Source organism: Lysinibacillus sp. RC46 (assembly GCF_041262385.1).
Classification (GTDB): domain Bacteria; phylum Bacillota; class Bacilli; order Bacillales_A; family Planococcaceae; genus Lysinibacillus.
Map to the genome: position 1 here is coordinate 1 of NZ_JBGCCF010000010.1, position 57,671 is coordinate 57,671.

The following is a 57,671-nucleotide window of genomic DNA, read 5'->3' on the forward strand; positions in this document are numbered from 1 at the left end:
GATCACCCTCTCAGGTCGGCTACGCATCGTCGCCTTGGTGAGCCGTTACCTCACCAACTAGCTAATGCGCCGCGGGCCCATCTTATAGCGACAGCCGAAACCGTCTTTCAGTATTTCACCATGAAGTGAAATAGATTATTCGGTATTAGCCCCGGTTTCCCGGAGTTATCCCAAACTATAAGGTAGGTTGCCCACGTGTTACTCACCCGTCCGCCGCTAACGTCAAAGGAGCAAGCTCCTTTTCTGTTCGCTCGACTTGCATGTATTAGGCACGCCGCCAGCGTTCGTCCTGAGCCAGGATCAAACTCTCCATAAAAAGAAATTTGATTAGCTCAAATTGTTTTGCTGGCATCATGTTTGATGTCCAAAATTTTGTTTCGTTCACCAACTCAAGGTTAGCTACTAAAAACTTTATTGATTACGTTTTGCTTGTTCAGTTTTCAAGGTTCATTTCGTTGCCGTTTCTCAACAGCAACTCTTATATAATATCATGTCGTTTGCTAGATGTCAATAACTAATTGCCTTTAAGTTATTCGTTTTTCAACAGCTGTCTTAACGACTTGTATAATATTACACTCTTAATTCAAAAAGGTCAACACTTTTTCTAAAAAAATCGATAGTTTTTCATTTCATTGAGAAACTACCTATTAAATATGATTAAGAAAACAATTTAATATTAGACTCACAATCTAAGTGAATTTAATGTTTTATTGTTATCTAAAATTCAGTTTAGTTCAATAAGGGGAATATAATAAAAAGATTTCTACTTAATTAAAGTGATTAAATGGGAAGTACATTGTTTATTAGAAACCAATTGAATTGTGGAAAAGAAAAGATGTATCTTAAAGAAGCATATGAATTTTGCGATAAAGAATAAGGATTAAGCTCTAATGACATTTGAATTCAAATTCCGACTCAATCGAATGCTGCAAACACGATATTACCACCCCTATAAGAGTCATAAGAAAATCATTTTTACATTTCCTTATTAAGCTAATGAGGGCTTTAGTGAACAAGGGTTTTAAAATTAAATACGAGCATGCTTTGATCCATTTTTTCAAAACATGCTCTTTAGATATGTTCCTATATCAAGGCTAATATCAATTATATAGCTACAACGGGCTACTCACTTTCTGTGAAAAGCTTCACTCTGCGACAGAAGCACAATAGCCCTCCGCTACAGTCAGCTATATACGGGAATACAAAATCAAAATATCAACAAAAAAATCCTTTTTTATTCTCCTTCAATATTGTGCAATAAAAAGCTTGTCGCCATTTGGAACTGTAAATCATTTTGACGGTCCTCTTTATATTTTTTCAACGTTTCGTTTAAGCTATTAAAGAAGGTAGTGTCTATATTATAATTATCTTCTGCTTTTTTCAATTTCTTATCCTCCCGATAAAGCTTAACAGCCTCCTCCGTCGATTCATCCAAGTAACCGTCTAAACGAGCAATTTTAAAACCTAGCTTTTTCAAAGCATTTTGCGTATAAGCAATTTCTTCACTCATATCGCCCTCTTTAAATTTCCCTGATAGCGGGTGCATTTGGAAAGCAAATAATTCATTTGGTTCAACCACTAAATTAGCCTCAATACCTTGCCCATGAATCCATTCGCGCTTTGGTGTCAGCCATTTATTTGTGGACAATTTAAGCTCTCCACCATTTTTCAGCGACCAAGACTCCTGTACTGTTCCCTTTCCGAAACTCTTGACACCAACAAGGGAGGCACGTCCCCAGCTTTTTAATGCGCCACTAAGTACTTCACTAGCAGATGCACTGCCCGCATTCTGTAAAACAACTATCGGCATCTTGTACATGGTCTGTAAATACTTTTCATCAAAGCTTTTTGATTCCGTTTTTAATGGTTCCATAGCACCTTCAGCATTTTGCATATAAGCAAACACTTTGCCTTTCTCCAATACTGTGCTCAGTAGCGCTGCGACGCTATGTAAATAACCACCCGGATTATCCCGCACATCAATTACTAACCCTTTTATATCTTGTCGAAGCAATTTACTCGTTTCGGCAACCCACTCATTTGCCGTTTTCTCACCAAAAAGTGAGATTTCCACATAACCTATCGGAGCATTTTCTACGTTCACTACTTCGCTCGTTACTGTTTTATTAGAAATTGCAGCTCGTTCCATCGTCATTTTAATATGTTTATCTTCACTTGGACGATAGACGACAATAGTTACTTTCGTCCCCTTCTCCCCTTGAATTAAATGCATTAATTCACTCATCGTTTTTCCATCTACCCGAACGCCATCAACTTGTACAATTTCATCGAGAGAGCGCATTCCTGCCTTATCTGCCGGGGATGAACGAACTGGAGATACAACAATAAATTTTCCGTTATTTTCAGATAGCTCAATCCCAATGCCTACTCTTTCTTCGGCTAACATTTGTCGGTGCTGTTCCGCCTCTTCCTTCGAATAATAGGTGCTGTAAGGGTCCTTTATAGCATCTGCCATACCACGAAGTGCTCCCTCCACCAATGCATCTTTTTTCGTACTGTATACAGATTTTTCCTCAATTAAATTCAACGCTTCATTAATCGAATCAACCTCTGCAACGACCGGCTCCTTTTTATCCCCTAAATTAAACCAGTCAAAATAAACTCCACTACCTAGCAATAGACTACTAGCAAGTACGCCGACACCAGCCATTATTTTGCGCAAACCTTCCCTCCTCCGTCTCTTCTACTGTATGAAGTTTATTTTTCAAACATACAAGATTAAACTTCAAAATAATTTGTTGAATACTATGATTTTTGTTTCAAGAGTATTCTATTGCGTATCGGGAGTATTTGATTTCTAGCGCAGGTATTCTATCGACAATCGTTAGTATTTATCCCTACCGCGGGTTTCCATCACGAATCGTGGACGCTTTATAAACAAATAAAAAATCTGCTTCGTTTCTTCAAGAAAACGAGCAGATTCTTTGATTTGATTAATCTAATGCATCTACATATTTTTTTAACATTTCTGCATTCATTGGCCCTTTAATAGCACGTTGAATATATCCATTTGAATCAATAAAATAGGTTGTAGGAATCGTTATTATTTGATAGGCAATGCCGATTGAGTTTTTCGGGTCTTGATCAAGTAAAATAGGGAATGTTAAATCAAAGCTATCTCTAAATGTCATCACAGAGTCTACTTTTGCGTCAGCTGTAACATCCCGTTCTTGAGTTGTTAAATTGACAGCTATTATTTCTACATTATCTTTTTTAGCATATTGTTCATAATAATTTTGCATATGTGGCATTTCTGCCTTACACGGTGGACACCATGTTGCCCAAAAGTTTAACACAACTTTTTTTCCACGAAGCTCACTCAAAGTCACGTTTTTACCATCTAAACTTGTTAAAGTAAAATCCGGTGGCGTATCTCCATTGCTTAAACCAATTTTTCGTTCATCCATTTCTTTTCCAAGAGAAGTTGTTTCAATTTCACGATCCTTATCAATCTGCTGTTTAACATATGTACCAATCATCACAGCTACTAATAACACGACGATAAGTAGCCCAATATTTTTTTTCATTCCTTACCTCCCAATAATTCAGTACTTCATTTTTGAACCATATCATTTAGATGTGCCAGCAAAACGCTGAATCACTATACCTAATATTAGTAATATGACGCTCACACCTACAGCCGGTTGCCATAAACCATACGGCTGAAAGAGAGCAACAATCATAAAACCAATCGTATATAAAAATAAAGCACGATTGATAGCTGTTATTTTCCATAATATGAGGACTGTTAGTATACTTAGTACAAGTAAAGTTATCACTTCGCTAGTGAGTTGATTATCATTTAGTAACACTACAAGCCATTGATATATCGATTGCGTTAAAATGATTGCCCAACTACAGGCAGCCACTCCAGTTGCGTCAAACTGAAATTGTTGCCGCTTCCACCAAAGCTGTAATGATGCTGCCATTACTCCTAAAAAGACACCAATTGTCCCACCATTAAAATAAAGGAGCGCAAATGGTTGAGCGATAACAGCTTTAAGATCAGTGACAATTATGCTAAATTTCCAAACGATAATAAAGGTAAAGATCGCGTCACCATATACCCCCGCCCATTTCTTCGGAAATTGCACCCGTAAAACTAGCCATACAATGAAAAAGGCCGCAAGAAGAGCGACATTTGTTGCTGGTAATGTTAGTGCCCGAATAGAAAACCATTCTGTATTATTCATCTAATAAATCCTCCAGATAGCTACAGCATAGCATATTATCTTTATATGAACTGTCATTTCACACTGTGTTCAAAAAATCTCCCTGAAACATGCAAAGAATAGACTCTTTATGAAAAATTCTATTGAAGTACCCATTTAGGTATTCATACTACAAATATATTACATAAAATGATGACACACTAGGAAAGAGGCTTCCAAATAATGCATCTGCTAAAAAAGCTCAGGTTCTACAGATGAATATATTTTTAACGTCAAAAATTGAGATGAGCATATTATATCGCTTTCCAAAAACGTTATTTACGTTTTATCCATCACTTCGCCTATTCTATCCGCAGTTTCGATAGTTCTATCCATCTTTTTGATGGTTCTATCCACAGTTATGATGGTTCTATCCATCATTCCGCAGGTTCTATCCACAGTTTTGATGGTTTTATCCATCACTTTGCCGTTTCTATCCTTCTTTATTATTTCTAAGCACACACGCGAAGATCCCCCAACGTTTCGTGCTAACTACCTGCCAATTCTTCTCAGTTTATGACACTATGCAATCTTAACTAGTCTTTTCAAACATTCGCTTTCATCTTGATTTAATAGAAACTTAATGGAAATTAAAAAAAGCTATACATTAGAAGAATCCTAATGTATAGCTTTTTAAGTTTTTAAATTGGAATATATTTTAGTGGATTGTCACTTCCGACTGCTTGTCCTCGCCAAGGGCCGATGTGCACTTCAAAGTGCAAGTGCGGTCCTGTTACACGTCCTGTATTACCCATGGCAGCAATTTGTTGACCTTGGGATACTTCTGTGCCAACACTAACGTTAAAGGAATTTAAGTGTGCATACACTGTCGTGTAAATTTGACCGTTGATAGAATGTGTAACGATGACACAATTACCATATGTGCTAAGTGGCGCAGCATAGGAAACAACACCGTCAGCAGCAGCCCATACTGGAGTACCTATACTATTTGCAAGATCGATTCCATAATGGAACTCTGAACCGCCAAATTCACGCCAGCCATAAGTTGATGTTAAACGACCATTTGTTGGTTTAACCCAAGTACCATTCGATTGTGGGGCATTGACTGTTGATGATCCAGATCCACCACCACTATTGCTCGAATTAGATGCATTGGCCTTGGCTGCGGCTGCGGCTGCTGCCTTACGTTTCGCTTCTTGTTGACGAGCAACTTCAGCTAATCGATTTTGCTCATCAATGATTTTTTGTTGTAATTCCGCGCTAATCTCAAGAGCCTCAGAATATTCTTTTTCAAGCAATACCTTTTCTGACTTCAGCTTTTCTTGTTCTTTTTCTAATTGATCAATTACTTTATTTTTCTCAGCTTTCTGTCCATCCAATGATGCTTTCAAACGATCAAGCTCAGCTTTTTTATCTTCGAGTTTTTGGCGTTTTCCTTCTAAGACTTGCTTTTGTTCCTCTAATTTTTGCTTATCCTCTTTTTGATCCTGGATAATTTGTCGATCCGCTTCAAGTAATGCATTGACCGCAGAGAATCGGTCGATAAAATCTACGAAGCTATTAGAACTAAGTAGTACGTCTAAATAGCTAACGGAACCACCCGCCTGAATGGCACGAGCACGATCCTCTAACAATAAATCACGCTCTTCAATTTTGTGCAGAAGCTCCGCAATAGAATCTTCTAAAGTTTTTATCTCTTCATTTGTAGATTGAATATCTGCCCATACATTTTTGATAGTACCGTTAGTTTTGTCGATTTCAGCATTTAATGTTTTAATTTGATCTAATAATTTTTCTTGCTTGTTATCATTTTCAGAAATAGCATTTGTTTTATTATTGATGGATGAATTTAAGCCATCTTTTTTTGATTCAATTTGTTTTTTTTCATCTTTTAAATCCGATAAACTAGTTGCATACGCTGATGGAGTTTGGATAAAAAGAAATAGTGCAGATGCTGCAGCAAGTGTTTTCAATGAGTTTTTCGCCATACTTTTCACCGGTTGAACTCCTTTTCGACTATTAATTTTGGTTGATTGTCATTCCTGCTAACACAACTTAGTGCGAAGCCTAACGAAAGCTAGATTTTTAAAAACTTACGTACTGACATGAAACTTCCCCAAATACCAATTAGTACACCGATGAGTAATAGTAGACCGCTTACTTGGTACACAAGAGGTGAGAAATCCAGTACTTGAACAAGTTCGCCTTTTAATCGAGGCGCAATAATTTTATATACATTGTGGTAAAGGGTTGCGATGACCGCAATCGGAATAATAGAACCTAAAATTCCGAGCCACATTCCTTCTAATAAAAATGGGATACGCACGAAAGAATTCGTTGCTCCGACAAGTTTCATAATTTCTATTTCATCACGACGTGCAATAATAGTAATTCGAATCGTATTAGAAATTAAGAAAATTGCTGTAAATAATAATCCACAAATAAGCACTATCCCTACGTTGCGGCTAATATTTAAGAAATTAAATAGTTTTTCTACTTTGCCTTCACCATACATAACGTCATATGTATACTCAAATTTATCAATTTTTTTAGCAACAGTAGCTGTTTTTTGAGGATCTGAAGCCTTCACATAAATAACATTACGTAATGGATTACTTTGCTCGAATAGTTTAAAATCGTCCCCAAAATCTTTTACTAATTTCGTTAATTCATTTTCCTTTGTCGAATAGTTCATCTCTGCGACATCTGGTAATTTCTTTATTTTTTCCATGAGCGCTTTTTCAGCAGCTTTATCTGCTGTTTCATCGATTAACACTTTAATTTCAACATCGTTCTCTAAATCAGATGCTACTTTATTTAAATTCATCATAATAAGCGCGAATACGCCTACTAATATTAATGTAACTGTTACTGCACTCACTGAGGCAATAGTCATCCAGCTATTACGGCCAAGAGACTTAAAACTTTCTCGGAAGTGACGTTTTACTGTATTAAATTTCATAGCCGTAGTCACCTCCGTGCTCATCACGGACAATCATTCCGCCTTCAATTGCAATTACTCGACGACGAATCGTATTTACGATTTCACGGTTATGGGTTGCCATTACTATAGTTGTACCTCTTGCATTAATTTCTTCGAATAAATTCATAATGTCCCAAGATGTCTCAGGGTCTAGATTCCCAGTAGGTTCATCCGCAATAACGACCTTCGGCACATTCACAATAGAACGTGCAATCGAAACACGCTGCTGTTCTCCACCTGAAAGCTCATTAGGGAACATTCTTACCTTTTGCTTCAGCCCCACGAGCTCTAAAACTTCCATTACCCGACGGCGAATTTCTATTGGGTCTTCCTCGATTACTTCTAGTGCAAACGCTACATTTTCATAAACATTCAAACGAGGTAGCAGTTTGAAGTCTTGGAAAACGACACCGATTTGACGGCGTAAAAAAGGTACCTTTTTATTTTTCAATTCTGCTAAATTTATGCCATTAACAGTGATATCTCCAGAAGTAGCTTTTTCCTCACGGTACATTAATTTAATAAATGTAGATTTACCTGCACCACTTGGACCTACAACATAGACAAATTCACCTTGCTTTATGTTAACGGAAATCCCATTTGTCGCAACAACGCCATTTGAGTACTTCTTTGTCACATTCTTCATTTCTATCATATTTAAACCACCTAAATCTCTTACCATGTAAGAGGTATTTCGTTCTCTATTATAGCACTCTATTTCTCCCTTTATTATTACAGTTTCATTTCATTACGTGGTAGTTCCTGTTATTTCGTTATTTGATTGCCATAAAAATATCATAAACTTGACATACAAGAAAACAAAAATCGAGCCCAATTGAGGAAAGTCGATTTCTGCTTTCTAGAATCTTCAAGCATAAAAAAAAGCATTCAAGCTATGTTGTTTTGCATAGCCTGAATGCTTTATATTTGTTAAATTTGCTGCTCGTCAGTTGTTGTATAGCGTACTAATACTGCACCTGTTTTAGACTCACCTTCGATAAATAAACGATTAGCATTTTCTATTTCTTTATCAAAACGTACTACTTTTGATAAAAATTGATCCTGTGATTCAATTTTTGAAGCGTCTTGAATACCGACATCTACTTTACCAAAATTCGTAACAATTTTACCGCTTAACGATATTGTACGTGGTACATACAATTCAACAGCTCCCGCGACTGTTTGTGCTTTGATTTTCGATGAATTAGTAGAGCAAGTTGTGACAACAACATGTCCATTAACCGATTTTGCTTCAACTTCATCCAATGCGCCATCTAAATAGACACGGCCATTCAATGTTTCAGCCTCTAAATCTTTACCACGAACATTTGTTAATTCAATGGAACCATTAGACGAATCTACTTCTGCCTTTCCAAAGTTAAACTTAGAGCCTTTAATCGCACCGTTTAATGTTTTTACTTTTAATCGCTCGATATCCGTATCTTGTAAAGTAACACTACCGTTCATTAAACGTACTGATAATTTTTCTAATTTATCCTTTGGAACAAGTACTTTAACATTTACTTGAACAAGCTTAAGTTGACTTAAAATTCGTAGTGAATCTCCATCTTCCTTGACAACGAATTGCTCTAGGAAGTTAGCGCGCGTTTCTTCTTCACCATTAACAAGAGGTGCCTTTACCTTGCAAATAACTTGGAAGCTATCTCCTTCAGCAGTTTCCAATGAAAAATTGCCATTCGGTAATTCAGCAATTATTTTGTCTACACGTTCTGCTGAAACTTCTTCCGTATGTGTAAACTCGAATTTATCACCAAATGGAGAAGTGACATCAAATTCTTTGACCTTTTTTACTGCCGTATTCATCATATCCATAAAGAGTGAACCAATTTGTGTTAAATCTTTACGGAAATCTCGCATTTCTTCTTGGAAATTTTTAGAGAAATCTTCATCTTTTTGCGATTGTTGATCGTTTTGACTGTCATCTTTAAATACTGGCTCTTTTTCTGTTGAGGAATACTGGTCCTCATTCACCACATCATTCATAACATTTTGAGTGGACTTGCTAGGTTGCTCTAATGCTTCTAATAATGTAATCGCCTCTTGCGCTGAAATTGTTCCTTTTTCCACAAGTTCTAAAATTCGTTGACGTTCATTTTGCATAATAAAAATAGCCTCCCTCAGTTCGTTATATTATTTATACGATTCATTTTGTGAAAAGTTTCACCATAAATGAAAATAATGGGTATATATCTTTTTTAGGCTCATTACCATAAGCGTGGGGTTGATTTCCGTTCCGGCTGGGCGCTTTGTTGCTGACGCTTCGCTTTCGCACAGATAAAACATTTGCCGCTGACGCTTCGCTTTCGCGCAGAGCAGAGCTTCCTGGGGGCGTCCGATGAGCCGCTTGGGCCAACAGATGTTTTTTGCGCGAAAGCGTAGTGCTAACGTAGCGGCAGCAGCACCGATGTTGGTCACGAAGGCGTTATCACAGGACGTGATGATTTTAGCCTTCGTTCCTCTATTGCTAATCTCCAAGGAGTCGCCCACCCTCCACTCCAATCAACTATCCACATGACATACGTTTTAACGTAAAGTCATCCAACTTTTGAATTATATCGGAACACTTTTAAGTATTATCGCCCAACTTTTGAAATTTATCGATAAACCTTCAACTTTTATCACCTCCAAATTCCGATTTTTATCGACATCCGCCTGCCGGACGCACGTAAAAAAAGTTCGCAAATCCCTATTAAGGAGTTTGCGAACTTTTTATAGTTATTGAGAAGCCTTTGTTAAAACAGCTTCCATACGCATACGATCTCTTGTTAATATCGGTTTTAAATATTTCCCGGTATAAGAGCCACTTACTTCAGCGACTTCTTCCGGTGTACCTGTCGCCACAATAGTACCACCTTTGTCTCCGCCTTCAGGCCCTAAATCGATAATGTAGTCTGCTGTTTTGATGACATCTAAATTATGTTCGATGACTAGCACAGAATCGCCATTTTCTACAAGACGCTGTAAAACAACGAGTAAACGTGCAATATCATGCGCATGTAAGCCAGTTGTCGGCTCATCTAAAATATAGAATGATTTACCTGTTGAACGACGGTGTAATTCAGAGGCTAATTTTACACGCTGTGCCTCACCACCGGATAGAGTTGTAGCAGGTTGTCCTAATTTCATATAGCCTAATCCTACATCCACGATCGTTTGTAGCTTACGTTGGATTTTCGGAATATTTTCGAAGAATACTACTGCATTTTCAATCGTCATATCTAAAATATCTGCAATGCTCTTATCTTTATATTTCACTTCAAGCGTTTCACGGTTATAACGCTTTCCATGGCAGACTTCACACGGCACGTAAACATCTGGTAGGAAATGCATTTCAATTTTTATTATACCGTCACCACGACAAGCCTCACAGCGGCCTCCCTTAACGTTGAAGCTAAAGCGACCTTTTTTATAGCCACGTACCTTTGCTTCATTTGTTGTTGCAAAAACATCTCGAATATCATCGAAAACGCCTGTATACGTAGCAGGGTTAGAGCGAGGTGTACGACCGATTGGTGATTGGTCAATATCAATAACCTTTTCGAGCTCTTCCATCCCCGTTACTTCTTTATGTTCTCCTGGCTTCACTTTCGAACGATTAAGCTTTTGAGCCAATGATTTATATAAAATTTCATTAATAAGCGTCGATTTACCTGAACCAGAAACCCCTGTTACGGCAACGAATAAGCCAAGTGGTATATCAACTTTCACGTTTCGAAGGTTATTTTCCTTGGCACCTTTAATCGATAATTTGCGTCCATTCGGTTTGCGTCGCTCAATTGGCAATGGAATAAACTTCTTGCCACTTAAATATTGCCCCGTCAATGACTTTTCATTTTCCATTACTTCCTGCGGTGTTCCTGCCGCTACAATTTGACCGCCATGCACACCTGCACCAGGACCAACATCAATGAGGTAATCAGCCGCCAGCATTGTATCTTCATCGTGTTCGACAACAATTAGCGTATTGCCTATATCACGCATATTTTGCAGTGTACTAATAAGACGGTCATTATCACGTTGATGCAAGCCGATTGATGGCTCGTCTAAAATATAGAGAACGCCAGTTAAACGCGAGCCGATTTGTGTCGCAAGGCGAATTCGTTGAGCTTCTCCCCCTGAAAGCGTCCCTGCTGCTCGACTTAACGTTAAATAATCTAACCCTACATTGACAAGGAAGCCCAGTCGTTCTTCAATTTCACGTAAAACAAGTCGAGCAATTTTCATATCCTTTTCTGATAAATCCAGTTCTTTGAAAAATGTATCAGCTTCCTGAATTGAATACTGTGTAACTTCACCAATATGTTTATCTGCTAGTTTTACAGCTAATGTTTCAGGCTTTAAACGATAGCCTTTACAAGATGGACATGCTTGCTGCGCCATATATTTTTCCATTTGTTCACGCACATAATCAGACGTTGTCTCCTTAAAACGTCGTTCAACATTACGGACAACACCTTCGAATTCAATCATTTGATCTCGCACATTGCCAAACTCATTTTCATAATGGAAATGGATTTTATCTTTACCAGAACCATATAATATTTTATCCATCTTTTCTTTCGGAAAATCCTTTACTGGAACGTCCATTGGGATATCATAATGATCGCACACAGCCTTTAATAATTGTGGGTAATATTGAGAACTTGTTGGTTCCCACGGTGCTATAGCATGCTCTAATAGACTACGATCCCAATCAGGCACTACTAAATCAAGATCTACCTCTTGTGTCGAGCCTAAACCATCACAGCTCGGACAAGCTCCAAACGGACTATTAAATGAAAACATGCGAGGCTCTAGCTCACCTATTGAAAATCCACATAATGGACAAGCATGATGCTCACTAAATAATAATTCCTCATGCTCTATCACATCAACAAGTACGCGCCCGTCTGCCAAACGTAATGCTGTCTCTAAGGAATCACTAAGACGTGCTGCGACACCTTCCTTCATCACAACACGATCGATGACTACTTCGATTGAATGCTTTTTGTTTTTATCAAGTTCAATCGCATCATCTAAATCTCGTAGATCACCGTCAATACGTACCCGAACAAAGCCTTGCTTTTTTAAATCTTCCAGTAGCTTTACGTGCGTTCCTTTACGCCCTGATACCATCGGAGCAAGCAACTGCATTTTCGTTCTTTCTGGAAAAGTTAATAAACGATCGACCATTTGCTCAATCGTTTGGGACGTAATTTCAATACCATGATTCGGACAAATAGGCTTCCCGATGCGCGCAAATAGCAAACGTAAATAATCATAGATTTCCGTTACTGTCCCAACTGTAGAACGTGGGTTACGGCTCGTCGTTTTTTGATCGATTGAAATAGCAGGAGATAATCCCTCTATTGCATCAACATCTGGTTTATCCATTTGACCAAGGAATTGACGGGCATAGGCTGAAAGGGATTCTACATAACGACGTTGCCCCTCGGCATAAATCGTATCGAAAGCTAATGATGATTTCCCTGAGCCTGATAAACCTGTTAGCACGACTAGTTGATCACGTGGAATTGTGACATTAATATTTTTTAAATTATGTGCTCGTGCGCCCTGCACGACTATTTCAGTATTTTTCACAAGCCATTCACCCTTCTAACTTCAATTCAAATATTGTATCGCGCAGCTCAGCAGCACGTTCGAAATCGAGTGCTTTTGCCGCTTCCTTCATTTCTACTTCTAAAGTAGCAAGTAACTGATCTCTTTCCGCCTTCGTCAGCTTCTTACCTTTTGTTGCCTTCGTTACATAGGATTCTTCTTCCTCTGCCACCTGTGTCGCACGAATAACATCAGGAATTTTCTTAACGATCGTTTTCGGTGTTATGCCATGCTCTTCGTTATACGCCATTTGCAGTGTTCGACGACGCTTCGTTTCCTCAATCGCCTTTTTCATCGAATCCGTCATATTATCTGCGTACATAATGACATGACCATTGGCATTACGCGCGGCACGTCCAATCGTTTGAATTAATGAACGCTCTGAACGTAAAAATCCTTCCTTATCAGCATCTAAAATCGCCACAAGGGAAACCTCAGGAATATCTAGCCCTTCTCGCAATAAGTTAATGCCGATTAAAACATCGTAAGTACCTTTTCGCAGCTCGCGAATAATTTCAATTCGCTCTAGCGTCTTAATCTCTGAATGCAAGTACTCCACCTTTAAGCCCATTTCTTTCAAATAAGCTGATAAATCCTCTGACATTTTTTTCGTCAATGTCGTCACGAGCACTCGTTCATTACGAGCAATACGACCTTGAATCTCATCGATTAAATCATCAATTTGCCCTTCAATAGGACGTACCTCAATTTGTGGATCAAGCAGCCCAGTTGGACGAATAATTTGCTGCACCATTTCCGGAGTATGCTCAAGCTCATACGGGCCAGGTGTTGCCGATACATAAATAGCTTGATGTATATGTTTCTCATATTCTTCAAAACGTAAAGGGCGGTTATCTAGTGCTGATGGCAAACGGAAACCATGCTCAACTAGCACACCTTTACGTGCTTGGTCACCGTTATACATCCCTCGAACTTGTGGCAAAGTAACGTGACTTTCATCGACAACAAGTAAAAAATCATCAGGGAAATAATCAAGTAGCGTATATGGAGTTGCCCCCGCTTCACGCAATGTTAAATGACGCGAATAGTTTTCGATACCTGAGCAAAAGCCCATTTCACCCATCATTTCTAAATCATAACGAGTACGTTGCTCTAAACGCTGTGCCTCCAATAATCTATCCTCTGCACGTAAAAGAGCTAGACGCTCCTCCAACTCTTTTTCAATATTTTCAATGGCTTTTCGCATTTTTTCTTCTCGCGTAACGAAGTGGGATGCTGGGAAAATAGCTACATGATCACGATCCGCTAATATTTCACCAGTTAACGCATCCACTTCGCGAATTCGATCGATCTCGTCCCCAAAAAATTCCACGCGGATACATTGTTCGTCTCGGGATGCAGGGAATATTTCCACTACATCGCCACGTACCCGAAACGTACCACGTGTAAAACTCACATCATTACGCTCATACTGTACATCGACCAATTTTCGAAGCAACTGATTACGTTCAATTTCCATTCCAGTCCGTACCGATACGACCATTTCACGATATTCTTCTGGAGAACCTAGACCATAAATACAGGACACGGATGCAATAATAATGACATCATCACGCTCGAATAATGAAGATGTTGCAGAGTGACGCAACTTATCAATTTCATCATTAATGCTTGAATCCTTCTCGATATAAGTATCCGTCTGCGGTACATAGGCCTCTGGCTGAAAGTAATCATAGTAGCTGACAAAGTATTCAACTGCATTATTAGGGAAGAACTCTTTAAATTCACTATATAATTGACCCGCTAATGTTTTATTGTGTGCCATAATAAGCGTCGGTTTTTTTACCTGTTTAATGACATTAGAAATCGTAAACGTTTTTCCTGTTCCTGTTGCACCGAGCAACGTTTGATGACGTTTACCTGCATGGACACCCTCCACTAATTCCGCAATTGCCTGTGGCTGATCTCCATTAGGCGTATATGGCGCTTGTAAATCAAATGTTTGCACACATGTCCCCGTCCTTTCCTACCAATTTGATACATATATTTTAGCATAGCATTATTAAAATTTCGAACATTTAACGAACGAATGTTTGTAAAAATTTTTCCGTATGCTATATTTAAGGTGATCGCGATAGAACGTATGTACTAATTACAACCTATCTATAAATAGATTACCCTTTCCAAATGTTAGCTAATCGAGATGGGTAAATGTAAATGCCCTAACTTAGAGGGGATCTCGGTTGCCAGTAAATCTGATCAGATGGAACGGATATCTGCTCGGGTTGACGGTAAATCTGATCAGCTAGAACGAAAATAGCAAAAAAATCCCGCTCTCTAATAAGTGGAGAGCGGGCTCGTCATATTATTCACTTGCATCTTGGTGTAAAATTACTAGTTCGGCTGCGTATAGATGAAATGCCTTTTCATCTTTTTCATCGAGTGCTCTATCTATCAGAACCATGAGCTGCTCTTCACGATGCATACGCTGGATATGATTTAAAAATAAATCTAAATAAATCTCGTTTAATAATTTCTCTGCCTCATCAACTTTCTTAGACTGACCAACGGCTTTCAGAAAATCTGTATACGAATAATATTTATCCAACGATCTCACCTCGATCCTTTTCTAAATTATAAGAAAATTGAAATTAAAATGCAATGCTTAAGAACTGAAAATCACTTCGATTTACTATTAATCTCGTACAATTTCAAGCAATTTCTCTATACAATCGCTTGATATATCAACGGTTTTCTCTTTTTATCTATATTTTCAGAATTTAAATTTGTGTTCTACACTTCAGTAACAAATAGAAAAAGGAGGTTTACATAGATGTCATCAAACTACATCAATGGATATTTAATGTCTTTCAACACCTATTTACTTCAGCCAATGCAGTATGACTCTAAAATTTTCACAAGGGTAATTGATAAGCATAATGAGCTGATCGTCACACGGAAACCAATGCATATATTACGAAAATCTTGTATCTCACTTGGAACAACCTATGAAGCAGCAAGACATTCCGCCAAACGCTTTTTCGGCAATCAACATAAGCTTCCAATCGTTGTTGCTTATGATTATGGTTATCCTTGTATTTTCCTACCAACGTTTTCTCCTAACTCTATCCACAATATTTGGATTGGACTTCACGCCATTTCGAATATTGTACCGAGTAAAATGGGTTGTATCGTTACACTGAAAAATGATAAACAGATTGAGCTACCTATTCAATATGCTTCGATTAGCAAGCAATTTGTCAATGCATCGATGCTTTATAAACATTACATGAATGAACGTAAGGAGATTAGCCAAGACACTCCGTATCATCCACCTTTTTAATTTGAATGGTCTATCAAACTAAAAAACCCCTCAAAAGCACAGTTTCATTGTGCCTTTGAGGGGCTTTCATTACCCGATTTTCGAACGTAAATATGCATTAATGAATGGATCTACATCGCCATCCATCACTGCTCCTACATTACCTGTTTCTTCATTTGTACGATGATCTTTCACCATTGAATATGGATGGAATACATATGAACGAATTTGTGAACCCCAGCCGATTTCCTTCTGTTCACCACGGATTTCATCTAGCTGTGCCTGCTGCTTTTCGATCTCTAATTGATAGAGTTTCCCTTTTAACATCGTCATTGCTTTTTCACGGTTTTTAATCTGTGAACGTTCTGCCTGACATTGTACGACAGTACCAGTTGGAATGTGCGTAATACGAACAGCTGAATCTGTTGTATTAATGTGCTGACCACCTGCACCTGTTGCACGATACGTATCAATTTTTAAATCCTCTGTACGAATATCAATTTCAATATTGTCATCGAATTCAGGCATAACATCACAAGAAACGAACGATGTATGACGACGACCAGAAGAGTCAAACGGTGAAATACGTACTAAACGATGGACACCTTTTTCTGCTTGCAAATAGCCATAAGCATTATGACCCTTAATGGACAATGTTACAGATTTAATCCCTGCTTCATCGCCTGGAAGATAATCAACTGTTTCGACTTTAAAGCCACGTTTTTCCGCCCAGCGTGTGTACATACGAAGTAGCATTGAGCCCCAATCCTGAGATTCCGTACCACCTGCTCCTGGATGCAGCTCTAAAATCGCATTATTTTGATCGTATGGACCGCTTAATAGTAATTGCAGCTCAAAATCGCCCATTTTTTGCTGGAATTCTACTAATTCATTGCCTAGCTCCTCCTGCAATTCTTCATCAGGCTCTTCGCGCAATAGCTCTAGCGTCATATCTAGGTTCTCATACGTTTCCAATAAATCTTTATACTCATTAACTGTTGCCTTTAAGCCATTGCTCTCATTAATGATTACCTGTGCCCCTTGCTGATCATCCCAGAAAGCTGGCTCAAGCATCATTTCATCTAATTCTTGAATGCGTGCCTCTTTGTTTTCTAAGTCAAAGAGACCCCCTAAAATCCGCCAATTTTTTGGCTGAAGTGTCTAACGCGTTACGTACATCTGCTAATTCAATCATTGTTAAATCCTCCGAACATTATTAAGGGGGCAAACTTGTATGATAGAAGTTTAAAAATCAGCAAATAAAATGATTTTAAAATACTGATACTTCATTTTTAAAGCCCCGATCTCTTTATTATAACGTTTTTACGGCGGAAAACATACTTTTTTACAATACAGAGGATTCGTTTCAGTCTTTTTCAGCTTCATCCTCAAAGATAACATCGTTCGCCATTCGTTGGAATACTTTACCTTGATCATATTGAACTAATAAATTCTTTGTTCGTTTTTCCAGTTTATATTTTAATAAATAAGCTCTTTGAATTCTGGTTTCAAATGCTCTAACACTTAGATCTACATTAGTTTCATAGCCGTTCATAAAAATTACTTTTGTATTCTTTTTATCGACAGCTAGATAGTCCTGAATATGATGAACGGCAAACCATATACATTCCTGTCGTAAATAAGACATACTTGGAAACCATACAATATTACTTTGTTCATGAACAACAATTGGATTTTTATTCAACTTTCCAAGTATCATTCTCGAGCCATCGAAAGCCCCTCTTAAGCTAGAACCAAAATAACGTAGATTATAATCCATTAATTTTGTCGGCGCTAATTTTGATATATATTCGTAATCCCTTTCTATTACACGTGTACACAAGTTACCATGGGCATCATACTCCGGTATATACAGCATCGTTTTACTACTCATAATGTCATCATTATGCATGTCAATCCTCCTTAAAATAGTATTTATCCAATGTAATTCCTCGGGAAGGTCTGGCCATGACAACATTTCTCGAGGATTTTTTATATCCACCCATGAATCACCCCCTTTATTCAAAAATCAGGTTCAAATCAACGAAACTTTCCAACTATTCATCTTTATAATAAATCAGAAAAAAGTTATAAACATTACCCTTTTTATTGAACTATTTACCTATTGTTGTAGTATTATATATCTTTTTTCTGAATTTTCCGTCATTTCATTTCATTTAAACTTTATTGAAAAACCTCCTACTTACTAACTAACGATTGTTCGCACATTTGCTATGGTCTTAGCTAGCAGAATGAGTATCGTGAAAACATCCTAAAACATAGAAAAAAGACCATTCTAACATAAAGTTAAAATGATCTTTTTCGAAAAATTATTGAGCTGCACCATGGCAGTTTTTAAATTTCTTACCGCTTCCGCATGGACATGAATCATTACGCCCGACATTTTCTGCCTTACGAGCAGGTTGCTTTTTCGGAGCTGAGCCGCCATCCTCTTTCGGATTAACAGCTTGACCTTTTGCAACTTCCTCACGCTCTAAATTATTATGGATTTCTGCCTTCATCGCATATTTTGCTACATCTTCGCGAATGGAAGCGACCATATCCTCAAACATAGCAAAGCCCTCTTGTTGATACTCACGAAGCGGGTCATTTTGACCATATGCACGAAGATGGATACCTTGACGTAGCTGATCCATAGCATCGATATGATCAATCCACTTCGTATCAATTGAACGTAATAAGATAACCTTTTCAAATTCACGCATACGCTCTGGCGTAAGCTGTTCTTCTTTTTCATCATAACGCGTTTGGACAGCGTTAGAAATTAGTTGGTTAATCTCTTCTGCGGATTTACCTTGGAAATCTTCCACCTTCAAATCGCCTTCATCTAATAGGTTTGCTGCAACATAGTCATCAATTGCTTTTAAATGCCAATCTTTTTGCTCACCTTGCGTATACAATGCGACAACGTTGTCGATCGTTTCTTGAATCATAGACTCAACAAGCACACGCATATTTTCTGTTTCTAATACGTCGTAACGCTCTTTATAAATAATCTCACGTTGCTGACGTAACACATCATCATATTGTAATAGACGTTTACGAGCATCGAAGTTATTACCTTCAACGCGTTTTTGAGCTGATTCTACTGCTCTTGAAACAACTTTAGATTGTAGTGGCTGTGAATCATCCATCCCTAATTTCATCATCATGTTCTTCATATTATCGGAGCCAAAACGACGCATTAATTCATCTTCTAGTGACAGATAGAATTGAGTAATCCCCGGGTTCCCTTGACGACCAGAACGACCACGTAGCTGATTATCGATACGACGAGATTCATGACGCTCCGTACCAATTACCGCTAAACCGCCAAGCTCCATTACACCTTCTCCAGGTTTAATGTCCGTACCACGACCAGCCATGTTCGTAGCAATTGTTACTGCACCCTGCGTACCAGCATTCGCAATAATTTCTGCTTCACGCTCATGGTTTTTCGCGTTTAATACGTTATGTGGGATTTTATGTTTATCCAATAAATTCGAAATAATTTCAGATGTTTCAATAGCAACAGTACCGACAAGAACTGGTTGTCCAGCTCTATGGCGCTCTGCAATATCTGCCGCCACCGCTTTATATTTCCCTTCCATCGAAGCAAAAATTAAGTCCGGACGGTCATCACGAGCAATCGGCTTATTCGTAGGAATCGCCACAACACTCATATTATAAATATTACGGAATTCCTCTTCCTCTGTTTTCGCAGTACCTGTCATACCCGAAAGCTTTAGATACATACGGAAGTAGTTTTGGAACGTAATTGTCGCCATCGTCATCGATTCATTTTGAATCTCTACGCCCTCTTTAGCTTCAATTGCCTGATGCAGTCCATCTGAGTAACGACGACCTTTCATTAAACGACCTGTAAAGCCGTCAACAATAATGATTTCGCCCTCTTGTACAACATAATCAACATCATTATGCATACTTACATGTGCCTTTAACGACTGGTTAATCGCATGGTTTAAACGCACATGTGTTAAATCAAACAGGTTATCAATGCCAAATGCTTTCTCTGCTTTTTCAACACCAGCATCTGTTAACGTAACACCTTTTGTAGATTCTTCATATGTGTAATCTGTTTCCGCACTTAACATACGAACAAACGCATTAGACTGTTTATAAAGCTGCGCTGATTTCCCAGCCTGACCCGAAATAATTAATGGAGTACGCGCTTCATCAATTAAAATCGAGTCAACCTCATCGATTACCGCAAAATGTAGCGGACGTTGTACACGTTCTTCTTTATAAAGCACCATATTATCACGTAAATAGTCAAAGCCAAGCTCATTGTTTGTACTATACGTAATATCAGCTTCATAGGCTGCACGTTTTTCTTCTTTTGATAAGCTGTTCAAGTTTAAACCAACCGTTAAACCTAAGAAATTATACAAATGTCCCATTTCCTCAGCGTCACGACTCGCTAAATATTCGTTGACTGTCACAACGTGTACGCCTTTACCAGTAATAGCATTTAGGTAAACAGCCATTGTAGCCGTTAACGTTTTACCTTCACCGGTTTTCATTTCCGCAATATTACCTTCATCTAGTGAAGCAGCACCCATAATTTGTACACGGAATGGGTACATCTCTAACACACGCTTTGACCCTTCTCGACAAACGGCAAAAGCTTCCGCACGAATCGAGTCTAAATGCTCTCCGTCGGCATAGCGTTTTTTAAACTCTTCTGTTTTCGCTTGTAATTGATCATCTGAAAGCTGTTCCATTTGAGAAGCGAATCCCTCAACCTGGTCAGCGATTTTTTCTAATTTTTTTAGTTCACGTTTATTGAAATCAAATAATTTATTTAATAGGTTTGCCATGAATTTTTTCACTTCCTATATAGTCTCAACTTTCATTTTACCATTGTGTAACAGTTTCATGCAAACAGAGTCCTTAGCATGAAAGGAAATCATATCAATTACGCCTTGGCGTGATTGCGTCCGGATTTTGAATTGTGCTAGCACAATTCAAAATCCGTGATATCTGCCAGAGGCTTATCTTCATTCAGTAGGCGTTCGGTGAAAATTGAGGTAAGAATTCCTACTGAATGAAGATAAAAAAGGCTCCCGCTTTTCGCGAGAGCCCTTGTGCATATTAAAATTTAAGTTGTTTCAATTAAGCCATATTTACCGTCTTTGCGTTTGTAGACAATATTTGTGCCGTTTGATTCTGCATCTGTGAAGATATAGAAATCATGCCCTAGCATATTCATTTGTAAGACAGCTTCTTCTTGATCCATCGGTTTTAAATCAAATTGCTTTGTACGAACAATTGAGTATTCATCTTCCTCTGTAACTGCATCAGCGGCTGCTTGAGAAGTAGCAAAATAAAGGCCTGTACCTTCGCGCTCACGGAATTTACGATTTACCTTTGTTTTATGCTTACGGATTTGACGTTCTAATTTATCAACGATTAAGTCAACCGCAGCATACATATCATTATGACGCTCTTCTGCACGAAGAGTTAAGTTCTTCATTGGAATTGTAACTTCCACTTTAGTTTGCTTGTCATTATAAACCTTTAAATTTACGTTAGCATTGGCGTTAACATCTTCGTTAAAATAACGTTCAACTTTTTCGATTTTGTTTTCAACATACTCTCGAATAGCTGGAGTTACCTCAATATTTTCACCGCGAATGTTAAAGTTTAACATGTAAACTCCTCCTTTATAACTGCTATACTTTATACTTCTACACAAGTGTGCGAAATTCCTCTAAAATAATTCTTTTTTTCAAAAAAATTTTTTCCTGAAATAATGTGTAGCATTTGCGAAAGCAAAGAAGTTAGATATGGGATGAACAAAATCATCCCCCACTGATGAATACTTCCTTTATGAATTAATGCTATTTAGTTTTGCCTCATCAGCTTCTCTTCTTCGGCGTAGTTTCAACTCTTCGACAATCAAATCCTCAACCGCTTCTTGATTATTAAAATTCACACCATACTGCTTACCATTACCAAAAGGACGGCTCCAAATGACTTCACCATAAGCTCGTACCTCTCTTGTATCCAGAATAAAGCGTAAATCCAAAGGACGAGGATTGACACCTAAATCCACCTCAGTAAACATCTTTAACCCTCGTGGACTAATATCAAGCAAATCAGCCATTGCCGTTTGCGCTTGATCGACTCTACCTTCCTCATAAATGGCAAAAGTCATTTTAACAGGCTCCTCAAATTTAAATCGAAAGCCTTCTTGGCGCTTAAATATCATCTTCCCACCTCAATACTATTCTAAACATCTATGTAGCTTGATTATGACACGATGCATGTTTTACATCCAGAGGGAATAAGTAACATATTTTACCGGATAAAGACCTATTTTACGACTAATTAAATGTTTCCCTTTTGTACGATATAAAGTTCGTGTCTCGTATTTCTTGCAAAGAAAAGAGACCATCTTGAATCGATGGCCTCTATGTTGTCTAAATTTGTCCAGCGTTTCCCTGGCCGTATTGCTGCTGTCGATTGATGCGAATAACTTCCTTCCATGTATCACGGAATTCCGTCACTAATCCCTCAACTTCTTCAATGATAGCGACATCACTTTGAATATTTGCTTCGACTAAACGATGATTCATATATTCATAAAGTGCAAGCATATTTTTTGATATTTCGATATCCATATTCAATGTTGCCATCAGCTCGCTAATAATTGCTTGTGCTTTGATAAGATTTGTATTTTTTTCTTGAATATTCTTTTCTTGAATGGCTAGTTTCGCTTTGTGCAAGAACTTTAAACATCCATTATAAAGCATTAATGTCAGCTCACCAGGGGAAGCAGTGGTAACACTATTTTGTTTGTACGCGTTTTGTGCTGTTAGATTTGCTGCCAATAAAGGACAACTCCTTTGAAAGGTTACTTATTTACTAGTTTAAACCATCTTACGAAGAAAAGCTAATAGGTCAATTACGCCTCGACGGAATTGGGTCTGAATTTTGAATTATGTGGTCACAATTCAAAATTCATTACATCCGCCAGAGCTTTATCTTCCATTTAGCTATCGGCCTCTGCTACGCTAAATGGGGATAAAAAGTTAATTCTTTTTGTCATAATACATGCCATCCATTACACGAACATTCGAGTAGGGATCGAAGTATTGTCCTTCACTTTTCTTTGTTTTCTGTAGGTTTGCCATATCCTGCTTTACGGCGCTCATGACAGTAGCCAATCGTTCTTTTATCCCATTATCTAATTCAAGTAACGTTCGATGAATCCGATTCTGTTCGTCGAATTGAAAGCTATCTTGAACCAAATCTTCAATAATTTTTCCCCGCTTGTCTAACATATTGTTAATATTATCAATATATTCATCGCGCTCTTCACCTTTTGGAATGTCGCCCAAAAGTTTAAATAAGTTAGCTGACACCTGCAATAGTTGATCTATTTGTTGCATATCATTCTCCTACCTTACTAATTAGAAGCCTCCACCTGCACCTTGCATGAACATACTAGATTGCTGGTTCGCTTTATTGATCGCTTGCTCCATAGCTGTAAATTGTTTCCAGTAACGCTGTTCAATATTCTCTAATTTAACTTTCCAAGTGTTTATTCGACTATCAACATCTAATAAATTTTTACCAATTGAGTAGTTTTGTTCTGTCATAGTTGCTTTACCAGCTTTTTTCTCAATGTTAGTAGTAAATGTACTCATTGAAGAACGTAACTTTTGAACAACCCCTGGTTCTCCTGGATTATTTTCGGTAACTGTATTGGTAAATGTTTTTACAACAGCCTCTGGATCTTTAGCAATTGCAGCACGTAACTTCTCATCATCTATTTTTAATTTACCACCGTCAGTATAATCATTAGATGTTGTTATCCCCAACTCATACAATGTATCTAGCTCAGCGTTAGTACTACCACCTTTTTCGTACATATTGCTACGTAATGCAGAAAGACCACTTCGGATCATTGAATCACTTCGAAGAATACCACTTTTCGCCTTTTCTTCCCACTTTTCAATATCCGATTTTTCCATATCAGCTTTTTGTTCATCTGTTAATGGTGTAAAGTCTCTATATTTTTTTTCCTTTGTTACATTATTTAAAGATTCTACAAGACCATTATATGTGTCTACAAATTTTTTAATTTGATTAAACAAATGGTCTGAATCAGTTTTAGTTGTAATGCTAATTGGCTTAGTTCCCGTATATGTATCATTTAGAGTAACCGTAAAACCATTCAAATCGAATGTATTAGAAGATCGTTCAATGTCAATTCCATTAACAGTTAATTTTGCATTTTGTCCATCTGTATTTAAAGCATTCGCTGGATTTGATACTCCACCTGAATGAGACAAATCAGGATTTACCCCAAAACCAAGTTTTTGAAAAATACCAGCAGAATCTTTTGTAACATATAAGTTTACATCCTCAATAGTTTGAGTAGTTCCACCTTGTTCTAAATCTAACTTACCACCAGTACCTGTTGCATCAGTTGTAATCGATATTTGACCTGACCGCTCATCATAAAATGCTGAAAGTCCAGTCCCATTATTTAATTTAGATATCACACTATCAATTGAATCTGTTTGTTTAAATGATAAATTAACATCTTTAAAAGTACCGTCTTTTTGAAGAACTTTCATTTCAATAGTCTGATCACCAGTGACACCGATGTCTTCTAAAGTAGTGGACTTCGTGATAGCACCGCCACCTGATAATGTTGTACCAATGTTACCTACACGTCTTGTTGAAGTAGCTAGTTGTGAAACTGAAGAAATATCTAAGCTAGCACCATCTTTTGACGTTGTTGCTGTAGCAGAAATTGCATTATTACTACTTGTTGTAGTCTTTTTCCAAATATCTTTTTGTAAAAGCATTTCTTTTGATAAAAAATCATCAAACGCTTTGATTTGCTTATTGACATCTCGGTACGCGTCACGTTGCCATTCATAAGTCTGCTTTTTTTGATAAAGTTTATTTAATGGCGCCTTTTCTGCCTTCATCATTTTTTCTACAAGACTATCAATATCCATTCCTGACGCTAAACCACCAATTCGATTTACCATACGAAAAACCTCCAATGTATTATTTAAATTTTTTCGTCTACAATCATTCCTACTTGTTTCTGCATTTCATAAAAAGCATCTAATAATTCTTTAGGCGGAATTTCTTTAATCACTTCTTCTGTGTCCGAATCGACAAGTTGAATAAAATATTTGTCCAACCCCTCATGTAACACAAATTTTGACCGTCTATGATCCACCTCTAGAAATTCATTCACAGTGTTTACTGCTTGCTTTAGTTCATCAATTGGAAATTCAGATGTTTCAAGACCAAATTGCGCTTTATTTTTAGAAACCACTTTTTCTCCTATAATAGCAACTTGAGATTGGGTATCAGAATTCTTTTTTTCTGTTGTTGCTATGTTATTCCCAACGTTTTTCTGAACTGACATTTCTGTATTTTGTGAAGCAATACGCATAATAAACCCCTCCGTGAGATAAATTACTTTGTATTTATACTATCGGACTGTAAAATTATTTTTTCACAAAAAAAATAGAAAATAGCGGAAAAGGTCTGCAGTAGTTAAAGTAGAACCAACTGTATTACCAATTCTATGATGTTAGTTTGTTATTTCTTCAACTTTGGCATTGAGTGTAGTTTATATGTTGGCAGTAAATGCTATATTCAACAAAAATTCACAATAGACTGATTGCTTTAATTCGTACATTGTTTAATATTAAATGCCTTCTACTGGTTAACTCATTTCTTGTCTCAATAGTAAAACTCCTTCAAAGTAATGCTCGTTTTTCAACAATAGTTTTTTGGGTCTTTTTTTCAGGTAAATGTGTGTATCATCCTGGGAACATTAAGCCATTGATTGTTATAGCGATCCAATAGATCCACCATTTTCGACGTTGACAAATAGGTATAACTATAGATACCCCCATAAATCAAACATACTTTAAGTTTTCCACTAATTAATCTATTCAATTTCTGCTTTCACTTTGAATATTAGTAGAATGGCTCTATAATTATATTTTTCTTTACACCCAACAATCTATTATCTACTTTACTCATTTTGACAAAGTAAAAACGATAGCATAATACAAAATTACGCTATCGCTTTCTATGTTCCATATTAGCCAATGATTTTCACAAATTTCTGTAACCTATACAAACAAAGGTTTTAGTCTTACTTCAACAATTTTACCTACCTGCTCAAAATTCTCAGCAGACAGTGTACCATTTTTTAATAAATACCTTTTCGGCCTTACAATTTGATATAAGTGAATTTGTATGAATATCCCTTCCTCATTTTAACCTGTAAGCCATTCTCTAAGTACTAAAATCGTTGCATACTACCAAATTGTGTTTTATGCGAAATAGTATAGCATTAATACTGCTTTTTAATTTTCAATAAACATTGAATTAAACTTTATCATTTTTACTTCCTAAAGCTATTTAACTTTATTTTGAATCAAATAATCACATATCTCGAAATCAAGCAAAGTATCAATATCAAATGATTGTTCATTTGACATAACAAATCCTATCGTTTCTTCTGTTAAAAATGATTGTTCGTGTAAAAGCGCCTCTATCTCAGCAATATAAATTGCTCCGTTTAATGCATAAGCAACAGGTAAGTCTTGTCTTCTTGTTGCAATTTGTTCTTGCTTTATTAAAGGACGCATGCTTCCATCCTCTAAAGTATACATCCAATAGGGCGATTTATCTGGCTCAGTGACAGAAACACAAAATTTTGCTTTCTTTTGTAAAATGTATTCAATACAACCATCAATATCATCAACTGTACGTAGCGGAGAAGTTGGCTGTAATAATAAGACATAATCATAACCCGGGCACTGTTGAATAGCATGTAATACTGGAGCAATGCCTGGTGTATCATCACAAGCTAATTCTAATGGTCTAATAAATGGTACATCACAATCGTATTGCTTTGCCACTTTAATAATCTTCGAATCTTCAGAGGATACAATTAGACTTGTAATGTATTTAGACTTTTTTGCTTCTTCAATAGTCCATGCAATTAAAGGTTTACCTGCTAATTCACGTATGTTTTTCCGTGGTACACCTTTAGAACCTCCACGTGCTGGAATTATCGCTAATATTTTGTGCTTCATAATGAGAGCTCCTTAAACTCTTTATTTGCCCTATTAAAATCATCTACCTGCCCTATATCTAACCAATATTCATGAATAGGAAAAACAGATGTTTTCATTTTCTTTTCAATCAATTGTTCAAAAAGTGTAGGCATATCGTAATATTCATCCTGAGGTATAAAATCGAACACTTCTGGATTAAGTACGTAAATACCAGCATTAACGAAGCTACGATGTATTGGCTTTTCATTTATTGATAATAGATTTGTACCAGCTGTTTCAATAACGCCATAAGGAATCTGATATTCGTATTCTCTTACACACATTGTTGCAATTGATTGATGTTCTTTATGAAATTGCATAAGTTGATCAAAATTTATTTGTGTAAGTAGGTCTCCATTCATAACAAAAAACGGCTCAGCCGGTCGATTGTTTATTAATGAAAGTGCCCCGGCAGTCCCCATTCTCTTATCTTCTTCTATGTACTCAATTGTCACATCAAAAGCTTTACCATTTTGAAAATAGTCTTGAATAACTTCCTTTTTGTAATTTACAGAGAAAATAAAATTCGTGTAACCATTTTGCTTAAAACCTTCAATAATTGTTTCTAAAATTGGTTTATTCCCTACCCTCAGCATTGGTTTCGGTATTTCATTTGTTAGTGGACGGAGCCTAGTACCTAGTCCACCTAGCATTAAAACAACTTTATTTTGATGGTCCAACGACATATCAAGGTTATCCATAAATAAAATATCTATTATTTTATTTGATTGATCTACTATAGGTAATTGCTTAAGCATCTTGGTTTTCATTAATTGCTTATATTTATTAAGCTTTTGTCCAGTTTGCGCACTAATTGGATTAGGGTTCATAATTGAAGTGATCGGAACCTCAAGGCCTTCTCCACGCAAAATACCTCGTCGAATATCACCATCAGTTACGGTACCAAGTAATCTCTGTTTTTCATCTACAACAACTGCAAACTTAAAAGAAGATTCGTTAATGATTTTCATTGTATGAAATAAAGAAATTGTAGGATAAACTAATATTTCTTCCCATCTGTTAATAGAATTCACCTTCTTTTTCAATAAAACAATAAAAATATTAGAGACTATTTCTTACTAGCCACAACAACCCATTCCTTTATTTCATGCTCTCCATTTTGATAACTTCTTGTTATATATTCAAACTCTTCAATTTGAAAATTATTTAATAAATCTAATACATCTTCTTTAGTACTAAATCTACAGTATCCTGTCCCTTTTAAAGGACCTTCAGATACAATCCATGAGTTATACCCAACTTTTTCTCCTGTTCCTTCACCCCAGCTACCATTCGCAAAAGTTTTGGTGAAAATCTTACCATTTGATTTTAAAACTCTATAAATCTCCGAAAATATCTTATTAGATTCTTCAAATGAGTTAATACATATAGATTCATTATCAATAACTGCATCAAAGAAGTCATTTTCATATGGAATAACTGTAAAGTCCCCCTGTATAATTTCTCCATTCCATCCTTGAACTTCTTTATCTAATCTTTCATTTGCTCTTTTAACTGCAGTAGGGGAACCGTCTATACCATATACCGAAAAACCTTCACGTGCAATGTACCACACATTTGCACCAGGACCACTTCCTACCTCAAGTATTCTGATACTTTTTCTATCTTCTACTTTATAAAAATTTCTCGCAATAAATCTAACCAAATCTTCTGCTGGGTATTTTCCCCATTCATTATTTCTAAAAATTTCTTCCCAAATTTGTTCCCAAGCCAATATACTCACTCACCTATCTATAAAATATTATTCTATGATTATTTTCATCTATATTATGTGTTAGTTTCAATTTATTATATATATTATTATTATGCACATAATATCCAATACAATAATCTAGTTCTATATCAGAAAAACCTTGTTTAAAACGATATAATGAATTTTCTGTTTCCGTATCATAACCACCACCAAGATATAGATATTTCAATTTATTCATTTTTGCATATATAGCATAATCATGAATTAAAAGTGACGTTACAGAAAATTTCCTTCCCATTTCATTTGTTGCAGATAAATGATAATCGCTAATATATCCATTTTGTAAAAAAATAATACCTCCTAATATATGACCTTCTCTATCTACAGCAGAAACTAATTGTACAAACTCTTCCTTAATTAAGGTTGTTATATACTGTTCTGAGAGAAAATGTTCTGCATCTGCTTTTTTGCTACGCATTAAATTATGATAAATGCTAGTAAACGCCTTTATATACCGTTCCTCTTTAGAAAATACGGTTGAAATTTTTTCTCTTTTAGCCTTACTTATATTGCCTCGAATCCTACTTTTATATGATAAAGTCAATTCCTGGTGCTCTAAATCTATAGCTATTGTTTTTCTATTAAAAAGTTTTTCACCATAATAATCTTTGCTTTTTAATAATGGATGAAATTTCATAAATTCAATTATATAATTTTGTTCACTTGCCCATTTTAAATAGTAATTAAAAGCCCTTTCTTGAAAGTTTTTTTCACCAACAATTAATGGACCACCATAACCATTTGGTGCTTGGATATCTCGATATACCATCCCATTAATGTCCACACTATTTTCTACAAAAGCGTGATAAAAAACTTGATTTTCCTCTTCAAATATAAAAAATCTAGGTTTGGAATTGACATCGTTTAGTCTTTCATTATTAATATATTTAGGATGATAGTAAATTGAAACATCAGGAAAATATTTATTAAATATATTACTTGCATAATTTAAATCTACTATCATTATTTTATTTCCTCATCTTGACTATAATCAACTTCAGCCTCTTTACCTAGTAAATCCCAATATTTCATTGGACTTATACCTGTTCCAGGTCTTTTAATTATTAAGTTTTCCTCGGAGTAATGTTCACCACTCTTTATTGCTTTTTTAGCAACAATGCTTTTTCTTGCTACTTGAATATTTTTTATTTCAGAAGGACTCGGAATTTTTATAGAATTACCTAATGCCAATTCTACTTCTCTTATCCCTTTTACCATAAGGTTTAATTCTTCTGGTGACAATGATGCCTTATGATCTGGTCCCTCTGCATTTTTATCATAAGTAATATGTTTTTCGATTACTTTGGCACCTAATGCAGCTGCAGCAATAGGAATAGATATTCCATTAGTATGATCTGAGTACCCAACACCTAAATCAAATGCCATTTTTAAAGAATTAATCGCTAAAAGGTTTATTTCATTTACTGGTGCAGGATATTCAGTAGTACAGTGTAGTAATATTACATGTTTTTTCAATAGTGCTTGTCCTTCTGGAGAATAATAAGCACTTTTAAAAGCTGTTCTTGATGGTTGAACTTGAGTATTGAGTAAACCGAAAGCCATTACTCCCAACATTTCTTCAATTTCCCCAATGTTGGACATTCCTGTAGAAATTATATATTTCTTTCTTTTCTTAGCTAAATGTAATAAGAAAGGTCCATTGGTAATTTCGCCTGATGGTATCTTTACAGTTTCCATACCTAATTCATCTATTAAAAAATCTGCACTTTCATTATCAAATGGTGTAGATAAAAATTCTATCTCACATAAGTCACAATACTTCTTTAATTCATAAAATTGATGAAATGATAACTCAAGTTTTTTTACCATATCAAATTGCGATTCATTATTCCCCGTGTTTTCGATTTGGTATTTTGCCTTAACAGCATATTTACTAACAACTAATTCTGTTTTAAACGTTTGAAATTTTACAGCATTTACGTTGGACTGTTTAGCTATGTCAATTAGCTTTTTAGCTAAATTTATATCACCATTATGGTTAACTCCTGCCTCCGCTATTATATATGTACCCACTAACTATCTATCCCTTCTATATCAAAGAATCTCTTAGTTTTTTTCCATTCTACATTATTTAAAATATCTATAATCTTATAGGCCGTTTCCCCTTCTCCATAAGGGTTCTCAGTAGCAATATTCTTATTAAGTGCTTTGATAATAGCATTTTTTATTTGATTTTTTTCAAAATCTACATCAATAACTGATGAGGCTTTCAATCTTCCTAATTGCCTATTTCCTATATTTATTGTTGCTTTATTAAATGATGGAACTTCATACAAGCCACTTGAGGAATTCCCCACCACTGCGTCAATATAATGTAAACAACTTAAATATTTTATTTTTCCTAAGGAATCATAAATCTTAGCATTTTTATTATCTTTACAATAATTCTCAAACAGATAATTGATCTCCCTTCCACCATTATCTGCATTTGCCTTAGTGAAAATAAAACCAATATCAAATAATATTTTGATTTCGTCTAAAGCTTCTAATAAAATCTGCGCATATTTTTTGGTATATGAAGTTTCTACTGTTACAGGGTGCAATGTAATCAATATATTTTTTTTAAGAAAATTGAAATTCATCAGCTTACTTAGTTCTTTTAATGATAATAATTCTGTATTTTTAATATTATCTATCCCTAAACTTCCTACATTAAAGACAGTCTGTGGATCTTCCCCTAATTGAATTAATCTCTTCTTTGCAATTTCATTTGTAACAAAATGAAGATTTGACATTTTAGAGATACTATGTCTAATGGCATCATCATAAGCTCCCTCTGTTACATCCCCACCTGCTATATGAGCAATAGGAATTTGTAAGATAAGAGCAACCTGAGCAACAGCTAACATCTCAAATCTATCTCCTAAGATAATAATTAAATCTGGTCTTAATTTATCTAAAGCCTCAGCAAAACCAATGCTAGTTAGCCCCATTGATTTTGCTACACCAACTGCTGAATCAGAAGATAATAAGGCTTCAACTTTATCATTTATTTTATAACCATCATTTTCAATTTCCCTATAGGTAAAACCAAATTCCGGTGATAAATGCATACCCGTAACAATCATTTGTAATAAAAATGTTTCACTTTTCGAAATTTCTTTAAGTAAACCACTTAATAGTCCATACTCGGCTCTAGTTGCAGTCACTACACATATTTTTTTTTTCATTTTTACTCCCTATCAAAAACAGATATGATTTTTTATTATCTGATGATTTGTCAAATTAAGTGCAACAGTTGCTCATCAAATGCCTCGTTTGCAGTTTTCCAACCAAGACATTTTCTTGGTCGGTTGTTGATATAGTTTAATGCTTCTGTTAGTTCTTTTGGTGATACTTCATCGAAATTTGTTTGCTTAGGGAAGAATTCGCGAAGTAATCCATTTCCATTTTCGTTACTTCCGCGTTGCCAAGAAGAATAGGCGTCCGCAAAATAAACATCAATTTTCAAGTCTTTTTCTAACATTTTATAGCAGCTAAATTCTTTACCTCTGTCTGTTGTGGCTGTTTTTATAGTGCCTTTTGGTAATTTAGTATGCAGAAGACGTACTGCTCTTTCCATTGATTGAGCTGAGCGATCTGGTATCAAAAAGCCAACATACCACCGTGTCATTCGCTCAATAAATGTTGCTACACAACCTTTTGCTTTCCCACGTCCAGATACAACTGTATCTAACTCCCAATGTCCAAAGGTTTCACGTTTACGTACTTCTTTTGGGCGTTTAGAAATTGGTGTGCCAATGTTAAATCTTCCCCTTGTTTCGCGGGGCTTTTGACGCTTTCCTTTTTGACGGAGAACGGTTATAGGCACTTCTAAAAGATCATCCTAAATCCAGCGATAGATGGTTTTAAAACTCAGCTGTCCTTGATACAAGCGGCCGACAATTTGTTCAGGCGACCAAGTATCCCGCAACTTTTCTTGAACAGCTTCTTTTACTTCTGGCGTACATTTTGACTTGGCACCACAGTTGGATTTATTTTGGTGGTAACGTACTTGCGCTTCGTCAGCCGTACTACCGGCGTGGCGTTTTATTTCTCTGGAAATCGTAGAAGGTTGGCGATTTAAGAGTTTTGCTATTTTACGAATTGAATAATCCAGTTCCAGGTATGTTTCTATTTTTACACGTTCTGATATGGTAAGATGGGTATAGCTCATAACGATTCCTCCGTTTGAATGTTGGTGTGGTAACTACATTCTACACGAGGTCGTTATGGGCTTCCTTTATATTGACTTCTGGGTGTTGCACTTAATATTACAATCCGTCCTCTAAAAAACTTATTAAACTTTAGTGTAAGCATCCACTGTTGATTGATTCATAAAAAATGTTTCCTCACTTGCTTTACCGCTGTTATACTAGCTATCTCCGCCCACAATTGCTACACTTCTCAAAGTAATACTCTTCTAAATTAGATTAACATTTTAAAAAAATTTAGTTGGTGTGCTCGGAATGTTCACTACCCGACTATTACATTTTTCTGTTTGTGCTAAATCCATTCTTGGACATTTTTCGAACATTTGTAGGAAATGCATTGGTTGCCATATAGGACGGCTCATAATACCGTTATTATTCATAAATGCAAGAATCTCATCTCTATCATACCCCTCATCTAAAATAAGGGTTTGAATCCAGTAATTGCTAGTGCATTTTGTTGGCTCTTTAAATAAACGTACACCTTTCATATTTAATAATAGCTCTTCATACTTCTCCGTCAATTTACGTTTTTGTTCGATAAATTCCGGCATTTTTTCTAATTGTGCACAACCAAGAGCAGCATTAATGTTCGGCATACGATAGTTATAACCAATCTCATCATGCACATATTCCCATTTATGAGGGACCTTTGCAGTTGTAGTAATATGTTTAGCATAATCAGCTAACATTTCATCATTTGTTAGAATTGCTCCACCACCACCAGTTGTAATTATTTTGTTACCATTAAAACTTATTGCATTAACCTTTCCGAAGCTACCTGTATGTTTTCCTTTATAGTAACTTCCCAAAGACTCAGCTGCATCTTCAACTAACACGAGATTATATTTCTCACAAAGTGCAACTAATTTATCTATGGAGCACGGGTGCCCGAAAGTATGCATTGGTACTAATGCTTTAATACGGCAATTTGTTTGTTTATTAAAAAGTTCACCATCCCTAAACTCAGCAATGTGCTCTAAATATTTATCTAATTTAATGGGATCGACACCTAATGTTTCCTCATTAACATCAACAAAGTGCGGAGTTGCTTGAAGATAACAAGCAGCATTGGCTGTTGCTACAAAAGTTAACGAGGGCATAAGTACTTCATCCTCAGCCTTAATACCAGCAACCTTTAATGCAATATGCAATGCAGCAGTGCCGTTGACTACTGCAACAGCTCGCTTTACTCCAACAAATTTTGCTAACTCTTCCTCGAAACGAGTCACATATGTACCTACAGAAGAAACCCAGCCTGATTTTACACAATCCGTTACGTATTCAATTTCTTTTTCATTAAATGTTGGTTCATGTAAAGGAACAAATTCTTTACCATACATCATCTTTACATCATTGACAAATTGTACCCATTGTTCATTCATATATTATAAACATCTGCCTTATACTGAGATAAATTTCTTGGATCTGTAAACCACTGGATAGTTTCTTCAAGACCTCGTCTGAACCCTTCTTTTCCACCATATTGTGGTGACCAACCTAATAGTTCCCTCGCTTTTTTATTTTCTGCCCAAAGACGCTCTACTTCACTTTTTTCTGGTCGAAGTCGCTGTTCATCTGTTTCAATTGTTAAATTGACACCCAAAATATTTGCAATCATTTGTGCTGTTTCACCAATTGAAATCTCATAGTTTGAACCAATGTTTATCACCTCACCAATTGAATTAGGTGATTTCATCACAGAAATAAAACCTTCTACTGTATCTTTTACATAGTTAAAGTCCCGCGTTGGGCTAACCGCGCCTAACTTGATTGTTGTTTTTCCACTCGCAAGCTGGCTTATAATCGTCGGAATTACCGCACGTGCTGATTGACGTGGTCCATATGTATTAAATGGACGAATAATCGATACAGGTGTGCCAAATGAACGATAGAATGATAACGCCATCTGATCAGCCCCTATTTTAGATGCTGAATACGGTGATTGTCCTTGTAATGGATGGTTCTCGTCAATAGGGACGTATAAAGCAGTTCCATAAACTTCACTTGTAGAAGTGTGTACAACCTTTTCTATCCCTAGTTCTTTTGCAGCTTGTACAACATTTAAAGCCCCAGTCACATTGGTATCAACATATGTCGCTGGTGAATGGTATGAATACGGAATCGCAATCAGTGCAGCTAAATTCAACACATGTGTACAACCTTTCATTGCTTCTTTAACTCCATACGGATCACGTATATCCCCAGAAAAGACATCTACGTGTGATTTAATTTCTTTAGGGGATTGATCTAACCATCCCCAAGAATTAAACGAATTATAGTTTACAAACGCTCTTACGTTATAACCTTTTCTAACTAATTCCTCTGTTAAGTGAGAACCTATGAAGCCATCTGCCCCTGTTACTAATACTTTCATATGACTAACCCTATCCTTCTACTATGGATTTCTCTAAACTTCCCTTCAGATAATCTACAACCTCTGATATTGTTCCTGCTATAGGTTCTAATACTTTTAACTGATATTTACGCTTTAACAATAAATTCTCTACAGTAAAGGAATCTGAAATACTATTTTTATTCCACATATACTGAATAATAACTGATTGTAAATTATGAGTTAATAATGGATGGAGCATTAATCGTTCAACTAATGCATCTGTTACAGATAGAGACTGTAATAATTGTTGCTTCTTTGTTTGAATGGAATCTTCATTAATTTCTAATTTTCTCAATAAATAAATCATTTGAGTACACTGCAAATTAAAGCTTTCAAACGCTTCTATTTCTTTTTCGAATGATTTTTTTACATTCTCTACATCAATTTTATACTTATCTGAAGCCACTACTAGATCGTAAACAGATGGAATTTCTTGCTTACAATAAACATCTATCATTTCTTTTAGCGATAATTGACGTGTATGTTTAATTTTAGCACCACCTTCGGTTGCATTTATTACATCTAAATTAAGCATTAGTATTTTATTTTCATACCAATTTCGGAACATAGTCCATATCTTCGTCGTACGAACAGGCGTACCATAGTAACCTTCTACAATTTCATCATCTTTAGTATTCATTACTCTTTTAGTTACATCATCATACAGTGTTCCCGATGCATGCGTCACACTTTCACCATATGCTAAATCTTGGCCAATTAACGTAATGGGTGAGCATCCAAGTAAATGAGCTACACCAAATGCAACATGAGCACAGGACATCCCCATCAGCATTCCCACATCTCCATCGATTTCAAGTTTATTTTGAAGCCACTGATACTCTTTTACCTCTGTTCTAAAAGGCAATAAAAATTCGCCTTTAAATGTTTCAAATACTTGTGTATCCAATAATAACGGTCCAACTAACGTAACTGTTTTCGGGAAATTCTTATCCTTATAAAAATATTCATAAGTTAAATGGTCCCTTTCTACAGAGCATACAAAATCCGGGATTATACCTTCACTTAAAAGTCTAGAAATAATAGTATCTACTGCTATTATTACAGACTTTCCTTGAGCAGATTTTAGATGTTGTATATTATTATTTAATGAAGGACCTGCTGCTACAACAATTGCTGGATAGCCTTTTAGTTTATCCTTTACACCTAATGGATTTCTTGAGTTAGGAATAAACTTAAGATTATCTAGATTTTGTTTTAAGCCGATTAAACTATCTTTAACATCATTACCATATGATAACACCATACTACGTATTATTTCTTTAATATCTTTCACACAGTTTTTTGCTTTTTGAATTTCAAAATGTCGATAAAAATAGGTTAGATATACCTCACTGTTTTTTAATAGACACAGCATTTTGAAATCAGAAAAAATTATTCTTAAAAATTCATTAATCATAGTTATATCATCATCTGCAAATAGAAAAATTTTCTCATCTTTAAAAATTGATAAATCTTTAAAATTCAAATTATAATTAAAAATAGAAAGACTTGGCTCTATAACAATAATATATGTATCTTCATGTTTTTTTCTGTATAGCTCTTCAATTTCTTTTAAAGAATTCATACCAATAATAAAAATAATTTGTCTTAATTCTTTATTTATTTGAAAATTATCATCATAAACATCTTTTACTTCATAAATTTTCCCTGTATTGTTTTCAAAATACTCCACATTTAATTCTATATCTGTCATCAAATAATGAATAGGTTGTGTAATATTTTCTTTATTCCCAATCCAATGTTTATTGTTTTTAATAAGAATATCTATATTCTGATCTATTAGCATATATTGACCAACTTTCTAATTAAAATTTTTATCATTCTTTTTATATTATATCGACAATCAAGATAATACTTTTATGTATATGGCTACTTTCTTTTAAATACAGCTTCATATTTTTCTAATTGTAAAAATAGAAAAAACCAATCCCATATTCCAGGATTGGCTTTTCCATTATTTCAATTATTGTAATAATTGAAGAACACCTTGTGGTTGTTGGTTAGCTTGAGCAAGCATAGATTGTGCAGCTTGCATTAAGATATTGTTCTTAGTGAACGACATCATTTCAGCAGCCATATCTGTATCGCGGATACGTGATTCAGCAGCTGTTAAGTTTTCAGAAGTTGCACCTAAGTTATTAATTGTGTGTTCTAAACGGTTTTGAACAGCACCTAGGTTAGAACGTGTATCAGAAACTGTTTTAATTGCTGCATCTAATGTAGTAATTGCTTTGTCAGCTGAAGTTTGAGATGAGATATCCAATCCACCAACTGTAACTGCTTGACCGCTAGCAGCTGATTTAACTAAAGCACTTGTTGTGTCACTGTAGAAACCATCAGCTGAAGCTTTCACTTCATCAATAGCTGCTGCTACTGATGTTGCTGCTACTGCTGATACAATAGTTGCACCTGCTGAGAACCATGTAGCACCAGTTGAACCAGCACCAGCTGTTGCACCAGCACCTGCTGTTACTACTTGTGCACCTTCTTCAAGACCTAATGCTTTAGAAGAAGTGTCTGCGATAGATAATTTAATGCTTTGACCTTCATTAGCACCGATGTGGAATACTTTATCTTTGAAATCAGAGTTTAATAATTTTTGAGTATTGAACTCTGTGTCTGTAGAAATACGAGTAATTTCTTCACGTAATTGTTCTACTTCTTTTTGAAGTGCGTCACGGTCAGCGTTAACGTTAGTATCGTTCGCAGATTGTACTGATAATTCACGCATACGTTGTAGGATAGCGTGTGTTTCGTTAAGAGCACCCTCAGCAGTTTGGATTAAAGAGATTGAATCTTGAGCGTTTTTAGTTGCCATGTCAAGACCACGGATTTGTCCACGCATTTTTTCAGAGATTGCTAAACCAGCAGCATCGTCACCAGCGCGGTTGATTTTGTAACCAGAAGATAATTTCTCAAGGTTTTTAGAAGCTTGAGCGTTGTTGAAGCCTAAGTTACGGTGTGTGTTTAAAGCTGAAATGTTGTGTTGAATTCTCATTTGGAATTCCTCCTTGAATGTTTGTTTTGTTATTCCACATCCGTGTGGAATTTCGGATTAGGTAGTATTTATGTACTTCCTGCCCCTCACAATCTATATATCGTAATTAGTTGGAAATGTTTAATAGTTTTTTTAAAGTTTTTTTATTTTTTTATGTAATAAATTACTAGTTTGCAATTATAACTACGGCACATATACTTTATTTCTTCTTTAACTGTTCTAAGAAGCTTGATGATGCTGATAAAGCTTCCTTATTCTGTGCTTGGATAGCTTCAAAAACTTCGGAACGGTGTACTTTAACTGTTTTTGGCGCGACAATGCCGATTTTAATTTGCTCACCTTCGACAGCTAGTATTTTAATTTCGATTTGATCGCCAATCATGATAGATTCATCTTTTTTTCGAGAAAGGACTAGCATTATTTCGCACTTCCTTCCAATGTTTGCATTGGATAACGTAATGGATAAGATTTATTATCTTGAAGAACAATTTGTTTACCGCATTTTTTATCCATGTTAATGATTAAAGGCGCAAGCAAGTTCATAGTGGATTCTTGGAATGTTTCCTTCATTGTTACAATAGCGTATGTAAGTACGTCCTCTTCCTTTCCAATTTTTAGCTGCTCACGATCATCTTCACTTATATCAAAGCTGTAATCTTTTTTGAAGGCGAACGGATAGGCAACTACAAAACCAATTTCCACATTATCAACAGATTGCAGCATCGCTAAAGGAAGATCTGCATCTATAGGTAATAATACAAAATTTTTTTCATTCTCTAATCCAAGTAATCCATGCTCAAACGTTAATATATCCTGTTCCCCAAGTTCGACTTCACCTAAAAATTTTGTAGCAATTTTCATTATTTCATACGCTCCTTTAAATGATGACATCGATGTTAACATCTGGTCTTTGTACCATTGTACCAGTTACTTTACCTGGCGTGTATTCGTGAATTGGTTTGTTCACCTTTGCGTCAATAATTGGTTCTCTACGCTGGATATTAACGTCCGTTGCCCCAGGCGTATAGTCGATTTTGACTGATCCTACAGATGGTACAAACTTAATATTAAATTGCACTTGGTGAGGACCATGGTTTTGTTTTGCAATACCCTGAATTGTCGCACGCCCATGTCCTTTACCAGCATTATCCATCATTTGACGCCCTTCTCTTGCTCTTCGCGCCATCCCCTTAAGAACCTCTTGTTTTCCTTGTTCTGCGTAGTTTGCGCTTGATTCAAAGGGGCCGATTAATCCTAAATCGCGTCTAGCCTGTGAAGAATCGATTTTTAGTACACTGCGAGTTGTATTTATTTCGAGAATGGCTGCGGGTTGTTTAATACGCTGTGTTGCGTTTGGTTGTTTAATATACTGTTGTGACTTTGATATATTAAGGTCTATTTTCGCATCTGTTGTATGAATTTGAATTTGTGGGAGTCTCATCTACATCTCTCCTTTCAAGAAAAACGTCTGAACAAAATGTCCAAACGCTTCTTTTAATCTTATTCGTTAAGATCTCTCAAATCTGAATCAAATTGAAAGACTATTTTATCTAATAAAATCTACTAATGTTTGTTGAATAATCTGTGCACCTACAGATAATGCTGCTTGATGAATGGAATTTTGAGTGATCATTTCTGTAATTGCTTTTGCGTAATCAACATCTTCATTATCGGACATTTGCTTTGTTACACTTACTTCTCGGATAGCAAGACGATTCTCCATTAACTCTACACGATTTTGACGTGCCCCGACATCAGCCTGAGCCTCGAGAATTTTATTATGGATTGCAGTAATATCATCTCCAGTGCTTTGTTCAGCTACTCCTCCAAGCGCATTACCGATTTCTTCACCAGTAGCTGGACCACCAGGACGTTCAGGATCTAAAAGATCTGAAATTTCCCCCATCATATCATCAATATTTTGAAATAGTTCAGCTCCAGGAGTATTCACGTTCATCTGAATGCCATCATAAACTTCAATCTTTACGTCTTCAGAATTTAAATTTGTATTAAGTGCGCCATTTTCAAAAAGCGGCTGACCTGTTTTCGTACCACTAAAAATATAACGATCAGCAATCTTTGTGTTTCCTACATCTTGAATTTGCTGACGAATTTGATCGATTTCAGCTTTAATTTTCGCACGTTCATCCGGTGTGTTCGTATCGTTGGCCGCTTGAATCACTAGCTCACGCACACGCTTCATCTGCTCACCAACTTGGTTGAGCGATTCGTCTGTTGTATCTAACCAGTTATTAACCTCATTCATATTACGTGTATATTGTTCTACTTGACCTAAATCACGGCGATAGCCCATTCCTTTTACTGCAATAACTGGGTCATCGGAAGGACGAGTTATCTTTGTACCTGAAGTGATTTGGTCTTGTAGCTTAGACATTTTACCGTAGCTGTTATTTAAGTTTAAAAGCATGTTATTCGATAACATGGATTGCGTTACGCGCATTTTTTTAAAGCCCCTTTCTATCATAATACTAGAGTATTTTCTATAGTCCTACACGGCCCATGCCGTTAATGATTTTGTCTAATGTTTCATCGACAACTGTAATCATACGTGCGTTGGCATTATATGCTTGTTGGAACGTAATCATATTTGTCATTTCCTCATCAAGGGACACTGAACTTACTGAGGCACGATTACCAGAAAGTGTTACTAATAATTTTTCTGAAGTCATGTTTAAGCGATATGCTTCTTCACCATCTGTTCCTAGTTTACCGATCATTCCTTGATAGAAAGAGTTAAATGTCGCACCATTTAAATCAGCTTGGCTTTTGGATTGAAGATTAGCAAGTTCAAGTGCAAATTTACCATTTCCTTCTTCATTTGCTGCGTCAGAAGCAGCTAATTTAGAAGGATCTTTTATGAAAACATCGTTTACCTTAATATTGCCTGCAGTTATTGCTCCGTTTTCCCCAGTAAAGAAATCATCATTATTTTTAACACCTGATAAATCATAACCTTCCTTGTGCAGGTCATTGAAGGCTTTAGCAAATTTAGCTGCCAAATCATTAAGGTCTTCTAATGTTTCAACGTAATAACCTTTTGGCCCATCTGGACTATCATATCCGTACGAATCAATAAGAGATAACAGTTTCCCTTTACCTGATTCTAACTGGTCATATGTAATGGATTCTGATTTACCAAGTCCACTTACTTGAATAGATGAGAACACATTGGACAAGTCGTTGCCATTAATTTGCTTGGAACCACTTGGATCTGCGACAGTGCCATTTACTTCGATAGTAGCGAAGTCTCTACCATTCACTAGTTCAATTTCCTCTGTACCATATTTGAGCACAACTGTAAGGCTTCCTTCAGCCACAGCACTAGCATTTCCGCCAGATTCGACACGTTTAATGGATACAGGTATGTAATTATTTAATTCATCGATTAACACATCACGTTCATCGTATAAATCGTTCGGTACATGACCATTCGGTTCTACTTCCTGCACTTGTTTATTGATAGCAGCAATTTGCTTTAAGAGTGAGTTGATACGATCCGTCGCTACATTAATTTCGTTTCCTAAATTACCCTGAATTGTTTTCAGCTGCTTGTCCATATATCTAAATGATTCAGCTAGGTGTTCAGCGCGTTTGATCGCTACTTGACGAGAGGCTGCATTTTCTGGGTTTGTACTGACATCTTGAAGTCCTTTCCAGAACTGTTCTAATGCTGCGTTTAAACCATATTGAGACGGTTCGTTCATGATATCTTCCATTTGAGAAATCGCATTTGAACGTGATTCCCAATAGCCTAACTTGTTTGTTTCTTGACGGACTTGACGGTCGATAAATTCGTCACGCACACGTTGAATCGATCCCGCTTCTACCCCAGTTCCGAGATGTCCTGGATAGTTAGGTTGATTTAAACCTGCTTGTGGGAAACCTTGCGTCGCTTGCATATTTACTCGTTGGCGAGAGTAACCTAATGTATTTGCATTGGAAATATTATGTCCAGTTGTATATAAAGCCGTTTGTTGTGTAAATAAACCGCGTTTACTTGCTTCTAAGCCCATAAATGTTGAGCGCATTTTTTTTCCTCCCTTTTATAACGTTTTTAATTTCAAGCAAATGTTTCTTGCATGGGTGCAAGAAACTATGCTTGAGAATCGAAATATGATTTTTTGGCCATTGAATTTGTGCCGCGAACCTCACTGCCAGAGTAGTTCATTTGCTCAGTCCGAGGTCGTACATTATCCAATGTCAGATTGACAAATTGTAGTGATTGGAACACTAGTTTTTGATTTAAATCGTTTTGTTTTTTTAAGTCATTGATAATTTGCAATAATCTATTGCGAACAGCTGAGAGCGTGTCTTTTTCAGTCTGTTGTTCAGCAGCCTTGATGACATCTGCGACAGTTGCTTTGTCAGTTGAAGCAAATCCTTTTGCCCCAAGGTAATCCGTTACCTGTTTCTGACGCTGTTGCTCGAGCTTATCGATGGCTGCTACATGTGCCTGCTCATCCTTGAGCATTTGGTCTAGTGCTTCGATATCGCCAGCTGTAATGATTTCGGTTTTTTTAATGGCTAGTTCAAGTAAGCTTTTATGCATTCTTTCTAACTTTGTTAATGTAGAACAGATCGCTTCTGTAGACATTTTGCTAAGCACCCTTTCTGATATTCCTTAGAAACGATAATATTTCAGCATATCTTCTGCAACTTTGCGAGCGTCCACTTTGTATTCACCTGAATTGATATCTTTTTTTAGTTGTTGTACGCGTTCTGCACGCTCTGTGCTGTATGTTGAAACTCCTTGCATCTCCTGTGCAGTTTTTGAAATTTCGATTTTATCTGCAAAAGATGCCTTGTTAGCGCTTGATTTTACATCGCGCACCTGATTTTTATAGGCGTTCACTGCATTAATCCCATAAGATGTAATTTTCATTTAATAACCCCCTATCTAAAAAGCTTATCTTCCTATTATTTCGGATTGTCTCACATAATGTTAAGTTTTCAAATATAAAAAAGTGTGCTAATTTTGTTTAAAATTAACACACTTTAGGCCTTTAGCGTTTTCGTTCTGCGTGATATGTTACACGATCACGTTCTGCAACACTATCACGGAACTCCTTTGCCGCTTCAAATGTACGTAGCTCCGACTTTAATTCATCCTGACATTTTGTACATAGCTTGCCTTTAGTCGTTAGATGACCACAGTTATCACATGGATAGCCAAGATTAGGGAACATCGCAGTCTGTAAGCGTCCCTTGCGTACCCATTTATACAATAACTCCTCTTCAGCTCCAGTTGCTTCAACAATACGTTCTACTGTCGCAGCACGGTTTTCACGTTTACGTAAAAAGCGATAAACGATTTGATATAAGTCCTCTTCAGATTGAGCGCACTTATGACATACTTCTCTGACCCCTGTATAATTAAAAAACTCATTACATTTCGGACAATTACGAACCTCTGCCATCACTCTTCCTCCTCTTACATATAACTGCTAGATACGAATCTTATTTACTCGTAATCTATTATACACAATGCATTAGCATTTTCATCCATTAATTAGTGTGAAGCTTTTGATATTTCTAGCACCCGCATTCATTAAAATCTCGCTGGCATGCTGTAAAGTAGTTCCTGTCGTTTTTATATCGTCAAAAAGAAGATATTCTTTATGCTCTACATGTGCTCCATCCATCAAACGGAAAAGAGAAGCTGCATGGATACGCTGCTCTCTATTTTTGGAGCTTTGCGTTTCTGTCGTCGTCTTTTCTAAGAGTTGCAAAAAAGGAATATTAGCTGCCTTTAATAACTCCTCCATATGCGAAAAGGTACGTTCCCTTTGCTTAAGTGGGTGCATAGGAATCGGTATAATGGTTGCTTTTTCATGTTTGAAGCGCGCATATAGTTCCTGCCGAAATACTTTAGCGAGAGCTACATCCTGTAGAAATTTATATTGATGCAAATAATCTTTCATCGCATCGTTATATTGGTAAAGTGCTGTTACTGTTGAGGAATATTCAAATCGAGCCGAGCATCTATCACAAATGGTTGGGTGAAATTGTTTGGTTAAAAGCATTTTCCATGAAATTGCTGATTGCAAAGGCTGTGAGCATAATAAGCACAGTGTTTCAATTTTATTCATTGTGAAAATCCTTTCTTATTATAATAAAGAATTTTAGTACGCGCATCATCCATTTCAATCGTAATACCATGATGGAAAAATACAACGTCTCCATCTGCAAAATCAGCATTTCGACCAACTCGTCCTGCAGTTTGTATAAGTGCACTTGAAGTAAAAATGGTTGATTCTGCCCCAATCACTGCAACCTGTACATTCTTGATCGTAATCCCTCTTTCTAAAATGGTCGTAGTCAGTAAACCCGGAACTTCTTCATTTCGTAATTTAAGCACTTTTTCTTTACGTCCAGGATCCTCAGCATGTACTGCCATGATGCTGTCATCTAATAATTGAAAAAGAGGTGTAGCTATTTTCATTAACTCTACTTTTGGGAAAAATAATAGAAAAGGCTCTTTCCGTGCAAGGCGCTCCTCTGTCCATTGTTTCAGCTTTCGTGGGATTTTTCCTCGTTTTAAACTTTTTTCATAGTTCCAAAGAGAATGAAATCGAGGGACCGGTAATGGACGATTATGATAGCGCTTTGGGATAAATGAATAGCTTTCATTTTGATATTGAGTAAGTAATTTATGCGAAGGTGTTGCTGTGACCAACATTATTGGTGCGTTTGCTGTTTTTGCCTTTTGCACTGCGCTTTGTAAGGTTTCATCAAATGTATAGGGAAATGCATCAGCTTCATCAACAATCATGACGTCAAACGCCCGCTCAAACCGATACAGCTGATGAGTTGTCGCCAAAACAAGTTGGGCATAACCAACCTGTTTTGGTGAACCACCATATAAAGCATGGATCATCGTTTGCGGGAAAACTGATTGAAAGCGAGGATATAACTCTAGCACTACATCTGTACGTGGAGTAGCGATACATACCCGTAAGCCCTGCTCTAACGCATAATGTACAGACGGGAAAAGTAGCTCTGTTTTTCCAGCCCCACATACTGCATGGATAAGATGGGAACGTTGTACTTTAACACTTTCTAGCATTTCCTTTGCCGCCTGCTCTTGGAGCACTGTAAATTGCCCCGCCCATTTGAGTGCATGCTTTCTTGTTCTAATTGCGTGAGGGCCTGTCCAAATCATCAATTGCGTACAACTGCTCACTCTGCCCATATTCAGACAATGTCTACAATATACACATTGCTGCTGGCACTTTGAACAATCAAACGTTGTAAATTGCTGAGGATGCTCATTATGGCAACGATTGCATTTTAGATGTGGCTCTTTTTGAATCCCTTCTATTATATGGAAGTATTGAAGATTGATTGATTTCTCGATATCTTCCTTAGAAAATGGGGCATGCTCCTTTAACCAAATACGTCCTTCATGAAAATCTCGTAATGCAGGTGGCAACAACCAACCTTTGTATGTCATTGCTTTGCTCCTTTCATGTGAGTGATTTTTATCAGCGATTTCTGATCTTTTATCAGCAATTCTCTTACTTTTATCAGCGATGTTCACGGGTTTATCAGCGATTCTCTTACTTTTATCAGCGATGTTCACGGGTTTATCAGCGATTCTCTTACTTTTATCAGCGATGTTCACGGGTTCATCAGCGATTCTCTTACTTTTATCAGCGATGTTCGCGGGTTTATCAGCGATTCTCTTACTTTTATCAGCGATGTTCACAGGTTTATCGGCGATTCTCTTACTTTTATCAGCGATGTTCGCGGGTTTATCAGCGATTCTCTTACTTTTATCAGCGATGTTCGCGGGTTTATCAGCGATTCTCTTACTTTTATCAGCGATGTTCACGGGTTTATCAGCGATTCTCTTACTTTTATCAGCGATGTTGAAGAATTACAGGCGATCCCCCGCTTCACCCGACAAAACGGTATACCCAAAAATAAAAAAACAGCCTCTACAAATTTGCTGTAGAGACTGTCTCACTTAATATTATTTTTTTGTCCAGCCTAGCCCCATTGCGCCTTCACCTAAATGCGTGCCAATGACGGGACCGAAATAGCTTAATTTAAAGTTCACGCTCGGGTAGGTTGCTGCTAGTTGTGCTAGCCATTCTTCTGCTTCAGCCTGGCAATTGCCGTGGATCACGACAGCGTCCAGTGCTTCATACTTTTGAACATCCTCAGCTAGTAGCTCCTCCGCACGCTTTAATGCTTTTTTACGCGTACGAATTTTTTCAAAAGGTACAATAACTTTGTCCACAAAATGCAGTACTGGCTTTACTTGTAATAAGCCGCCAATTAATGCCGCTGCTGAAGACAAACGTCCCCCACGTTGTAAGTGCGCTAAGTCATCTACAATGAAGTAAGCACGAATTGATTGCTTCATGTCTGCCAATGTAGCGAGAATTTCTTTTGCAGAAGAGCCCTGAGCCGCCATTTCAGCTGCTCTTAAAGCATAAAAACCCTGTACCGCACAGGATATTTCACTATCAAAAGCGTACACATCAATGTCCTCTACCATCTCGCCTGCTTGAATTGCACCTTGATATGTTCCACTGATTCCACTTGATAAATGAATTGATATTACTTCATCATACTCTTTTGCCAGCTCTTCAAAGAGAGAGGCAAATTCTCCAATTGGGGGCTGCGTTGTTTTTGGGAATTCTTTTGCCCCGCGTACTTTATCATAAAATTCAGATGCTGTGATATCTACTTCTTCTGCAAATAGTTGCCCTGAGATATTTACACTTAACGGAATCATATGAATGTTTAAGCGTTCTCGTTCCTCAGCCGGAATATATGCAGTACTATCTGTTACGATTGCTGTCCTCATCCATGTCCACTCTCCTATTCTAAATAGTTTACATGCAATTGCGCCTCGGCGCAATTGTTGCTGTCGCTTCGCTTTCGCACAGATAAAAAAATTGTTGCTGTCGCTTCGCTTTCGCACAGATAAAAAAATTGTTGCTGTCGCTTCGCTTTTACTACAGATAAAAAGAAATGAATGTGAAATGAATTACGACGTTACGTAATCTCGTCTAAATGTCGAATAGAAGTAAGTACACTCCCCTTTTTCAACCTTCTAGACATCTGCTAAATTGTTAAACTTAGCTTCCATTTCACATTCATTTTCTATGTATACAGATTTATCTTCATTCAATTAATCCTTCTATTAAATAAATACAGGCTCATCACTATAACTTGGGGTTGATTTCCGTTCCAGCTAGGCAAGTCCAATGAGTTGTTGGGCGTGATGCTTTTTGCCTTCGTTCCTCTATCTAGCTCGCTCTTGACGCTAATCTCAGAAAATCACCCAACCTCAACTCTTAGTGATGAGCCTGAATGAAGATATCCTCATTTTATTTGCCAGTAGTTGATTTCGTTTCATCTCCAGTATAGAAGACGCTAGTAACCTTCCAGAGTCCATCTTCTTTGACGAATACTGTCACTTGTTGTCCTGCACTTTCATGCTTTATATTTGTTGTAGTTTGTACTATATGCGATGTTAAATTTGAATAGACCTGTGCTTCATTTTCGCTATATTTTATAATCGTAGTATCTTTAGCATCTCGTTTAACGTCTGACTGTTTAAATACTTCTTTAATGTAGTTCTTTTCTCCCTCATAATTGAAACCTTTTGGATTCTTTGAGAGTGTTTGCATATAACGATCAATTTCTTTTGAATTGAAAGCCGTAATATATTCATTAAAGGCTGCTAATATCGCTTTGTTTTCTTCAGCAGGGATATTTTCTGCCTTTGTTATTTCCCCACCATTCTTTTCAAACCCGACGGTTCCATCATCAATGATTTTTTGTCTTTCTTCTGCACTCATTTCATCATCTTTTTTATTACCACAGGCAGTTAACACTAATGTAGTTAACATTAATAGGGTAAAAACTGCTAGAAAACTTTTCTTTAACATCAAAAAACCTCCCGCGCATATTGTAGCATATAAATCCCGTTGTAGGAATTTTGTTGTGCATTTTCAACATTTAGGTGTTACGCCTTCCTTATGACGCCCATGGTTTTAAAATGTTGCACTATTACTATGTATAAATTGTTACACCTTTTATATGACATTTGGCTATTGTGGGTAACTTTCACTAAAAAAACTGCTTTAAAAACTACTAAATAAGATAGTAGCCTTTAAAAACAGCTTTAATTTCAATATATGTTATTAGCGTACTTCAACCCAACCATTTTTAATGGCTGTAACAACAGCTTGTGTACGGTCGTTTACATTCATTTTTTGTAAAATGCTTGAAACGTGGTTTTTAACTGTTTTTTCAGAAATGAACAGGGTCTCACCAATTGTACGGTTAGATTGTCCATCTGTTAATAATTGTAATACTTCACATTCACGTTTTGTTAGTAAATGGAATGGGCGACGAATTTCTGTTTGATGGAAGTTACCTTTATTTTCATGCTCAGAAAGACGACGGAATTCCGCTACTAAATTTTTAGTTACTTTTGGATGTAGGTAAGATCCACCATTCGCAACTACTTTAATGGCTTCAACAATTTCGTCAGCATCCATCTCTTTTAGCATATAGCCAAGTGATCCAGATTTTAGCGCATGTGTTACGTATGTTTCATCATCATGAATGGATAACATAATAACCTTCGCATCTGGGAATTCACTAATTAATTCTGCCGTTGCCTCTACTCCATTTTTCCCCGGCATATTGATATCCATTAGTACAACATCTGGTTGATTTTCAGCATATAAAGAAACCACATCCGTACCATCGTCACCTTCTGCTACTACGTCAAATGTATCTTCAAAATCTAAAATACGTTTTACTCCTTCGCGGAATAGCTGGTGATCGTCTACAATTATAATCTTCGTCATTTGTCTTTACCCCCTAAAATTCTCCAACAATCGTTTTACACTACTTCTAACGGAATTTTAAATAAAACCGTCGTACCTCGATTTATCTCACTTTTAATTGAGATTGTCCCATCCAAAATTTCGATACGTTCTTTCATACCTAAAATCCCAAAGGAATGGTCTTTAACCTCCTGTGGATTGAAACCTATACCATCGTCCTTTACAACGATATTTACGGCATTTTTCAACCACTCCAGTTTTACCCAAATATCTTTACATTTCCCGTGCTTCATGGCATTTGTAACACATTCTTGCACTAACCGGAAAATAGATACTTCATAATTTGATGGTATACGCTTTTCGGTGCTTCTCGATTGGAAATGAACTTCAACTCCAGGATTATATTCAGTCACTGTCGATAAGTATTTTTTTAATGTCGGAACAATTCCCAAATCATCAAGTGCCATTGGTCTTAAATCATAGATTATACGTCGCACCTCTGATAATGCATTACGCACCGTTTTCTTTAAATCAGCAATTTCAGCCAAAGCATATTCAATGCCCTTTTCACGATACGTTCTGTCTATTAAATTAGTGCGCATCAGTACATTTGCCAGCATTTGAGCAGGTCCATCATGAATTTCCCTAGATAGACGTTTGCGCTCCTCTTCTTGTGCTGCAATAATTCGTATACCAAAATCTTGTTTCATTTTTGCTTGTTCAAGTGCCAAACCAACATTTTTTAAATCTGAAGTTAAGTAATTCAAAACGACATTTACTTGATTGACAATATGATCTGCACGTTCAATCGTATCGAGTAACGCTCTTAATCTTCTCTCTAAATCATCTCTTTTATCACGTAGTTGCTTTTCTTGTGTTCTAATAACGGAGAGTTTCACTTGAAAATCATGTGCAGTTTCATATGCTTCTCTAACTTGTTCTTCGGTATAATTATCAAAAGCTTTACTTACTAACACAAGTCTTTGCTTAGCGAGCTGTGTACTTTTTTCTAAAGCATCGCCTTCATCAATAACAATTGAAACTTGTTTTCGAACAATTTCTAGCTCTATTTTCATATCTTCGAAATTTCTTCGGCTTTGTTCGCTTATAATAAAGATATCATCTTTTGAGCTCATGATTGTTTCTAACATTCGATTAAATATGTCATCAAGCGACTTTAAATCGAAGGTATCATTTGAAAACATAGTATACTCCCCAGTCTAATGTCTTATGATTACTTACTATTTCAATAGACCAATTACATAGTCTACACCTATTATAGCATTCTCATGTTAAAATTTAATGCTTTTTCTTTATGAAAATTATAGAATAGAACTCTACTTTAAAGGAGATTGATACTGATGAGAGAAAACTATTTAACTGTAAAAGGATACGGAGAAAGTGAAATTGTTATTTCAAAATCTCGCTTCCTTACTTATATAGAACGTGCAGAAACGGAAGAGGATGCAATTTCTTTTATTGAACGCATAAAAAAATTGCATCATAATGCTACACATAATTGTTCAGCCTATATTATTGGAGAGCATGATCATATTCAAAAAGCAAATGATGACGGGGAACCTAGTGGCACAGCTGGCGTCCCTATGTTAGAAGTCCTAAAAAAACAAGGGTTAAAAGATACGGTCGTTGTCGTCACACGCTACTTTGGTGGCATTAAGCTTGGCGGTGGCGGTCTTATTCGAGCGTATGGAAAAGCGACAACAGAAGGATTACTTGCTGCCCAAGTAGTTGAACGCAAGCTTCACCATTTTATGAACATTTCCATTGATTACACTTGGCTAGGTAAAGTAGAAAATGAAATTCGAGGTTCTTCATATACTTTAGAAGAAATTCGCTATTTAGAAGGCGTCGAAATTATTGTATCCGTATTAAAAGAGGAAGAAGAACAATTCCAAAACTGGGTAACAGAAATGACAAACGGACAAGCAAATATTGCTTTTGAGAATGCTCAATTTATTGAATTTGTTGTGAAATAAATAGTTTTAATTGTCGAATGCTAAATATCCATAGTATAATTTTAATATTGAGCTATTTTATCTTTTACACATTTTCTAAGATTACTTGAATAAGTTTAGTTTAATCGCTTTATTATTCCCAAAATTCAGAGGAGAATATATTAAAAATGAAAAATAGAATTAAAAGCAAAAAGAGGTCTTCCAAAGCTTCCATAATTATAAAAGTTTCCCTTCTTCTTGTTGCTAGTTTACTAATTTGCGCAACTGCTTATGGTGTATATATTACGAAGCAAGTAAAGCATGCAGCTGACTCAGCACATGAAGAATTAAAAGGTCGAGACATTTCAGCACTTCGTAATGAGAAGGTTGAACCAGTACACGATAACGTTTCAATCCTATTTGTCGGTGTTGATGATAGTGAAGATCGCGGGCAAGGCTCTGAGAACTCACGTTCAGATGCCCTTATTCTAGCAACATTAAATAATAAGACAAAAACAATTAAAATGTTGAGTATCCCCCGAGATTCTTATGTATATATTCCTTCAATGGGACGTAATGATAAAATTACTCATGCACATGCTCATGGTGGAACAATTTCAACAATTGATACAGTAGAAAAACTATTAGATGTGCCAATTGACTACTATGTTCGTATGAACTTTAATGCGTTTATTGACGTTGTTGATGCATTAGGTGGAATTGAAGCTGATGTACCGTACAAGTTACACGAAAAAGACGAATTCGATCGCAATGCCATCAACTTAGAGCCTGGTTTACAGCATTTAAACGGAAGTCAAGCACTTGCACTCGCAAGAACACGTAAGCAAGACAATGATATTGAACGCGGCAAACGTCAACAAGAGATTTTAACAGCGATCATCAATAAAGTTTCTTCGGTAGAATCCATTACAAAATACGATGATGTCATTAGAGCACTTGGTGATAACATGAAGACAAATATGACATTTAGCGAAATGAAGTCATTCCTATCTTATTTATCACAAGGGATGCCACGTATCGATTCTTTAACATTAGATGGTACAGATGATATGTCTACTGGTATTTACTACTACCAATTAAATCAAGAATCGGTTGATGAAGTATCACAAACGCTAAAAAACCATCTTGACACAAATAAAGCATCTAGTAGCTTAACGAATAAAAATACTGATAAAGATAACGCTGCTGGCGAAGATTCAACAGATAAAGATAGCACTCAGTAACTATAAAAGCCTTTCCACTTTAAATTGTGGAAAGGCTTTTTGTTTGGCATGATTTCGTGATGTTTGCTTAACGTGGAAATTATAGATTGGAGCACTTATTGACCTGAGTTTTGCTCTATGTTACTCGAGCAGTTCTGAGTTCTACACTTGAGCGGATTTTCTCATTTTCTCCTTGCCTAAGCAGTTCTGGGGTCTACCTGCGCAGATTTTCTCCTTGCCTGAGCAGTTCTAAGGCATACCTGCGCAGATTTTCTCCTTGCCTGAGCAGTTCTGGGGTCTACCTGCGCAGATTTCCTCCTTGCCTGAGCAGTTCTAAGTCTACCTGAGCAGATTTTCTCCTTGCCTGAGCAGTTCTGAGGTTTACCTACGCGAATTTCCTCCTTGCCTGAGCAGATTTCCACCGTACCCTAGGAGTTTAACAGCCTACCTGAGTAGTTTTTCGTCATGTCCTTAATATTGTGTAAAACTTTATACAAAGTTTTTCAACCCTGACTTTAGTTTTGTCAAATTGTCCAGCTTATATTGGGATTCGCCGCTAAAAGTGTGAGTTGCGCCGCTAACCTAAGGAAGAACGCCGCTAAAACATAAAGTTGCGCCGCTAATCAGGCAAATATCGCCGCTAAAATCCGAAATTCCGCCGCTAACCAAGCAAGGAACGCTGCCATAACATAAAAGTTTTTCTCTTTACCCGAGCCGTTCTCCGACCCACCTGAGCACTTCCCCACCTCACCCGAGCAATTCTCCACTCTACCTGAGGTTTTTTTCGCAAAGATTCGAACTTCTTACAAGCCCACTTCCCTCTATGCCACCTCAGTAAGATCACATAAAGTAAAAAAGCAACCATCCGTAAAATGGATGATTGCTTGAATGTTTTATTTATTAAATATCCGCACAAAATTCAATAGTGGTTTATAGTTTTTACCCGCGAGTCCGATGACTTCAACCAAAATTTCAATTGCAGTTAAAATGACAGCTACGAGTAAAATGGCACCCCATACCTTTGCCATTGAGAAAATGATGGCTGCTAAACCAAACATGATGGCAATCCCATAAATAATGAGTACTGTTTGGCGATGTGTGAAGCCCATATCTAGTAAACGGTGATGCAAATGTGATTTATCTGGATCAGACCATTTTTTCTTCATGCGTACGCGACGAACAATCGCAAAGAATGTATCAGAAATCGGTACACCTAGAATAATAACTGGGATAATTAATGTTACGACTGTTATATTTTTAAATCCAAGCAATGCGAGCACTGATATCATAAAGCCAAGGAATAAGGCTCCTGTATCTCCCATGAAGATTTTTGCTGGGTGGAAATTGTAAAATAAAAATCCAAATGTTGCTGCTGCTAAAATGGCTGCGATTGCTAAAACGAACATATTGCCCATGATTAATGCCATAACCGCTAAAGTAATAAGGGCAATCGTTGAAACACCTGCTGCTAGGCCATCTAAGCCATCGATTAAATTAATGGCATTTGTAATACCAACAATCCAAAGAACTGTTAAAGGAATACTTAGTAATCCAAAATTTAATTCACCTACAAATGGTAAATTCACCATTTCAATTTGAATTCCACCTACAAAAATAACGATAAGTGCCGCAACAAGCTGACCAATTAATTTTGCTTTTGCGGAAATTTCACGCATATCGTCTATGACACCTGTTGCTACGATAATACAAGCTCCAATTATAATTGCCAGTAAAAAATCGCTACCATTTTCATTGTATATCAAAATCGGCTGGAATATAGCCACAGCTATTAAAAACGCAAGGAAAATCGCCAATCCCCCAAGTCTTGGCATAATTCGTGCATGTACTTTTCGATAGTTTGGTGCATCGACAGCACCTATTCTGAATGCTAATCGTTTAACTAGTGGAGTTAACAATATTGAAGCAACAAATGCTGCTATTAAAGACACGTAAAGCATGTCTCTCCTCCTCAAAAAAATAATCTACATTTAAATTCTAATTGATTATAGCACGAACAGACGCCGAAATATACTTTTTCTATTTATTTTCCACCATTTCACAAATATTATTCTTCTTTTTCAAATTGGAAGAATGCTGCATGTCAAATGTAGTCATCATTCGTAAAATTTGATAAAATAATGTAGTGTCTAGCATTTAGACAACTTAAAAGGAGCGTATATTTCATGTTCTCAATTTTCAAACGCAACAATGAGCAAACTAGTGCTCGTCAATTAAAAAGCTACTATAAAATAGTAGATCAAATCAATAGTCTTGAAGAAAAATATGTAAATAAGTCAGATGAAGAATTAAAAGAAATGACTTTTATTTTCAAGGATCGTTTAGAACAAGGCGAACCAATTACATCTATCATCCCAGACGCGTTTGCTGTTGTACGCGAAGCCTCAAAACGTGTATTAGGTATGCGTCATTTTGATGTACAGCTTATCGGTGGTCTTGTTTTAACTGAAGGCAATATTGCAGAAATGCCTACAGGTGAAGGTAAAACGCTTGTCGCTTCTCTTCCTTCATATGTACGCGCATTAGAAGGTAAAGGTGTTCACGTTATTACCGTTAATGACTATCTAGCTAAGCGTGACTACGAGCTTGTCGGTCAAATCCATCGTTTCCTTGGTTTAACAGTTGGTTTAAATATACCGATGATGGAGCCAGATGCCAAAAAAGAAGCCTATAACGCCGATATTACATATGGTGTAGGTACTGAGTTCGGATTTGACTACTTACGCGACAACATGGCTCATAGCTTAGCTGATAAAGTACAGCGTCCTTATCACTTCGCCATTATCGATGAAGTCGATAGTGTCCTTATTGATGAGGCAAAAACACCACTTATTATCGCTGGGAAAATGGCTGCGAATGATGAACTACATCGCATTGCCTCTATGCTAGCAAAACGTTTTAAAGAAGAAGAAGATTACGATTTTGATGAAGAAACAAAAGCTACTTCTTTAACAGATAAAGGCATTGAAAAGGTTGAGGCTGCCTTCAATGTTGATAATCTTTATGATCTTGAACACCAAACACTTTACCATTATGTGATCCAAGCAGTTCGTGCACACGTAATGTTCAAGCGTGATGTTGATTACATCGTAAAAGATGACAAAATCGAGCTTGTTGATATGTTCACAGGTCGCATTTTAGAAGGTCGCTCGCTATCTGATGGCTTACATCAAGCAATTGAAGCAAAAGAAGGCGTAACGATTACTGAAGAAAATAAAGCACAGGCACAGATTACAATTCAGAACTATTTCCGTATGTATCCGAAGCTTTCTGGGATGACGGGTACGGCGAAAACTCAGGAAAAAGAAATCCGTGAAGTATACGGCATGGAAGTTATTCAAATTCCAACAAACCGTCCACGTCAACGTGTCGATCAGCCTGATATTATTTTCAACAAACAAGAAGATAAATATAAGTTCGTAGCAGCTGAAGCTAAACGTCGTCACGACAAGGGACAACCTGTTTTAATTGGGACAACGTCAATACTGCAATCTGAAACAGTGGCCGAATACTTAAAGAAAGCAGGCTTAAAATTCCAATTACTGAACGCTAAAACAGTTGAGCAAGAGGTTGAGCTGATTTCACAAGCTGGTCAGAAAGGTCGTGTTACTGTAGCAACAAATATGGCCGGCCGCGGTACAGATATTGTGCTAGATGAAGCCGTTCACGAGCTTGGAGGCTTATATGTCATCGGTACCGAAAAGCATGAAAGCCGCCGTGTAGATAATCAGCTACGTGGTCGTTCAGGTCGCCAAGGTGACATAGGTGAAAGCCTCTTCATTCTCTCTATTGAAGATGATATGTTCCGCCGTTATGCAAAAGAAGAGGTTGAAAAATTCTCAGAAAAAATGATTGTTGATGAAAAAGGCATTATCCAAAATAAAGAGGTTCAAGAACTTATTAACCGTACACAACGTATTGTTGAAGGCTCTCAATACGGTATGCGTGATTACAACCTAAAATTAGATGATGTTATCAATGACCAGCGTACAGTTATTTACGGTCTACGTGATAAAATTTTAGCTGGTGAAGATTTAATGGGTGAGCTAAAAAAAATGCTAAGTGAAACGGTTGATTTTGCTGTTCGCGAAGCTGCTCCAGATGAACTCCCTTCAGTGGAATGGGATTACGATCAAATGGAAAGCTCTCTCAATTCACTATTTATTACTCCTGTCACAATAGACCGTGAAGTGGGTAAAGTAAAACAAATTTTAGCTGATATTCAACCTTCTGAACAAGAGTTGCTTGATCATATGGAAAAATTTTCTGACAACGCAAAAGTAATGAATGTTATTCCACAAGTGATGCTAAGCTACCTAGACAATGGCTGGGTAAAACATTTAGAAAACATGGCACATTTAAAAGAAGGAATCGGCTTACGTCATTACCAACAAGAAGACCCGATGCGAATTTACCAACGTGAAGGCCTCGAGTTATTTGGAATGAATTTCCAAGAATTACGTCGTTCTATTATTATTGAAATTACAGGCTTCATGAAAATGATTGAAGCACAAATGGAGGTACAATAATGGGCTTATTCTCATTCTTTAAAAAATCAGACAAACTAGGGCAAGAAAATACAATCGATTCTAAGGATCTACTTCAAAACATCGAAGTAGAAAATACAGACAATAATCAGGATGTTGTGACGAAATTATCTTATCATCCAGATTGGGAAGTGCCTCAAGAGCAAAAATATATATTTAATTTCCTTGCTAATGAGCTAGAACCATTAAAGCCAAATCAATTATCACTTTCTTCTATTAGTATAGAAGAAGATATGCGCTCTAAAAAATGGCATGTGCGTGCATTTTTCCGCTCATCATTACCTCAAGCAATTGAGCTTGGTGAAATTGAGCTGTTTATTATGGATAAAAATGACGAGCTTGTAGCATCTAAAAAATTCGACTTTGCAGCACTTGGCACAATTCCAGCAGAAAGTGCTCGTCCATGGGTATTTGAATTTGAAAAATCAACGATAAAAGTCGATGAAATACCAGAAGATGGCTGGAAAATCGCATT

Annotated in this window: 51 protein-coding genes, 1 rRNA gene and 1 pseudogene (1 of these 53 running past the window's edge); 5 read left to right on the forward strand and 48 right to left on the reverse strand. The window is 36.6% G+C overall.

Features of this window, described 5'->3' with window-relative positions:
- The 13 genes from ABH966_RS10955 to ABH966_RS11015 form a co-directional block, all read right to left on the reverse strand.
- Nucleotides 1–316: ribosomal RNA gene (locus ABH966_RS10955) — 16S ribosomal RNA — on the reverse strand; the annotation flags it as partial.
- A gap of 918 nt (nucleotides 317–1,234) precedes the next feature.
- Nucleotides 1,235–2,683 (reverse strand): S41 family peptidase, encoded by a 1,449-nt coding sequence (locus ABH966_RS10960; RefSeq protein ID WP_370078285.1) that lies wholly within the window; start codon nucleotides 2,681–2,683, stop codon nucleotides 1,235–1,237.
- Between the two features lie 271 nt (nucleotides 2,684–2,954).
- A complete protein-coding gene (locus ABH966_RS10965) occupies nucleotides 2,955–3,548 on the reverse strand; it encodes a redoxin domain-containing protein (RefSeq protein WP_370078287.1) in 594 nt (197 codons plus the stop codon).
- A 42-nt stretch (nucleotides 3,549–3,590) separates the two neighbouring features.
- A complete protein-coding gene (locus ABH966_RS10970; RefSeq protein WP_370078289.1) occupies nucleotides 3,591–4,214 on the reverse strand; it encodes a hypothetical protein in 624 nt (207 codons plus the stop codon).
- Between the two features lie 297 nt (nucleotides 4,215–4,511).
- Nucleotides 4,512–4,694 (reverse strand): hypothetical protein, encoded by a 183-nt coding sequence (locus ABH966_RS10975; protein WP_370078291.1) that lies wholly within the window; start codon nucleotides 4,692–4,694, stop codon nucleotides 4,512–4,514.
- Between the two features lie 179 nt (nucleotides 4,695–4,873).
- Nucleotides 4,874–6,190: a murein hydrolase activator EnvC family protein gene (locus ABH966_RS10980; protein ID WP_370078293.1), complete on the reverse strand. Its 1,317-nt coding sequence runs from the start codon at nucleotides 6,188–6,190 to the stop codon at nucleotides 4,874–4,876.
- Between the two features lie 80 nt (nucleotides 6,191–6,270).
- Nucleotides 6,271–7,155: a permease-like cell division protein FtsX gene (gene ftsX / locus ABH966_RS10985; RefSeq protein WP_370078295.1), complete on the reverse strand. Its 885-nt coding sequence runs from the start codon at nucleotides 7,153–7,155 to the stop codon at nucleotides 6,271–6,273.
- Complete coding sequence (ftsE, locus tag ABH966_RS10990; protein ID WP_370078297.1) at nucleotides 7,145–7,831, reverse strand: cell division ATP-binding protein FtsE; 687 nt, start codon at nucleotides 7,829–7,831, stop codon at nucleotides 7,145–7,147. The genes ftsX and ftsE overlap by 11 nt, the downstream gene beginning before the upstream one ends.
- A 275-nt stretch (nucleotides 7,832–8,106) precedes the next feature.
- Nucleotides 8,107–9,297, reverse strand: coding sequence for a DUF4097 family beta strand repeat-containing protein (locus ABH966_RS10995; RefSeq protein ID WP_370078299.1), 1,191 nt, complete (start codon nucleotides 9,295–9,297; stop codon nucleotides 8,107–8,109).
- A 60-nt stretch (nucleotides 9,298–9,357) separates the two neighbouring features.
- On the reverse strand, nucleotides 9,358–9,672 hold the full coding sequence (locus ABH966_RS11000) for a hypothetical protein (RefSeq protein WP_370078301.1): 315 nt from the start codon (nucleotides 9,670–9,672) through the stop codon (nucleotides 9,358–9,360).
- Between the two features lie 240 nt (nucleotides 9,673–9,912).
- Entirely contained in the window at nucleotides 9,913–12,777 is a 2,865-nt protein-coding gene (gene uvrA, locus ABH966_RS11005) for an excinuclease ABC subunit UvrA (RefSeq protein ID WP_370078303.1), read from the reverse strand.
- Between the two features lie 7 nt (nucleotides 12,778–12,784).
- The gene (gene uvrB, locus ABH966_RS11010; RefSeq protein ID WP_370078305.1) at nucleotides 12,785–14,764 is read right to left on the reverse strand and encodes an excinuclease ABC subunit UvrB; all 1,980 of its coding nucleotides are present in this window, start codon (nucleotides 14,762–14,764) and stop codon (nucleotides 12,785–12,787) included.
- Nucleotides 14,765–15,121: 357 nt separating this feature from the next.
- Nucleotides 15,122–15,364 carry an IDEAL domain-containing protein gene (locus ABH966_RS11015; RefSeq protein ID WP_370078485.1) on the reverse strand — a complete coding sequence of 81 codons (243 nt, stop codon included), beginning with the start codon at nucleotides 15,362–15,364 and terminating at the stop codon, nucleotides 15,122–15,124.
- A gap of 225 nt (nucleotides 15,365–15,589) precedes the next feature.
- Here ABH966_RS11015 and ABH966_RS11020 point away from each other — a divergent pair, with 225 nt between their 5' ends.
- Entirely contained in the window at nucleotides 15,590–16,099 is a 510-nt protein-coding gene (locus tag ABH966_RS11020; protein WP_370078307.1) for a competence protein ComK, read from the forward strand.
- A gap of 69 nt (nucleotides 16,100–16,168) precedes the next feature.
- Here ABH966_RS11020 and prfB read toward each other — a convergent pair.
- From prfB to ABH966_RS11190, 34 genes and pseudogenes are all read right to left on the reverse strand, one after another.
- Nucleotides 16,169–17,273 (reverse strand): peptide chain release factor 2 gene (gene prfB / locus ABH966_RS11025; protein WP_370078309.1). Its coding sequence is split into 2 segments (ribosomal slippage): nucleotides 16,169–17,197 and nucleotides 17,199–17,273, totalling 1,104 coding nucleotides; the frame shifts between segments, so codons are not numbered across the junction.
- A gap of 171 nt (nucleotides 17,274–17,444) precedes the next feature.
- Complete coding sequence (locus tag ABH966_RS11030) at nucleotides 17,445–17,990, reverse strand: competence protein ComK (RefSeq protein WP_370078311.1); 546 nt, start codon at nucleotides 17,988–17,990, stop codon at nucleotides 17,445–17,447.
- A gap of 418 nt (nucleotides 17,991–18,408) precedes the next feature.
- Nucleotides 18,409–20,919, reverse strand: coding sequence for a preprotein translocase subunit SecA (gene secA, locus ABH966_RS11035; protein ID WP_370078313.1), 2,511 nt, complete (start codon nucleotides 20,917–20,919; stop codon nucleotides 18,409–18,411).
- 281 nt (nucleotides 20,920–21,200) lie between these two features.
- Complete coding sequence (hpf, locus tag ABH966_RS11040) at nucleotides 21,201–21,752, reverse strand: ribosome hibernation-promoting factor, HPF/YfiA family (protein WP_370078315.1); 552 nt, start codon at nucleotides 21,750–21,752, stop codon at nucleotides 21,201–21,203.
- Nucleotides 21,753–21,929: 177 nt separating this feature from the next.
- A complete protein-coding gene (locus tag ABH966_RS11045) occupies nucleotides 21,930–22,313 on the reverse strand; it encodes a PilZ domain-containing protein (protein ID WP_370078317.1) in 384 nt (127 codons plus the stop codon).
- 211 nt (nucleotides 22,314–22,524) lie between these two features.
- Entirely contained in the window at nucleotides 22,525–22,935 is a 411-nt protein-coding gene (fliS, locus tag ABH966_RS11050) for a flagellar export chaperone FliS (protein ID WP_370078319.1), read from the reverse strand.
- Nucleotides 22,936–23,136: 201 nt separating this feature from the next.
- Nucleotides 23,137–23,496 (reverse strand): flagellar protein FliT, encoded by a 360-nt coding sequence (gene fliT, locus ABH966_RS11055; protein ID WP_370078321.1) that lies wholly within the window; start codon nucleotides 23,494–23,496, stop codon nucleotides 23,137–23,139.
- Nucleotides 23,497–23,517: 21 nt separating this feature from the next.
- A complete protein-coding gene (locus ABH966_RS11060; protein WP_370078323.1) occupies nucleotides 23,518–25,113 on the reverse strand; it encodes a flagellar hook-associated protein 2 in 1,596 nt (531 codons plus the stop codon).
- Between the two features lie 23 nt (nucleotides 25,114–25,136).
- Nucleotides 25,137–25,529, reverse strand: a complete 393-nt coding sequence (locus ABH966_RS11065; protein ID WP_370078325.1) for a flagellar protein FlaG — start codon at nucleotides 25,527–25,529, stop codon at nucleotides 25,137–25,139.
- 979 nt (nucleotides 25,530–26,508) lie between these two features.
- Nucleotides 26,509–27,192 carry an acylneuraminate cytidylyltransferase family protein gene (locus tag ABH966_RS11070; RefSeq protein ID WP_370078327.1) on the reverse strand — a complete coding sequence of 228 codons (684 nt, stop codon included), beginning with the start codon at nucleotides 27,190–27,192 and terminating at the stop codon, nucleotides 26,509–26,511.
- A complete protein-coding gene (locus ABH966_RS11075) occupies nucleotides 27,189–28,238 on the reverse strand; it encodes a nucleotidyltransferase family protein (protein WP_370078487.1) in 1,050 nt (349 codons plus the stop codon). Before ABH966_RS11075 ends, ABH966_RS11070 begins: the two co-directional genes overlap by 4 nt.
- A gap of 44 nt (nucleotides 28,239–28,282) precedes the next feature.
- Nucleotides 28,283–28,948 carry a class I SAM-dependent methyltransferase gene (locus ABH966_RS11080; protein ID WP_370078329.1) on the reverse strand — a complete coding sequence of 222 codons (666 nt, stop codon included), beginning with the start codon at nucleotides 28,946–28,948 and terminating at the stop codon, nucleotides 28,283–28,285.
- 13 nt (nucleotides 28,949–28,961) lie between these two features.
- Nucleotides 28,962–29,951 carry a hypothetical protein gene (locus ABH966_RS11085; RefSeq protein ID WP_370078331.1) on the reverse strand — a complete coding sequence of 330 codons (990 nt, stop codon included), beginning with the start codon at nucleotides 29,949–29,951 and terminating at the stop codon, nucleotides 28,962–28,964.
- Nucleotides 29,951–31,021 carry an N-acetylneuraminate synthase gene (gene neuB / locus ABH966_RS11090; protein ID WP_370078333.1) on the reverse strand — a complete coding sequence of 357 codons (1,071 nt, stop codon included), beginning with the start codon at nucleotides 31,019–31,021 and terminating at the stop codon, nucleotides 29,951–29,953. Before neuB ends, ABH966_RS11085 begins: the two co-directional genes overlap by 1 nt.
- The gene (gene neuC, locus ABH966_RS11095) at nucleotides 31,021–32,178 is read right to left on the reverse strand and encodes a UDP-N-acetylglucosamine 2-epimerase (RefSeq protein WP_370078334.1); all 1,158 of its coding nucleotides are present in this window, start codon (nucleotides 32,176–32,178) and stop codon (nucleotides 31,021–31,023) included. Before neuC ends, neuB begins: the two co-directional genes overlap by 1 nt.
- A gap of 50 nt (nucleotides 32,179–32,228) precedes the next feature.
- Nucleotides 32,229–33,164, reverse strand: a pseudogene (locus ABH966_RS11100) (IS30 family transposase).
- A 264-nt stretch (nucleotides 33,165–33,428) separates the two neighbouring features.
- Entirely contained in the window at nucleotides 33,429–34,583 is a 1,155-nt protein-coding gene (locus ABH966_RS11105; RefSeq protein ID WP_370078336.1) for a LegC family aminotransferase, read from the reverse strand.
- A complete protein-coding gene (locus ABH966_RS11110) occupies nucleotides 34,580–35,575 on the reverse strand; it encodes an NAD-dependent 4,6-dehydratase LegB (RefSeq protein ID WP_370078338.1) in 996 nt (331 codons plus the stop codon). Before ABH966_RS11110 ends, ABH966_RS11105 begins: the two co-directional genes overlap by 4 nt.
- A gap of 10 nt (nucleotides 35,576–35,585) precedes the next feature.
- Nucleotides 35,586–37,403 (reverse strand): motility associated factor glycosyltransferase family protein, encoded by a 1,818-nt coding sequence (locus ABH966_RS11115; RefSeq protein WP_370078340.1) that lies wholly within the window; start codon nucleotides 37,401–37,403, stop codon nucleotides 35,586–35,588.
- A 177-nt stretch (nucleotides 37,404–37,580) separates the two neighbouring features.
- Nucleotides 37,581–38,615: a flagellin N-terminal helical domain-containing protein gene (locus ABH966_RS11120; RefSeq protein WP_370078342.1), complete on the reverse strand. Its 1,035-nt coding sequence runs from the start codon at nucleotides 38,613–38,615 to the stop codon at nucleotides 37,581–37,583.
- Between the two features lie 199 nt (nucleotides 38,616–38,814).
- Nucleotides 38,815–39,033 carry a carbon storage regulator CsrA gene (gene csrA / locus ABH966_RS11125; RefSeq protein ID WP_198696064.1) on the reverse strand — a complete coding sequence of 73 codons (219 nt, stop codon included), beginning with the start codon at nucleotides 39,031–39,033 and terminating at the stop codon, nucleotides 38,815–38,817.
- A complete protein-coding gene (fliW, locus tag ABH966_RS11130; protein ID WP_370078344.1) occupies nucleotides 39,033–39,476 on the reverse strand; it encodes a flagellar assembly protein FliW in 444 nt (147 codons plus the stop codon). Before fliW ends, csrA begins: the two co-directional genes overlap by 1 nt.
- Before the next feature lie 16 nt (nucleotides 39,477–39,492).
- Nucleotides 39,493–40,056, reverse strand: coding sequence for a DUF6470 family protein (locus ABH966_RS11135; RefSeq protein ID WP_370078346.1), 564 nt, complete (start codon nucleotides 40,054–40,056; stop codon nucleotides 39,493–39,495).
- A 105-nt stretch (nucleotides 40,057–40,161) separates the two neighbouring features.
- Complete coding sequence (gene flgL / locus ABH966_RS11140) at nucleotides 40,162–41,076, reverse strand: flagellar hook-associated protein FlgL (protein ID WP_370078347.1); 915 nt, start codon at nucleotides 41,074–41,076, stop codon at nucleotides 40,162–40,164.
- Between the two features lie 40 nt (nucleotides 41,077–41,116).
- Nucleotides 41,117–42,664 (reverse strand): flagellar hook-associated protein FlgK, encoded by a 1,548-nt coding sequence (gene flgK, locus ABH966_RS11145; RefSeq protein ID WP_370078349.1) that lies wholly within the window; start codon nucleotides 42,662–42,664, stop codon nucleotides 41,117–41,119.
- A 65-nt stretch (nucleotides 42,665–42,729) separates the two neighbouring features.
- Nucleotides 42,730–43,230 (reverse strand): flagellar protein FlgN, encoded by a 501-nt coding sequence (locus ABH966_RS11150; RefSeq protein ID WP_370078351.1) that lies wholly within the window; start codon nucleotides 43,228–43,230, stop codon nucleotides 42,730–42,732.
- A 27-nt stretch (nucleotides 43,231–43,257) separates the two neighbouring features.
- Complete coding sequence (gene flgM, locus ABH966_RS11155) at nucleotides 43,258–43,518, reverse strand: flagellar biosynthesis anti-sigma factor FlgM (protein ID WP_370078353.1); 261 nt, start codon at nucleotides 43,516–43,518, stop codon at nucleotides 43,258–43,260.
- Between the two features lie 121 nt (nucleotides 43,519–43,639).
- Nucleotides 43,640–44,053: a TIGR03826 family flagellar region protein gene (locus tag ABH966_RS11160; RefSeq protein ID WP_370078355.1), complete on the reverse strand. Its 414-nt coding sequence runs from the start codon at nucleotides 44,051–44,053 to the stop codon at nucleotides 43,640–43,642.
- A gap of 81 nt (nucleotides 44,054–44,134) precedes the next feature.
- Nucleotides 44,135–44,725 (reverse strand): ComF family protein, encoded by a 591-nt coding sequence (locus ABH966_RS11165; RefSeq protein ID WP_370078357.1) that lies wholly within the window; start codon nucleotides 44,723–44,725, stop codon nucleotides 44,135–44,137.
- Nucleotides 44,722–46,089 (reverse strand): ATP-dependent helicase ComFA, encoded by a 1,368-nt coding sequence (locus tag ABH966_RS11170; RefSeq protein ID WP_370078489.1) that lies wholly within the window; start codon nucleotides 46,087–46,089, stop codon nucleotides 44,722–44,724. The genes ABH966_RS11165 and ABH966_RS11170 overlap by 4 nt, the downstream gene beginning before the upstream one ends.
- Nucleotides 46,090–46,611: 522 nt before the next feature.
- On the reverse strand, nucleotides 46,612–47,454 hold the full coding sequence (locus ABH966_RS11175) for a DegV family protein (RefSeq protein WP_370078359.1): 843 nt from the start codon (nucleotides 47,452–47,454) through the stop codon (nucleotides 46,612–46,614).
- A 526-nt stretch (nucleotides 47,455–47,980) separates the two neighbouring features.
- Nucleotides 47,981–48,544, reverse strand: a complete 564-nt coding sequence (locus ABH966_RS11180; RefSeq protein ID WP_370078361.1) for a nuclear transport factor 2 family protein — start codon at nucleotides 48,542–48,544, stop codon at nucleotides 47,981–47,983.
- A gap of 255 nt (nucleotides 48,545–48,799) precedes the next feature.
- Nucleotides 48,800–49,474 carry a response regulator gene (locus tag ABH966_RS11185; RefSeq protein WP_132360514.1) on the reverse strand — a complete coding sequence of 225 codons (675 nt, stop codon included), beginning with the start codon at nucleotides 49,472–49,474 and terminating at the stop codon, nucleotides 48,800–48,802.
- Nucleotides 49,475–49,509: 35 nt separating this feature from the next.
- Nucleotides 49,510–50,658: a sensor histidine kinase gene (locus tag ABH966_RS11190; RefSeq protein WP_370078363.1), complete on the reverse strand. Its 1,149-nt coding sequence runs from the start codon at nucleotides 50,656–50,658 to the stop codon at nucleotides 49,510–49,512.
- A 156-nt stretch (nucleotides 50,659–50,814) separates the two neighbouring features.
- Between ABH966_RS11190 and ABH966_RS11195 the strand changes: the two genes are divergently transcribed.
- On the forward strand, nucleotides 50,815–51,450 hold the full coding sequence (locus ABH966_RS11195; protein ID WP_370078365.1) for a YigZ family protein: 636 nt from the start codon (nucleotides 50,815–50,817) through the stop codon (nucleotides 51,448–51,450).
- Nucleotides 51,451–51,596: 146 nt separating this feature from the next.
- Nucleotides 51,597–52,652, forward strand: coding sequence for an LCP family protein (locus ABH966_RS11200; RefSeq protein ID WP_370078367.1), 1,056 nt, complete (start codon nucleotides 51,597–51,599; stop codon nucleotides 52,650–52,652).
- A gap of 872 nt (nucleotides 52,653–53,524) precedes the next feature.
- Here the strand turns inward: ABH966_RS11200 and ABH966_RS11205 are convergent.
- Nucleotides 53,525–54,589, reverse strand: a complete 1,065-nt coding sequence (locus tag ABH966_RS11205) for a glycosyltransferase family 4 protein (RefSeq protein ID WP_370078369.1) — start codon at nucleotides 54,587–54,589, stop codon at nucleotides 53,525–53,527.
- 225 nt (nucleotides 54,590–54,814) lie between these two features.
- On the opposite strand from ABH966_RS11205, the gene secA2 reads away from it, so the two are divergent.
- A complete protein-coding gene (gene secA2 / locus ABH966_RS11210) occupies nucleotides 54,815–57,178 on the forward strand; it encodes an accessory Sec system translocase SecA2 (RefSeq protein WP_370078371.1) in 2,364 nt (787 codons plus the stop codon).
- On the forward strand, nucleotides 57,178–57,671 hold the 5' portion of the coding sequence (locus tag ABH966_RS11215) for an accessory Sec system S-layer assembly protein (protein WP_370078373.1). 409 nt of this gene lie beyond the right edge of the window; the window shows 494 of its 903 coding nt (coding positions 1–494); the start codon lies at nucleotides 57,178–57,180; the stop codon falls past the right edge of the window. Before secA2 ends, ABH966_RS11215 begins: the two co-directional genes overlap by 1 nt.

Excerpts from the sequence above, each read along its gene's own strand:
- ABH966_RS10965 (WP_370078287.1), bottom strand. The coding sequence starts at position 3,548 with ATGAAAAAAAATATTGGGCTACTTATCGTCGTGTTATTAGTAGCTGTG.
- ABH966_RS10970 (WP_370078289.1), bottom strand. The coding sequence starts at position 4,214 with ATGAATAATACAGAATGGTTTTCTATTCGGGCACTAACATTACCAGCA.
- ftsX (WP_370078295.1), bottom strand. The coding sequence starts at position 7,155 with ATGAAATTTAATACAGTAAAACGTCACTTCCGAGAAAGTTTTAAGTCT.
- ftsE (WP_370078297.1), bottom strand. The coding sequence starts at position 7,831 with ATGATAGAAATGAAGAATGTGACAAAGAAGTACTCAAATGGCGTTGTT.
- ABH966_RS10995 (WP_370078299.1), bottom strand. The coding sequence starts at position 9,297 with ATGCAAAATGAACGTCAACGAATTTTAGAACTTGTGGAAAAAGGAACA.
- ABH966_RS11020 (WP_370078307.1), top strand. The coding sequence starts at position 15,590 with ATGTCATCAAACTACATCAATGGATATTTAATGTCTTTCAACACCTAT.
- ABH966_RS11030 (WP_370078311.1), bottom strand. The coding sequence starts at position 17,990 with ATGCATAATGATGACATTATGAGTAGTAAAACGATGCTGTATATACCG.
- secA (WP_370078313.1), bottom strand. The coding sequence starts at position 20,919 with ATGGCAAACCTATTAAATAAATTATTTGATTTCAATAAACGTGAACTA.
- hpf (WP_370078315.1), bottom strand. The coding sequence starts at position 21,752 with ATGTTAAACTTTAACATTCGCGGTGAAAATATTGAGGTAACTCCAGCT.
- ABH966_RS11045 (WP_370078317.1), bottom strand. The coding sequence starts at position 22,313 with ATGATATTTAAGCGCCAAGAAGGCTTTCGATTTAAATTTGAGGAGCCT.
- fliT (WP_370078321.1), bottom strand. The coding sequence starts at position 23,496 with ATGCAACAAATAGATCAACTATTGCAGGTGTCAGCTAACTTATTTAAA.
- ABH966_RS11060 (WP_370078323.1), bottom strand. The coding sequence starts at position 25,113 with ATGGTAAATCGAATTGGTGGTTTAGCGTCAGGAATGGATATTGATAGT.
- ABH966_RS11065 (WP_370078325.1), bottom strand. The coding sequence starts at position 25,529 with ATGCGTATTGCTTCACAAAATACAGAAATGTCAGTTCAGAAAAACGTT.
- ABH966_RS11070 (WP_370078327.1), bottom strand. The coding sequence starts at position 27,192 with ATGAAGCACAAAATATTAGCGATAATTCCAGCACGTGGAGGTTCTAAA.
- ABH966_RS11085 (WP_370078331.1), bottom strand. The coding sequence starts at position 29,951 with ATGATAGTAGATTTAAATTATGCAAGTAATATATTTAATAAATATTTT.
- neuC (WP_370078334.1), bottom strand. The coding sequence starts at position 32,178 with ATGAAAAAAAAAATATGTGTAGTGACTGCAACTAGAGCCGAGTATGGA.
- ABH966_RS11105 (WP_370078336.1), bottom strand. The coding sequence starts at position 34,583 with ATGAATGAACAATGGGTACAATTTGTCAATGATGTAAAGATGATGTAT.
- ABH966_RS11110 (WP_370078338.1), bottom strand. The coding sequence starts at position 35,575 with ATGAAAGTATTAGTAACAGGGGCAGATGGCTTCATAGGTTCTCACTTA.
- ABH966_RS11115 (WP_370078340.1), bottom strand. The coding sequence starts at position 37,403 with ATGCTAATAGATCAGAATATAGATATTCTTATTAAAAACAATAAACAT.
- ABH966_RS11120 (WP_370078342.1), bottom strand. The coding sequence starts at position 38,615 with ATGAGAATTCAACACAACATTTCAGCTTTAAACACACACCGTAACTTA.
- csrA (WP_198696064.1), bottom strand. The coding sequence starts at position 39,033 with ATGCTAGTCCTTTCTCGAAAAAAAGATGAATCTATCATGATTGGCGAT.
- fliW (WP_370078344.1), bottom strand. The coding sequence starts at position 39,476 with ATGAAAATTGCTACAAAATTTTTAGGTGAAGTCGAACTTGGGGAACAG.
- ABH966_RS11135 (WP_370078346.1), bottom strand. The coding sequence starts at position 40,056 with ATGAGACTCCCACAAATTCAAATTCATACAACAGATGCGAAAATAGAC.
- flgL (WP_370078347.1), bottom strand. The coding sequence starts at position 41,076 with ATGCGCGTAACGCAATCCATGTTATCGAATAACATGCTTTTAAACTTA.
- flgK (WP_370078349.1), bottom strand. The coding sequence starts at position 42,664 with ATGCGCTCAACATTTATGGGCTTAGAAGCAAGTAAACGCGGTTTATTT.
- ABH966_RS11150 (WP_370078351.1), bottom strand. The coding sequence starts at position 43,230 with ATGTCTACAGAAGCGATCTGTTCTACATTAACAAAGTTAGAAAGAATG.
- flgM (WP_370078353.1), bottom strand. The coding sequence starts at position 43,518 with ATGAAAATTACATCTTATGGGATTAATGCAGTGAACGCCTATAAAAAT.
- ABH966_RS11160 (WP_370078355.1), bottom strand. The coding sequence starts at position 44,053 with ATGGCAGAGGTTCGTAATTGTCCGAAATGTAATGAGTTTTTTAATTAT.
- ABH966_RS11165 (WP_370078357.1), bottom strand. The coding sequence starts at position 44,725 with ATGAATAAAATTGAAACACTGTGCTTATTATGCTCACAGCCTTTGCAA.
- ABH966_RS11170 (WP_370078489.1), bottom strand. The coding sequence starts at position 46,089 with ATGACATACAAAGGTTGGTTGTTGCCACCTGCATTACGAGATTTTCAT.
- ABH966_RS11175 (WP_370078359.1), bottom strand. The coding sequence starts at position 47,454 with ATGAGGACAGCAATCGTAACAGATAGTACTGCATATATTCCGGCTGAG.
- ABH966_RS11180 (WP_370078361.1), bottom strand. The coding sequence starts at position 48,544 with ATGTTAAAGAAAAGTTTTCTAGCAGTTTTTACCCTATTAATGTTAACT.
- ABH966_RS11185 (WP_132360514.1), bottom strand. The coding sequence starts at position 49,474 with ATGACGAAGATTATAATTGTAGACGATCACCAGCTATTCCGCGAAGGA.
- ABH966_RS11190 (WP_370078363.1), bottom strand. The coding sequence starts at position 50,658 with ATGTTTTCAAATGATACCTTCGATTTAAAGTCGCTTGATGACATATTT.
- ABH966_RS11195 (WP_370078365.1), top strand. The coding sequence starts at position 50,815 with ATGAGAGAAAACTATTTAACTGTAAAAGGATACGGAGAAAGTGAAATT.
- ABH966_RS11200 (WP_370078367.1), top strand. The coding sequence starts at position 51,597 with ATGAAAAATAGAATTAAAAGCAAAAAGAGGTCTTCCAAAGCTTCCATA.
- ABH966_RS11205 (WP_370078369.1), bottom strand. The coding sequence starts at position 54,589 with ATGCTTTACGTGTCTTTAATAGCAGCATTTGTTGCTTCAATATTGTTA.
- secA2 (WP_370078371.1), top strand. The coding sequence starts at position 54,815 with ATGTTCTCAATTTTCAAACGCAACAATGAGCAAACTAGTGCTCGTCAA.